The following is a 53,406-nucleotide window of genomic DNA, read 5'->3' as shown; positions in this document are numbered from 1 at the left end:
TGAGCATCGGAAAGCGGGCAAGATCGCTCAGGTCGTGGGGAAAGACGACGGCCAGACCTTCGAGTTGGGCCAGGTCATCATCGGTGAAGGGTGGGGGCTTCTGAAGCCGCCGTTGCACGGCCCTTTCCACCTGAGGCTCAAGGGTAGGCATCGATCAGCTCACCTCTTTCACAGCATCTTTGGCATTGTCGAGATTGTCCATGATGGCATTGAAGTTGTCCTTCTGCTCTTCGCCGAGTTCTCGAACGGTCATCGAAATGATCCCCCTGGGTGTCTTTACCAGTGCGGCTACAGGCTTGTCGAGGAACTGCGGATCATGATTTTCGATATCTCCGTTCCAGATCAGGGGATCATCCACGTCCCTCAGTCTTTCCCGAAGGACCTCCACGTACTCCAGAGCGCTCCCCTGATGCTGATTGAAGATCCTTCGCAGTTTCTTGTGAAAATCTTCCTGACCGTTGGTCAAAGTGAACTTGTACTTGGTTTTTCCGTCCTTTATGTACTCCTCCCACAAGGCGCCGGAATGACCGTTGGGCTCCACCCCTTCGATGGACCAGATCACGTGCTCGGTCTTCGAACGCAAGGCATGGTGCAGCGTCACCCAGCGTGCTGCTTCAAGCTTGTCGCCTCTCGACAGATGACCCATCGCACGCACGAGAACCACCGGGATGTAGTCGGTGGGGATCCACTCGTGATTCCCTGAGGCCGCCCGCCGGAAGAGGTCCATCAGATATTCTTTCGACGGCTTGTGTTTCGCCCAGAGGTCCAGAACCTTGGTGTTCCACTCCGAACTCTCTGTGGCGACGAACCGCAGGAAGCCGATGATGCCGCCCTGCGCGGTGACGGTAGCTTCCAGCTCCTTGTTCGCCCCTGCGCCGGAGCCGGGCAACGGCGCGAACTTGCCGTGGGTACCCGCCGCCGCTCCGTACCGCATGACGTTGACCTCGTTCGTCGCATCGACGGAACGATCGGGACGCGGCTTCTGGAGTTCCTGGAGGGCAGCCTTGCCGAGGGCCTCCAACGTCTTCGTGCGCAGCGGCCCGCCGGCACTGAAGGCGTGGTTGTAGAAGGAGTTGGTGTCCGCGGCGGTGCCTTCTTCCCCTCCCTTACTGCTCTTCCGGCGGGGCTTGTCGGTGAAGTAGGGAACCAGTGCCTGCAGTACGTCCTCGTTGGTGAGCAGTTCCGCAGCCTCAACGGGAAGCCCATCGAGTTGAACCGGAGGGTCGTCCCACACCGGCTCCTCGTTGACCTCGGTCACCCTCAACACCTTGTTCCACTTCTCCTGTGCCTCCTTGGAGAAGTTCTCGGCATGCCTCGGCAGCGCTCGGCGAATCATTTCGAGGTACTGGGCGCGCTTCGGGTCTGGCGTCTCCCTCTCGACGTCGCTGTCGGTGACGTCGAGAGGGACTTCATCGCTCGGGTTCACCGTGCCGCGCGCCGACCAGTTGCCGTCGCGGACGACCGGCTCCAGGCTGGTCATCCCGTAGCGCCTTCGGATCGTCGCGAAGGCGGCACGCAGGGCGGTCCGGCCGAACCGACCACTGCTGTTCAGGCGCTGAGCGGCGGACCTGGCGGCGGCGAGCCCCTTGGCGAGGCGCCGGCTCTTGCCCTCTGGGGTGTCGTCACCTCCACGGGTCTTGCTCTGGAGCTTGCCCCAGAGGGCTTTGCCCTTCTTGGCTATGAAGTCGACGATCTTGTCCATGGCTCGGTTCACCGGGCGGGAGGCCGCCTGGAAGACGGACTTGACCTTGTTGGCGAGGTTGCCGATGCCGAGGAGGGAGGCGAGGAAGCCGATGAGGAGGGGGATGCCGGCGGCCAGGGCGCCTTCGACCATCTTGGGGACGCCGGCCGCGCCGCCGTTGGCTATGGCTATGACCGCGTCCAGGACGGCGTTGACGAAGTCGGCTATCTGGGCGCCCTGGTTCACCACGAAGGTGACGATGTCGATGATGCCCTTGACCGCGCGGACGAAGGCGGAGGCGGGGTTGAGGAGGGAGACGATCCAGGTGATGCCCGCGATGATGACCGTGGGGACCAGGTACTCCGTGAGCTTGGAGAGGATCGTGGGCTTCAGGTCGCCCGTCTCCGCCTTGATCTCCTCGAACGCGCCCGCCGGGCCCTCCGTCGCGAGCTTCTTCGCCACCGGGACGCTCGTCTCCACCGCGCCGAGGGCCTCTTCCGGGACGCCCTTGCGGGTGATGCGGGTGCGGATGTTGTCCCAGGTCAGGCCGAGGAGGGAGGTGATGAGGGTGATGATGCCGCGGAGGTCGAAGCGTTCGGGGAGCTCCAGGCCGGCCTTGGCCGCGGTGCCGAGGAGCCAGGAGACCAGGCCCTTCTTCAGGTGTTCGCCGATGTTGGCGACGAAGAGGTCGAGGCCGGCGCCCACCGCCTTCACCAGGTTGCCCAGGAAGCCGATCGGGTCCTTGATGATCTTCATGATGGCCGAGGCGGCCTTGGCGAGGATGCCGAGGAGGAGGTTCTTCAGTTCGTTGATCGTCTTGATGACGCCGGCTATCGCGTCCTTCGCCTTGTCGATGAGGCCCTTGTTGGCCTCCTGGAGCTTCTTGATCTCCTCGTCGACGGCGTTGAGGGCGGCCGTGTACTTGTTCGCCAGGTCCTGGACCAGTTGCTCCGACTTCTCGTCGACGGTCGCTTCCAGATCCTCGAACTTTCCGGCGAAGTCCTGCCGCGCCTCCTCGCCGAACGCCTTGAGGTCGGCGGGGAGTCTGTCGACCTCCGCCTTCAGCTCCGTGCGGCCCTGGGCGATCCGTGTCTTCGCACGGCCCAGTTCCACGCCGATCAGGTCCGCCACCTGCGAGATGACCGTGCGCATGCGGGTCACGTACAGCTTGCGCGACTCCTGGTAGAGGTCGTTCGCCTCCTTCGGCATGCCGGCGAACTTGTCCTTCAGCCAGCGGCCCTTGCCGAGGAAGCCGCCGTAGCGCTTGTCCTTGTACTTCTTCATGCGGGCCTTGTGGTCGGCCGTGAAGGCGTCCCGGGCGGACTTCTCGCCCGTGGTGAAGGCGGTGTCGACCTTCTGGTCGAGGCCGGTCAGCGTCGCCTCGACGTCCTTCTTCGTCGCGTCGAAGACCTTCTGGAGCTTCGCGGTGACCTCGGCCCGCTTCCGCTCGTCCTTCGACTTCGTCTCGCCCTTGCCGCCGTCGACCGCCTTGCCCGCCGCCGCCCGGGTGGCCGTCAGGGCGTCCATGGTCTGGGCGCCCGCCGCGGCCGCGCCCGCCTTCGCCGTCGCCAGCTGCCGGTCCTCGGCCGTGTGGGCCCTGCCCGGGGCCTTCGCGGAATCCGTCTCCGCCGTCTTCTTCGCCTTCAGGGCGTCGTCGAACTCCGGCTCGTTGCCCTTGGCCAGCTGCTCCTCGGTGACCTCGGCGTCCGCCATGGCCTTGTCGTTCTCCGCCGGCCCCTCGGAGAAGTCCGTCACCTCCGGCGGCTGCTTCTGCGGGACCGCGTCGGCCGCGCTCGGCGCGCCCGGGTTGCCCGGCGCGTTGTCGGGGGCCATGGGGGTGACGGGCTTGTCCTTCGCCGCCGAGGTGTCCGGCGGTGCCTTCGTCGCCGTGTCGATGTCCTTGGCGGAGGCGTTCCTGCCGTCGGTGACCTTGCCGTCGACCTCGTCCTTCACCTTGTCGGCCTTGCCGGACTTCGAGAACTTGTCGGCCTCGTCGAGGTTCTTCGGCGCCTGTGCCTCGATCGCCTTGTCGACGGCCGCGACGAACGCCGCCTTGTCGAACTCCCCCGGCTTCGCGGCGTTCATCTTCTCGGCGTTCGCGGCCTTGCCCTGCGCCTCCTTGTCGTCCGGGGGCGCCACCGCGGCGTCCTGCGCCGACTTCGACTCCGCCGCGGCCGGCGCGTGGGCGGCCATCGTCCGCTTCTTCGCCGCCACGTCCGCCCCGACCCGGCGGAAGCCGGGGGCGGCGTTCGGCGGCGTCTTCACCGGCGCCGTGTAGCGCTGGGCCACCAGACGCGCCACCGCCGCGTTGCCCACCGCGCCCTGGAGGCGCTGCACGCCGTGCGGGGAGAGGCCGGGAGCGGGAGCGGGGGCCGGGGCGCCGGCCGGTGTGCGGCCGGTCGGCTTCTTCTCCGGGACCTCCTTCATCCGTCCCCTCCCGGTAGCCGTGGCCGCACGGCCAGGCTGCCCGCAGGCCCGCGCCCGCACGGAGGGCGGCGGGGACCCGTGCGGCGCCGACTCCCTTGCACCTTCGGGCAGTTCACGCTGCCCAGGGGGGCGGCCGATCATCCGTTCCGGGTGATCGTCCCGGTGGCGAGAATGGCCCGGTTCAGCGGGAGCGGTTCCCCGGTCGAGGAGTGACGTAGAGGAGAGCGAGCACCGTATGCCGTCGTATCTGTCCCCGGGCGTCTACGTCGAAGAGGTCCAGTCCGGCTCCCGTCCGATCGAGGGGGTGGGCACCTCCGTCGCCGCCTTCGTCGGCTTCGCCCGCAAGGGGCCCTTCGACGAGCCGGTCCTCGTCACGAACTGGAGCCAGTTCGTGAGCCGCTTCGGCGACTTCGTCGAGGGGACGTACCTGGCCGCCTCGGTGTACGGCTTCTTCGCCAACGGCGGCGGGACCTGCTACGTGGTGCGCGTCGACGACGGCACCGCCGCTCCCGAGGACACCGCTCCCGCCGTGGAGGGGGCCGGGGGCCCCACCGCCCTCGGCGCGTACTCCGTCGTCGCCCGGCCGGGCGTCACCGGCACGATCACCGTCGAGGTCGCGGACGTCGAGGGCGACGACCCGCCGTCCGACGCCTTCCGGCTGGTCGTCGCGCGGAACGGCGAGGCGGTCGAGACGTACCCCTCGGTCACCACCAAGCGCAGCAAGGAGAACGTCGCCACCCGCGTCAACGCCGCCTCCGCGCTCATCGAGATCACCGAGCCCGGCACCGGCGCCGCGCCCGCCCGCCCCGCGCCGCAGACGGTCACGCTCGCCCCGGCCCTGCCCGCCCCCGCGGGCGGCGGCGCGCCCTTCTCCCCCGAGGTGTACGTCGGCGACGCCGACCGCCGCTCCGGCATCGGCGGCCTGGAGGCGGTCGAGGACGTCACCACCGTGGCGGTGCCGGACCTGATGAGCGCGTACCAGCGCGGGCTGATCGACCTCGACGGGGTGATCGCCGTCCAGCAGGCGCTCATCACGCACTGCGAGCTGATGGGCGACCGGGTCGCCGTGCTGGACCCGCCGCCCGGGCTCAGCCCCCAGGAGGTCGCCGGGTGGCGCTCCGAGCGGGCCGGCTACGACTCCCGCTACGCGACGCTGTACTACCCCTGGATCGACGTCGCCGACCCGTCCACCGGCCGGGTCTCGCCGGTCCCGCCGAGCGGCCACGTCGCCGGCATCTGGGCGCGCAACGACGAGCAGCGCGGAGTGCACAAGGCCCCGGCCAACGAGGTCGTGCGGGGGGCCGTCGCACTGCGGACGCAGCTGACCAAGGGCGAGCACGACCGGCTCAACCCGATCGGCGTCAACTGCATCCGCGCCTTCCCCGGCCGGGGCATCCGGATCTGGGGCGCGCGCACCCTGTCCTCCGACCCGGCCTGGCGCTACCTCAACGTGCGGCGGCTCTTCAACTACCTGGAGGAGTCGATCCTCGCGGGCACCCAGTGGGTGGTCTTCGAGCCGAACGACGACGCCCTGTGGGCGCGGATCCGCCGCACCGTCGGCGCCTTCCTCGTCAACGAGTGGCGCAAGGGCGCGCTGTTCGGGCTGACCCCGGACGAGGCGTACTACGTGAAGTGCGACCGCGAGACGAACCCGCCGGAGAGCGTCGACGCGGGCCACGTGGTCTGCGAGATCGGCGTCGCCCCGGTCCGGCCGGCCGAGTTCGTGGTCTTCCGCCTGTCCCAGCTGACCAGCGGCACCGGTGCCGTCGACGAGTGAGGAGTCCCTCGTGCCCCTTCCCGATCTCGACAGTTCCGTCGGGCATTCCTTCGGCCTGGAGTTCGACAGCGTCATCATCCGGCAGATCACCGAGGTGAGCGGCCTGAAGATGGAGCAGGACGTCATCGAACTGAAGCAGAACACCGCGGACGGCAAGTACGCGATCAAGAAGCTGCCCGGCCGGCCGAAGGCGGGCGAGGTGACGGTCTCCCGCGGCCTCACCGAGGACAACAGCTTCGAGCGGTGGATCAAGGAGTCCCGCTTCGGCCGCATGGGCGAAGCCCGCCGCAACGGCGCGATCATCGTCTACGACTACGAGGGCCTCCCGATCAAGCGCTACAAGCTGATCAACGCGTGGCCCAAGTCGCTGGAGATCGGCGCGCTCAAGGCCGGCGACACCTCCGTCCTGACGGAGAAGCTGGTGATCACGTACGAGAGCATGGACGTCGACTGATGCGGCGCGCGACGGCGGCGGCCGCGCCCCCGCACGCGGACCACGGCGAGGGGTCGGAGGGGCTGCGGACCGAGTTCCCGTTCCGGCTGCCCCGCGGGTACGTCGACGAGCACGGCACCGTCCACCGCGACGGCGTCATGCGGCTCGCGACCGCCCGCGACGAACTGGTGCCGCTGCGGGACGACCGGGTCCGGGAGAACTCCGCCTACCTGTCGGTGGTGCTGATCTCCCGCGTCGTCACCAGGATCGGCGCGGTCGACGACGTCCACCCGGGGGTCATCGAGGACCTGTTCGCCTCCGACCTCGCCTTCCTCCAGGACTTCTACCGGCGCGTCAACGCCGAGGGGCACACGCGCGCCGCCGTCACCTGCCCGTCCTGCCGGGAGGAGTTCGCGGTGGACCTCGCCGGTGGCCGCCTGGGGGAATAGCGACGTACGCGGCCGACCAGCTGTACGAGGAGGTCGCGTACCTCGCCTACCACTTCCACTGGCCGCTCGATCAGCTCCTCGACCTGGAGCACGCGGAACGCCGGAGGTTCGTCGCGCAGGCGGCCCGCCTGGGCGGAGGCTGACGGAACGGCGGCGGGACCACGGCGGGACCGGGGACGACGGAGCGACGACGGGGAGGGACGGGAACCATGGGACTGCTGTCCTGGCTGCGCGGCGGACGGGGTACGGAGCGCCCGGCGGGGACGCCCGCCCCGACCGGGCCGCCCGTGTCGCGCGCGGACCGGTTCGATGTCACTGAACTGCCGCCCCTCCAGAGGGTGTTGCAGGAGCCGGCCCTGGTCATCGGTCCGTCCTCCTTCGAACGCGGGCTGACCACCCGGCGGCCGACCGCCCTGTCCACCCCGCTGGGCCACCTGGTCAACGCCGAGGCCCCGAGCGGGCTCGTGCGGGGCGTTATCACTCCCGTCCAGCGGTCGGTGGTGGAGTTTCCCGTACGGACCTCCGGCGGGCCCCCGGCCCCGGGATCGCCGGAGGCCGCGGTAGCCGGCGGCCGGCTCCCGGCGGGCGTCCACGACACCGGAACGCCCGCGCCGGGAGGGGCCACGCCCCCGGAGTCCGTCCAGCGGACGGCCGCAGGTCCCGTAGTAACGGCCCCCGCGCCGCGCCCGTCCGCACCGGAGGCGGTGCGCCCGGCGGAGGCGGCGCGGGTCCAGAGGGCGGCGGAGACGCCCCGGGTCCCGTCGGCCCCGGAGAGCGCCGACGCCGTCGGAACCGGCGCCGTCGAGTCCGGCGCCGTCGAATCCGGGACCGTCGCCGCCGTCGACGCGGCCGGGGCCGTCGGGCCCGGAGACGTCGAAGCCGACGACGGGCCCTCCGTGCGCCCGCTGGTCGGCGAGCAGCCGCTGCTGGACGTGCCGGATTCCGGTGCCGCCGGTCCGGCGACCGCCGGAGAGGGCGACGGCGGGGGCGTACCGCCCGTCCAGCGTTCCCTGACGCCGCCACCGTCGCCGAGCCCGTCCCCCGCACCGGCGCCGTTCTCCTTCCCGCCGCCTCCCGCGCCCCGCCGCGCCCCCGGCCTCGGCGCGCCGCTCCCCTCGCTCCCTCCGACGGCCCAGCGCGAGGCCTCGGGCACCGCGCCCGCCCCCGTACAGCCGGAGTCCGCACCACCGCCCGTCCCCTCGCCCGCACCCGCACTCGCGTCGGCGCCCGTCCCCGAGCCGGTGGCGCCGCTGCTCGCCGACCGGCCGCTGGTCCTGCGTACCGTGGACCCGGGCACCGCTCCCCCGGCCGCCGGCCCCCCGCCCGAGCCCGCCGTCGTCCCCGTGCGGTGGGAGAGCAGGCGGGAGGCTCCCGCCGGTCCTCCCCCCGCCCTCTCCGTTCCCGCCGTCCAGCGCCGGATCCACGTGCCGGAGGCCCCCGCCCCCGCGTCCCGCGCGCCGGCCCGCCCCGCGGGCCGTTCCGCACCGGCGGGGCCGTACGCGCCCCGGGACGCCGGTGACGTGGCCGTGGCCGCCGGCGTCGCGCAGCGCATGGCCGACGGCAGCGTGGTCTTCGCGCCGCCGCCACCGCCCGCCCACCGGCCGTCGTCACCGGTCCCCTTCGTCCAGCGCGAGGTGGCGACCGAGGAACCACCGCCCCCGGACGCCCCTCCGGCGGACTCCCCCGACCCGCTGCCCGGGCCGGAACCGGAACCGGAACCGGAGGGCGGTGCCGCCGGGCCGGGCGGGGCCGCCCCCACCGCGGCCGCCGTGCCTCCCGGCGCCGCGCCCGGCACGCCCCCCGTCACCGACGAGTTCGTCCGCGCCCTCTACCCCTCGCTGGCCCGGCTCCTCAAGGCCGAGCTGCGGCTGGAACGCGAACGGGCCGGCCGGCTCATCGACACCCGGTTCTGACCGGACACCCGCACGCGCGAACCCGCGCCCGCACCCGCACCCGCACCCGCACGGAAGGAGCGAACCCCATGGCCACCGCCGCCCAGAGCGACGAACCCGCCGTCAGCGTCTGCTTCGTCGTCACCATCGACGACATCGAACTCGGGTCCTTCAACACCTGCGAGGGGCTGGGCTGCGAGGTGGTCCTGGAGACCCGCGAGGAGGGCGGCAACAACGGGCACGTCTGGCAGCTCCCTACGCGCCTCAAGTACTCCCACGTGAAGCTCTCGCGCCCCCTCACCCGGGAGACCGAGAAGGTGGCGCGCTGGTTCGCGAGCATGACGACCGGGTTCACCCGCAGGACCGCGCACATCGAGGCGCGGACCGGGGACGGGCGCAAGGTCGCCCAGTGGGGGCTCCTCGAAGTGGTGCCGGTGCGGTGGACCGGGCCCTCCTTCACGCCCGAGTCGCCGAAGGTGGCGATCGAGACGATCGAGATCGCCCACCACGGCTACGTGATGGAGGGCTGATCCGCCATGACCCCACCCGGCTCCCCCATCGCCTTCAGCGCGGCCGGCACCCCTGGCGTCGCGTCCGCGGGCAAGGGCCGGTCGGCCCGGCCGAAGCTGGAGCACGCCTACCTGGAGCTGAGGACGCCGCCGTCGGGCGGTGGCCTGACGCCCGGTGCACCGTGCGGGCGGATCGAATTCCAGTTCAATCCGAAGGAGTTGAGCCTCACCAAGGCGGCGGCGTGGAAGCGCACGCCGGCCAAGGGCGCGAAGAGCGCGGGACCGCCGGAGTACCAGGGTTCGCAGCCCAGCAAGCTGACCGTGGAGATGTTCTTCGACGCGGGCGGCACCCAGGACACCCGGGTGGTCGACTCCGTGGAGCAGCTGTTCGCGTGCTGCGTGCCGACGAGCGAGACCCGGCAGCAGCAGCGGTCGTCGCCGCCGTGGGTGGTGTTCCACTGGGGCGGCCTGACCGGCTTCCCCGGGTACGTCAGCCAGGTGCAGGCGAAGTACACGCTGTTCACGACCTCGGGGGTGCCGATCCGGGCGGTGTGCCTGGTGACGATGGAGGAGATCAGCGGGGAGACGCCCGGGCAGAACCCGACGTCGGGGGCGCTCACCGCCCGCCGGACGCACCGGGTGGCGGCCGGGGACTCGCTGCCGTCCCTCGCGCAGCGCGAGTACGGCGATCCGGCGGCCTGGCGCGTGATCGCGGAGGCCAACGGCATCGACGACCCGCTCCGGCTCGCCCCCGGTACGCGGCTGCTGCTGCCCGCTCCCGACGAACTCGGGCGGCTGCGCGGGGAGTCGGCGCCGCCGGCCCGGAGGGGGCGGTGATGGCGGCGCCCGGCGTCGCCTCGGCGCTCGTCGTCGAGGTGGGCGGGAGTCCGCTGCCGGCCCGGCTGATGAACACCCTGGTCGAGGGGTACGTCGACGACAGCCGTACGCTGCCGGACCTGTTCCTGCTGCGGTTCCGCGACCCGGACGCGGTGCTGCTCGCGCAGGGCGGGATCGCGGTCGGCACGGAGATCTCGCTGCTCGCCCGGAGCGGGGGCGGCACGGAGCCGCGGCCGCTGCTCAGCGGGGTGGTGACGGCGCTGGAACTGGAGCTGGACGAGTCGGGCACGTACACGGTGGTGCGCGGGCTCGACGAGACGTACAGGCTGCTGCGCGGGGCGCGGGTGGCGGCGTACCAGAACATGACGCTCTCCGACATCGTCGCCCGGGTCGCCCAGCGGGCGGGGCTGAAGCCGGGCACGGTGGACGTGGCCGGCCCGGTGCTCGACCACGTGGCGCAGGCCAACGTCAGCGACTGGGCGTTCGTGCGCGGGCTCGCCGAGGAGGCGGGCGCCCAGGCGTACGTACGGGACGGGATGCTGCACGTGGTGAGGCCGGCCGAGGCGGGCGGGGCGCCCGACGCGTCGGCGCGCGCGGACCGGGACCCGCTGGTCCTGGAGCGGGGGGCGAACCTGCTGCGCTGCCGGGCGTCGGTGTCGGCCGCCGAGCAGGTCTCCGAGGTGGAGGTGCGGGGCTGGGACGTGCGGGGCAAGCGGGCCCTGGTGGGGCGGGCCCCGGCGGGCACGTCGTCGACGCTGGCGCTCGGGGTGACGGCGGAGCAGGTGACGGCGCCGCTCGGCGAGGCCCGGCACGTGGTGACGGATGGCGGCTACGGCACGCAGGAGCGGGTGGACCGGGCGGCGAAGGCGCTCGCCGAGCGGATCGCGGGCTCGTTCGCGGAGCTGGAGGCGGTGATCCGGGGGAACCCTGAGGTGCGGGCGGGCACGGCGGTGGCGCTCAACGCGGTCGGCGCGCCCTTCGAGGGCCGCTACACGGTCACGTCCTCGCGGCACGTCTTCGACGCGGTCCGCGGGTACGAGACGTGGATCACCGTGTCGGGGCGGCAGGAGCGCTCGCTGTACGGGCTGACGGGCGGCGGGCCGGCCGGGGGGCACGGCGCCGGGGGCCCCGGGGCCGGGGGGCTGGTGAACGCGACGGTGACGGACACGCAGGACCCGGAGGGCTCGGGGCGGGTGAAGGTGACCTTCCCGTGGCTGTCGGACGAGTACGCGAGCGACTGGGCGCGGACCGCGCAGGCCGCCGGGACGGGCGGCGGGGAGCCGTACATCCCGGAGGTCGGGGACGAGGTGGTGGTCGGCTTCGAACTGGGGCGGCTCGACCGGCCGTACGTCCTGGGCGGGCTCTACAACGGCCAGGACCGGCCGTCGGGGGGCGGCGCCGTGGACCCGACGTCGGGGGCGGTCGACCGGCGCGCCTTCGCGTCCAAGGGCGGGCACCGGCTCGAACTGCTCGACACGGCGGGCGGCCCGCAGGGGATGAGGCTGCGCACCGGCGACGGAAAGCTGACGATCGACCTCGACCAGTCGGGGACGGCGGTCACGATCGGCAGCGACGGGGCGGTGCGGATCACCGCCGAGGAGAAGGTTTCGATCACCGCCTCGGGCGGGGTGAGCGTCGCCGCCGAGCGGGGGGCCCTCGAACTGAGCGGCGACAGCGTCTCGGTGACGGCTCGTCAGGGGGTGAAGGTGGACGGCGGGCAGGGCGCGGTCCGGCTGGCGACCGGGGGCGCGCTCGACGTCCAGGGGGCGACGGTCACGGTGGACGGTACCCGGCGCACCGAGCTGAAGGGCGGCACCACGCTCTCGGTCAGCGCGCCCCTGGTGAAGATCAACTGACCGGGACGGAGGGGGAGTCATGGCACAGGGAGCGGCAGCGCGGGTCGGTGACCCGACCGCGCACCCGGGGGTGATCGGCCCGCCGGGGGTGGCGAGCGTCCTCATCGGCGGGCAGCCCGCCGCCACCGTGGGCACCGCGCACCAGTGCTCCTCGCCGGCGGCCCATCCGCCGTCCGCGCTGGCGCCCCCCGGTTCCACCACGGTGCTGATCGGGGGCCGGCCTGCCGCCCGGGTCGGCGACCTGTCCGGGTGCGGCTCGGCGGTCGTGTCGGGCTGCCCGTCCGTGCTGATCGGAGGCTGAGGGGAACCATGGGACAGGAGTTCGTCGGGGCGGGCTGGGCCTTCCCGCCGCACACGGACGCGACCGGATCGATCGCGCTCGTGCGGGGCGAGCGCGAGCTGGAGGAGTCGATCCGGCTGATCCTCGCGACCTCGCCCGGGGAGCGGCCGATGCGGCCGGAGTTCGGCTGCGCGATCAACGACTACGTCTTCGCGCCGGCCGACGCGGGGACCGCGGGACAGCTGGCGTACGAGGTGCGCCTCGCGCTGGAGCGGTGGGAGCCCCGGATCGAGGTGACGGAGGTCGCGGTCCGCTTCGACGAGGTCGACGGCGGGGTGCTGTACATCGACATCGGCTACACGCTGCGCGGCGCCAACGACCCCCGGAACCTGGTGTTCCCGTTCTACGTGATCCCGGAAGAGGACCGCCCATGACCCTGCCCAGCCCCCATCTGGACGACCGGCACTTCCAGGGCCTGGTGGACGAGGCCAAACGGCTGGTGCAGCGGCGCTGCCCGGAGTGGAGCGACCACAACGTGTCGGACCCCGGCGTGACCCTGATCGAGGCCTTCGCGACCATGGTCGACCAGCTCGTCTACCGGGTGAACCGGGTGCCGGAGAAGAGCTACCGGACCTTCCTGGACCTCATCGGGGTGCGGCTCCACCCGCCGACCGCCGCCGGCACGGACGTCACCTTCCGGCTGTCGGCGCCGCAGCCCGAGCCGGTGTCCGTGCGGGCGGGTACGGAGGTGGCGACGGTCCGCACCGAGACCGAGCCGGCCGTCGTCTTCGCCACCACCCGGGACCTGACGATCGTGCCGTGCGCCTACGCGGCGCTCGCGACCCTGCCGGCGGCCGGGGCCGGGGCGGACGCGGCCGCCGTGGACCGCACCGAGGAGCTGGCGCTCCGCCGCGACGTGCCCTGCTTCTCGCCCTCGCCCGCCCCCGGCGACGCCCTCTACGTGGGCCTGTCGGCGGCCGTGCCGGCCGGCGTGGTGGTGCTGCGCCTCGACTGCGACGTCCAGGGCGTCGGCGTCGACCCGCTGCGGCCGCCCCTGCTGTGGGAGGCGTGGGACGGGCGCCGGTGGACGGCCTGCGAGGTGGAGAAGGACGACACCGGCGGCTTCAACCGGTCCGGCGAGCTGATCCTGCACCTGCCGGCGACGCACACCGCGCTGAGCATCGTCCGGCGCACCGGCGGCTGGCTGCGCTGCCGGCTGGTGGCGGCGGCGCCGGACCAGCCGACGTACGTGGCGCCGCCCGTGGTCCGCGGGATCACGGCCTTCACGATCGGGGCGACGGTGGCCGCCGAGCACGCCGAGCGGATCACCGACGAGGTCCTGGGGACGGCCGAGGGGGTGGCGGGCCAGTCCTTCACCGTCGCCCGGCCCCCCGTGGTGCCCGGGGAGTTCGCCCTGGAGGTGACCGCGCCGGAGGGTGCGGAGGCGGCCGGCGCGCCCTGGACCCGGGTCGACGACTTCGCCCACTCCGGGCCCGCCGACCGGCACTTCACCCTCGACGAGGGCACCGGGCGCGTCGAGTTCGGCCCGGCCGTCCGCGAACGGGACGGCACCGTCCGGCACTTCGGCGAGGTGCCGGAGAAGGGGGCGACCGTCCGGGTGCGGGCCTACCGCACCGGCGGCGGGGTCCGCGGCAACGTGGCCCGCTCCACCCTGCGCGTGCTGCGCGGCACCGTGCCGTTCGTGGCGCGCGTGGAGAACCGCCGCCCCGCGCTGGGCGGCGTCGACGGCGAGAGCGTGGACAGCGCGCGGGTGCGCGGCCCGCTCACCCTGCGGACCCTGCGGCGCGCCGTCGTCCCGCGCGACTACGAGCTGCTGGCCCGGGAGGTGGCCCCGGACGCGGCCCGGGTGCACTGCGTCCCCGACGACGCCGAGGGCGGGGTGCGGCTGCTCGTCGTGCCGTCCGGGCGGAGCGACGCCCGGGGCCGGATCGCCTTCGAGGAGCTGGACCCCCCGCCGCGCACCCTCGCGCGGATCTCGGAGTACCTGGAGGCGCGCCGCCCGATCGGGGCGCGGGTGGTCGTGGAGCCGCCGTTCTACCAGGGCGTCACCTTCGTCGCGACCGTGCAGGCGGGCCGCGGCGCCGCCGCCGGGCGCGTGCGGGAGGAGGCCCTCGCGGCCCTCGACGGGTACTTCAACGCGCTCACCGGCGGTCCGGACGGCACCGGATGGCCCTTCGGCCGCCCGGTGCAGACCGGCGAGGCGTACGCGGTGCTCCAGCGGGTCCCCGGCGTCGACCTGGTCGACGACGTGCGGCTCTACCGGGCCGACCCGGTGACCGGGCAGCGCACCGAGGTGCCCGACGGACGGATCCCCCTCGACCGGCACGCCCTCGTCTTCTCGTACGAGCACCAGCTGCGGGTCCGGGAGGTCTGACCGCCGTGCGCGCCGACGTCCCCGGGCTGCCGAGCCCCCACCCGCTGATCGACCTGCTGCCGGCCGTCTATCTGGAGCACGACTTCCTCGCCCGGTTCCTCGCCGGGCTCGACGAGGTCCTGGCGCCGGTGCTGCTGACCATGGACAACCTGCCCGCCCACCTCGACCCGCGCACCGCGCCCGAGGACTTCCTCGACTGGCTGGCCGGGTGGGTGGCCGTGGAGCCGCACGAGGACAGCCCGCCGGAGCGGCGCCGGGCCGCCGTCCTCGGCGCGGTGGACCGGCACCGGACGCGCGGGACGCTGCACGGCCTCGCGGAGGCGCTGCGCCTGGAGACGGGCGGGGCGCCGGTCGAGGTCGCCGAGAGCGGCGGCACGGTCTGGTCGCCCACCCCTGGCGCCCCCTTCCCGGGCACCCCGCGACCTTGGGTGACGGTGCGGATCGCCCTGCCGGACCCGGGGCGCGCCGACCGGGCGCGCCTGGAGGAGCTGATCACCGCGGAGATCCCGGCGCACGTCGGCTTCACGCTGGAACTGCTGCCCGGAGGTACCGGATGACCTGTCCGACGTGCGGCCTGCGCAACGCGCCGGGAACACCGTTCTGCGCCTCCTGCGGAGCGTTCCTGGACTGGGACGGGGAGGAGGGGACGGACGCGGGGAGGCCGGGTACGGGGGCGGGCGCAGGTTCGGGTTCGGGTTCGGGTGCCGGGGCGACCTCGGGCACGGGTGCCGGGGCGGGCCCGGATGCCGGCGCAGGCGCAGGCCCGAGTACCGGGGCGGGCCCGAGTACCGGGGCTGCTTCGGGTGCCGGCGCCGCTCCGGGTGCCGGGGCGGCTCCCCCGGCGCCGGCCGCTCCCCCGGCGCCCGCCTCGCCCCCGGCCGCCGTGCCGGGGCCCGCGTCCGTGCCGGGGCCCGTACCCGCCCCCGTACCCGAGCGGGTTCCCGTGCCGCCGCCATCGACCGCGCCGACGGCTGCTCCGCCCACCGCGCCGCCGACCGCGCCGCCGACCGGATCGCCGGTGGCCGCGCCGGTCGCGGCGGGGTTGCGGCGGCCGGGCGAGGAGACCGGGGCGGCGGTGCCCGGGCCGCCGGCCGAGGCGCCGCGCTCCGCGCCCGCGGAGGCTCCGGCGCCCGCCGCCCCGAACGTCCGCTGCCCCGGCTGCGGTTCCGGGAACGAGGCCGGCCGCACCCTGTGCGTGCGGTGCGCGCTGCCGCTCGCGCCGGGGCCGCCGCCCGAGGCCCCGCCGCCCTGGTGGCGGCGGCTGTCGCGCCGCCGGAGCCGGCCCGCCCCGCTCGCCGGGACCCGGCCGCGCCGGGCCTGGCGCGGGCCCCGGGTGGTGCTGCCGCTGGTCCTCGTCCTCGTCGCCTGCGGCGTCTGGTTCGGCCTGCCGTACGCCGGGCGGCTGCTCGGCCTGGCCCGGGAGGAGACGAGCCCGCCCGAGTCGCTGCCGCCGTCGGCGGTGGGGGCCTCCGGCGCGCTGAAGGGCCATCCGGCGGCCGCCGCCTTCGACGGGTTCACCAACCGCTACTGGGCCGTGGCGGCGCCCGGGGCCACCCTGAAGGCGGAGTTCGAGGCTCCGGGGGTGCGCGTGACGAAGCTGGTGGTGTTCGCGGGGACGTCGGCGAAGAAGGACGAGTTCCTGACGCAGGCCCGGCCGGCGCGGATCGTGGTGGAGGTGGTCACGGCGGACGGGGACGCGTCGACGCGGCGGATCACCCTCAAGGACCAGCCGGGCCAGCAGACCTTCGACCTGCGCGGCTCGGGGGTGACCCGGGTCCGCGTCACGCCCGAGACCGCGTACGGCACGGGGCGCGGCCGCCATCTGGCGGTGGCCGAGGTCGAGTTCTTCGGACACCGCGGCTGAGCCCCGGGCGCGCCGCGCCCGGGCGGGCGTCGCCGCCGGGTGGGGACCGTTCAGTCCACCGCCCTGATCCGTCGCACCAGCAGGGCCCCCAGCAGCCCCACGCCCGCCGCGACCAGGTAGAGCGCGCGGTAGCCGCCCAGGTGGGTGACGAGGGGGGCGGCCAGGACGGGGGCGGCGACCTGGGGCAGGGAGTTGGCGATGTTGATGACGCCGAGGTCCTTGCCCCGGTCGGCGGCCTTCGGGAGGACGTCGGTCATGAGGGCGAAGTCGACGGAGGTGAAGACGCCGAAGCCGATGCCGAGGAGGGCCGCCGCGACGAGCGCCGCGGGCCAGGTCTGCCAGCCGGCGAGCAGGCCCGTCGCCGCCGCCGTCAGGACCCCGGACCACAGGACGAACGGCTTGCGGCGGCCCACCCGGTCCGACCAGATCCCGCCGACCACGACGGTGGCGAGGAGGGTCGCGCCGTTCACCGCCGTCAGGACGAGGACGCCGGTCTCCGGGTCCGGGTGGTGGAGCCGGTCGCGGAGGTAGTAGAAGAGGTAGAGCAGGACGAGCGCGTTGCCGAGGTTGACGAGGAAGCGGGTCAGCCAGGCCCAGGCCAGGTCGGGGTGGGCCCGGGGGCTCAGCCGGAAGCCGGCCAGGAACCCCCGCCAGGACCAGGCGGGCCGGTCGGCCGCGGCCAGCCGCAGGTCCCGGTGGCGCAGGAGATACGGCGCGACGCCGACCAGGGTGAAGACCGCGCAGGCCGCGTAGCCCGCGCCCACTCCCCCGGCCGCCGTCGCGAGCCCGGTGCCGGCGACGACGCCGAGGATCTGCGCCGCCCCCAGCCAGCCGCCCACCGCGCCGCGCTGGCCGCGCGGCACCCGGTCCGGTACGGCCGCCGTGATCGCGGCGAACGCCGCGTTGAGCGTCAGCTGCACCAGGCACCAGCCCAGGAACACGACCCAGACCGCGTCCGCGGCGCCGAGCAGCAGCAGGGACAGCGCCCCTCCCGCCGTTCCCGCCGCGATCCACGGCGTGCGCCGTCCGTGGCGTGACGCGGTCCGGTCCGACAGCGCTCCGAAGAGCGGGTTGGCGGCCAGCGACACCAGCGCGCCGACGCCGGTCACCCAGGCGAGCAGCGACTCCTTGGACAGCCCGGTGCCGGGCGCGAACCGCTCGGCCTGCTGCGCGAGCAGGATCTGCAGCGGCCCGTACCAGCCGACCCAGATCGCGCCGTTGGCCAGCGACAGCGCGGCCGTCCAGCCGCGCCCGACCCGCCCGGCGGGCTCCTCCAGGGCGAGGGCGGTCATGCCCGCTGCGCTCTCAGCGCGTCCCGCAGCCAGGCGTACGACGCCTTCGGGGTGCGCTGCTGGGTGGCGTAGTCGACGTGGACGAGGCCGAAGCGCTTCGTATAGCCCTCGGCCCACTCGAAGTTGTCCATCAGCGACCAGTGGAAGTAGCCGCGGACGTCGACCCCCGCCTCGATGGCGCGGTGCAGGGCCCGCAGGTGGCCGTCCAGGTAGGCGATGCGGGCCCGGTCGTCGAGTCCGTCGTAGGCACAGCCGTTCTCGGTGATCACCAGGGGCGGCAGGCGGTCGCCGTAGCGGTCGCGGAAGGAGGTGAGGAGTTCGGTGAACGCGTCGGGGACCACGGGCCAGCCGAAGTCCGTCACCGGATAGCCCTCGATCTCCCGTACGGAGAAGGGCAGTCCGGCGGGCAGGGTGAGCCCGGAGAACTCCACGTCCCCGGCGCCGGGCGCGCCCGCCATCGTCGGCTGGTAGAAGTTGATCCCGTACCAGTCGAGCGTGGACTCGGAGATCACCTTCAGGTCGGCGTCCACGTCGCCGCCCGGCATGAGTTCGCCGAATCCGTCGGGGTAGCGGCCGAGCAGCAGCGGGTCGGAGAAGAGCCGGTTGAGGATGAGGTCGTAGAGGTCGGCGGCCTCGGCGTCGGCCGGGCTGTCGGAGGCGGCCCAGGTCGGGCCGTGCGAGTTGGCGATGCCGATGTCCGAGGCGCCGGCGGCGCGCAGCGCGCCCGCGGCGAGGCCGTGCGCGAGGAGCTGGTGGTGGGCGGCGGGCAGCGCGTCGAACAGCAGCCTCCGGCCGGGCGCGTGGGCGCCGAGCGCGTGGCCGAGCAGCGTGTGCTCGGCGGGCTCGTTGAGGGTGATCCACTTCTGGACGCGGTCGCCGAGCCGTTCGGCGACGGTCGCCGCGTACGCGGCGAAGCGGGCCGCCGTGTCCCGCTCCAGCCAGCCGCCCGCCTCCTCGATCTCCAGGGGCAGGTCCCAGTGGAAGAGCGTCGGCACCGGCCGCACGCCCTGCGCGCACAGCTCGTCGACCAGCCGGTCGTAGAAGTCGAGGCCGCCGGGCGCGAGCACCCTCGGCCAGGAGACCGAGAAGCGGTACGCGTCCACGCCCAGGTCGCGGACGAGCCGGACGTCCTCGCGGTAGCGGGCCACGTGGTCGCAGGCCACGTCGGCGGTGGAGCCGTCCCTGATCCGGCCGGGCTCGGCCCCGAAGGCGTCCCACACCGAGGGGAGGCGCCCGGCGACGTCGCCCTCGATCTGGTGGGCGGAGGTGGAGACGCCCCAGAGGAAACCGGGCGGGAAGGTCGGGAGCGGGTCCGTGGTTGCTGCCATGGCCGCGATCATCGGTACCGGCCAGTAGGAAGTCAACACCCTGGTCTTATAGCTGAATTGTCAGCAGAAATCCTCACGTTGGGAGGTCCAGGACGCGGGCGAGGGCGGCGAGGACGGCCGGGGCGCGGTGGTCGGGGAGGTGGCTGCCGGCCCACCCGGCCGCCAGGGCGAGGAAGGCGGCGAGGTCGCGTTCCACGCCCGTGAGCAGACCGCGCAGTTCGCCCGCGGGCAGTTCGATCACGGGGCTGTCGTGCCGCTCGGTGTCGACGGTGAGCCGCAGGGTGCCGCCGAGGCGTTCGGCCGCCGGCGACACCGGCTCGTGGCCGAATCCGAGGTACCCGTCGCCGTCGGCGAGCCGGTACCAGTCGCGCCAGTCCTCCAGGCCGTCGCAGCAGCCGGGGTCGAAGGCGACGCCCGTGGCGCGGTCGGTGACGCGCAGGCCTCCCGCGGCGAAGAGGGGGTCGAAGGTCAGCAGGCCGTGCAGGAAGGCGTCGAGCGCGTCCCGGCGCGGCCGGCCTTCGCGGTCACCGGGCCCGCCGCCGTCCTGCTCCGGGAGGCGGTTGCACGCGGCGATCTCCCTCACCGCCGTCCCGACCTCGGCGGTCGTCAGGTCGCCGCCCAGGGCGAGGAAGCCCGACGGCCCGGGCTCGGCCACCGGCCACAGGCCGAAGCCGTCGGGTGCGGAGGTCTCCAGGACGGGCTGCATCACGATCACCCTCCGAAGTGTCCCCCACCCGCCCGGCGGTCGGGGGCCGGGCGGGCGGAACGCAGGAGGCGGAGCGGCCGGGGGGCGCGGGCCCCGGCCGGGCGACGCCGGGAGGCGCGGGCCCCGGCCGGGACGGGCTGTCGTGTCCCCGCCCGGCGGCTTCCTTCCCGCTTCCCGTCGGCGGGCGGCTACCGCGGCGCGTCGTCGTCCTCCGGCGGCCGCTCCGGGCCGTCCACCGCCGTGTCCACGTGCATCGCCGCCTCTTCGGCGGGGGCCGTGCCGTCGTCGGGGCCCACGTCGCGGGCGACCGCGCGGTCGATGTGCCCCGGCCGGGCCGCGGAGGGGGTCAGGCGGCCCGCCCGGGTGGCGCCGGCCTCGTCGTCCACCGGCTCCCCCGGCCCGCCCGGCAGGTCTCCGATGCCGTCGCCCGGGGGCGGTTCCTCCTCCGGCACCTCCTGGCGGAGCCGGCTGTCGAGGGGCTCGCCCTCCCGCTGCTCCCGCGGCGTGGTGCCGTAGCGGGTGACGCCCCGGGGGCGGTCGGGCGGCGAGTAGCCGGGGGCGGCCACGTCGTCGACGGGATCCGTCCCGAGCGCGTTCTCCGGATCGAATTCGTCGCGCTGGTCGGACCCGTCGGGCTGGTCGGGCTCGGGGGGCTGCGCCGCGGAGGTCATCATCGGCTCCCTTCGTCGTGAGGGGTGGGGTGGGATGGGGGGGACGGGCGTGCGGGGAAAAGCGGTCCGCTCAGCCGGTCGCGAGGATGATCGCGTACACGAGGAAGAACAGGGCGAAGGCCACGACCAGAAGGCCCACCACCAGGAGGGGGCCCGCCGCCCAGCCCCGCCGGAGCGGACGGTACGGCCCGGTCGCCGTGCCCGTTCCTGATTCGGCCGGCGGCGTCTCTCCGGGGCGGACTCCACCGGCGGCGCCGCCCGAGGGGGTGCTCCGGGGCGCGGGGTCGGGGTTGCTCGGTGTGGTCATGGCGTCCATCTCCCTACGGGCGGGGCCGCCCGCTCGTCCTTCCGTCGCCTGCGTCACGCGTCATTCGTCGGCGCTGGGGACGTCCAGCGGGCTGGCCGGCGCGTTCTTCCGGGCCTCTTCCATCCGGTCGCCGAGTTCGAGGAGCCGGTTGCGGCCCATGGCCTTGCGCACCTCGGGGAACCAGTCCCGTTCCTCCTCCTCGACGTGGTGGCGCACGTTCTCCATGAGGACGGTCATCTTCGCGTCGAACCGTTCGTCCGAGGGGTCGAGTCCGTCGAGTTCCGAGAGCATCCACACCACGGCGTGGTGTTCCTCGACGCTTTCGAGGATGTGGTCCGTGGTCTCGGGGGCGGCTTCCCGGGCGGCCGGGTAGAAGACCTGTTCCTCGATCCAGGTGTGGGCGGTCAGTTCCCTGATGACCTGGTCGGCGATCTCCCTCTTCCGGGCCCGGTCGTCGTCGCCCGCCCGCTCGAACTCCTTGAACAGCTTCTCCACGGTCTTGTGGTCGTCTCGCAGCAGGACGATCCCGTCCATCACGGCTCCTTCCGTCGTGGCCGGCCACCCGCCCGCGGCCCTTCCGGGGCGGTCGTGCCGCGTCTGCCCCGTGCGCCGCGTCCGAATCGGCCCGGGGCCCGTCCGGGAGCATCCGGGACCGCCCGGCATGAGGGGGCCTGGTCCGGGTATTCGCCGCGCGAGGCGAGGAGCCCCGAGATGAAGATCCTGACGCTGGGTGTCGAGGAAGAGTTCGTCCTGGTGGACCGTCTGACGCGGGCGCCGGTCAACAGGGCGCCGCAGGTGATCCACCGGGCCGCCGAGCGGCTCGGCGGACAGGTGCAGACCGAGTTCTTCAACGCCCAGGTCGAGGTCTGCACCGAGCCCACCGCCTGCCGGGAGGAGCTGCGCGCCGAGCTTTCCCGGCTGCGGTCCGTCGTGGTGGCCGCCGCCCGCGAGGCGGGGTGCATGCCGGTGGCGTGCGGCACCCCCGCGCTCCCCCCGGACGAGCCGCTCACGGTGACGGACAGCCCGCGGTACGGGCTGATGGCCCGCCGCTTCCGCCCCCTGGTCACCCGGGACGACGGGACCGCCCGCGACGACGGGCTCGTCTGCGGCTGCCACGTCCACGTCGGGTCCCTGGACCGCGAGCGGGCCCTCGCCCTCGCCCTGCACATGCGGCCGTGGCTGCCCGTCCTCCAGGCCCTCGCGGGGAACTCCCCGTACGCCCGGCTGCTGGACACCGGCCACGACAGCTGGCGTGCGGTCGAGCACGCGCGGTGGCCGACGGTGGGCCCCACCCCCGTCCTCACCGAGGCCGAGTACCTCGCCCACGTCGCGCGGCTGGTCGGGGACGGGCCGCTGCTCGACAACCGGATGGTGTACTGGCACGCCAGGCCGTCCGAGCACGTGCCGACGCTGGAGATCCGGGTGGCGGACGCCAACGCGCGGCTCGACACGGTGGTGCTGCTCGCGCTCCTGGTGCGGGGGCTCGCCGCCGTACTCCTCGACCGCGTCGACGCCTCGGTCCCGCCGCCGGACGTGCCGGACGCGGGTCTCGCGCGGGCCCACCGGACCGCCGCCGCCCAGGGCCTCGCGGGGGCCGGCCTCGATCCGGCCGACGGCCGGAGGCGGCCGGCCGTGGACCTGCTCGCCGAGCTGATCGACTTCGCCCGCCCGGGACTCGAGCTGTCGGACGACGCCGACTGGGTGGACGACCAGTGGCGGCGGATCCGCGTGGACGGCGGCGGCGCGACCCGGCAGCGGGCCGTCTTCCGCCGCCGCGGACTGCTGACGGACGTGGTCGACGAGCTGGCCGCCGCCACGGCGGGACGCTGACGGGGGACCCGCGTGGGATTCGGCTCGAAGTCCCGGAGATTCGGGCTGGGCAGGCGCCGGGGACTCGCCCGCTGGACGCCCGGGGCCCTTTTCCGCAGGATCTCCGCGCGCCTGGCGAAGGAGTGCCTGCGGCTTCTGTTCTGGGGAATGCGCAGGGGGTTCCGGGCGGCATGCGTCGCCCTGCTGCCGAAGGTGTTCCGGCGCCTGGTCTAGAGCGCTCCCGCCTCTGCGGGAAAGCGCTCCCGTACGGGAATGGGGGACCCCTGCGGGGGTACCCGCCGGGCAGATCACGGCGGGCGCCGGTGCGCCCGGGAGGAACGTCATGAGTGGCAGCGAGAAGGCGAAGGCCCGGCTGGAACAGATCGCCGGGAAGGTCGTGCGGAAGTCCGCTCACGCGCTGGGCAAGGAAGGCCTGGCGGCCAAGGGGGGAGCCCTGGAGAGCCGCGGCAAGGCCCGGGAGGTGAAGGAGAGGGCGAAGGACGGCCTCGGCTGAGGCGAGCCGGAGCGGGGCGGCCCCGTCTCCTTTCGCTCCGCTCGCGTCTCCCGCAACCGGCTCTTCGGGGGGCGGTTACGGGCCGTCCGGCCTCAGCGCTCCGGAGGGAGCAGCGGGCCGAGCGGGCCGAGGTCGAGGTTCAGGTCCTCCAGGGCGTAGCCGTGCTCCGCGCAGAGTTCGGTCATGCGGTCGTGGAGGGCGAGCAGGGTGGCGCCGAGTTCCTCCTCCTGTTCGTCGGTGAGCTCGCCCGAGTCGACGCGGCGGAGCGCCTGCCGCTCGATGAGCTGCCGGAGGAGCTCGACGAGCGTGAGGACGAGTTTGAGGAGGTCCTCGCCCACGGCTTCGGGGTCGGTGCGGAGCCGGTGCGCGGGCCTCGGGGTCTCGCCGGGGTCCGGCGGAGGCGCCTGGAGCAGCCGGAAGGCGCGGGCGAGGGAGGCGCCGGGAGCGTCGGGCGCCGGAGGGGGGCCGGGGTCGCGGCGGTCGCGCTCGGCGGTCACGGCCGGCCCCCTCGGGCCAGGGGGGCTCCGGAGTCGTCCACCGAGGTAACGAGGGCGCGCAGGGAGACGCGTACGAGGTCGATGTCGGCGATCGACAGGACGATGTCACCGGTGATCACGACGCCGCCTGCCAGGAGCCGGTCGAGGAGGTCGACGAGCGCGACCTGCCGGCCGGGCAGGGGCGGTTCTCGTTCGGGGAGGCTCATGGTCGCGGTCCGGGAGAGTCGGCTGGGGCGGCGGGCGGGGCCGTCGGCGTGGCGAAGGAGTAGGGCGCCCAGGGGCCGGTGACCTCGACGCGCACGCCGGGCAGGTCCTCGACGGCCCGCAGGACGGCCGTGCGGAAGGCGTCGGCCAGGTCGTCGGGGACCAGGTAGGCGTCGTTGAGGACGTTCTCTCCCCGTTCCCCCCGCTCGCCCCGGCTGAGGGGGCCGGTCTGGACGGGGTGCCGTACGGCCCGGGTGGCGTACCGGGCGGCTGTGGCGGCGATGCGCTCCGCCGCCCGCCCGGCCTGCCGGTAGCGGTCCTCGCGGGCGTGGTGCTGGGCCCTGCGTGCCTGGAGGTAGGCCTTCCCCGGGCTGCTGGGCGCCGCGCCCGCGGGGGCGGCGGCCTCGCCGGGGGCCGCGCCGGTGCCGGGACCGGGCGTCTCCGGGTCGGGGGCGACGTAGGCCTTCACACCGTACTCCGTGTGACCGGCGAGGAGGGCGAGCCGTTCGGCGAAGGCAGAACGCTGTTCCCGCAGGGCCGCGAGGGCCCGGTCGTCGTCCCGGTAGAGGGTGGCGATCCGCAGGGGCAGCACGGTGGTGTGCGCGGTGAGCGCCTCGACGACGTGGTGGTGCGCCCGGGCTGTCTCCTCCAGCCAGGCGAGGTCCTCGAAGCGCGTCCTCAGCGCCTCCTCGCTCCAGTGCGCCGCGGGGACCCGGCCGGCCACGAACGCGGGAGCGCCGGGAGCGGCCTCGCGGGGGGCCAGGAGGGCGACCGGCGCGTCCTCGACGCCGCGGATGCCGGACAGCAGCGCGGGGAGCGGCGGCGCCACGGCGGCCACGGCGGCCACGGCGTAGACGTAGGTGAGGGCCGGCTCGCCGTTCACGGCGCGGACCTCCGCTTCGGGGCCCGCTCCGCACCTCGGTCACCGTCCTCGCCGTACTCGCCGCGTTCCCCCGCGCCGCCCTCGACGTCCTCGCCGCTCCCGGGCGGGGCGGCGGGGTCCAGCCGTTCGCGGCGCAGGGCGTCCACCTCGGCGCGCAGGCGGCGGTTCTCCTCCCTGAGGGAGTCGCCGCCGGGCCGGGAGGAGAGCGAGGGGTCGTGCTCCCACCAGTCGATGCCCATCTCCTTGGCCTTGTCCACGGAGGCGATCAGGATCCGCAGTTTGATGGTCAGAAGCTCGATGTCGAGAAGGTTGATGCGGATGTCGCCGGCGATCACGATGCCCTTGTCGAGGACGCGTTCGAGGATGTCGGCGAGGCTGGCTGAGGAGGAGGAGGGTGGGTACGCCATGGGCGTCGCCCGTGAGGGCAGGGGGCCCAGCCGTTCGGCAAGCGGGTCGCTCACGGTACTCGTCCTCCTTCGGTCGCGTTCCCCGGCGGATTTTCCGTCGCGCTGCTCGCCGGTTTCCCGTCGTGCTCCCCGTCGTGCTTCAGGCGCTTCGGCCCTGCCGGAACGCGCTGATCTCGTCGAGGCGGTCGAGGAGTTCGTCCTCCTGGCGCTCGAAGGCCGCCTGGTCGATCTCGCCCCGTTCGAGCCGGCGCTCCAGCTCGGCCAGGGCGGCGTAGACGGGGGCGGGGTCGTAGTACTCGGCTTCGGCGCTGTCCACGACGCGCCGTGCCACCCAGGTCACCATCCGCACGGGCGCCAGCGGTGCGGTCAGCAGGCCGGTCAGCAGCCCCATGACTCTCCTTCCTCCTCTTCCGTCCCCCTGGGCTTTCCGCCCTTCCCGGGCGCTACACGAAGCTGTAGGGCGGCAGGGGCCCGTTGAACCGGAACGTGACGGTGGGGGTCTGCTCGGCGAGGCGGGACCCGGCGCGCAGGAAGTCCTCCTTGTCGTCGTCGTGGACCAGGAGGGAGAGGTTGAGGAGGTCCCCGTCGGCCGGCGCCCGGACGCTGTGGTCCCGCGCGAACGGGATCAGCGTCCCGACCAGGCCGGAGGCGAGGGCCTCCTGCCGGGTGCGCACCTCGGTGGCGACGATCTCCCCGAGTTCCAGCGGCAGCCGGGGGTCGGCGTCGCCCGCGCGGATGCGGTCGTTGAGCTCCCGTGCCCGGGGCGACTCCCGGAGGATCTCCCGCAGGAGGGCGTCCTCCTCCTGTGCCGCCCTGACGTGGTACTCGGCGCAGCCGCGCACCCGCTCCAGGGCATCCAGGTAGGCATCGGCCCGTTCTTCGAGGACCGCCGCGACCGCCTGGTCGTCGGGGGCCACGTAGCCGAACTGCAGCGGGAGGACCGTTCCCTGGGCCATGAGCCGCTCCTGGACCTCCTGGTGGGCGGCCAGGTCCCGGCGCCTGGGCCGGATCTCCTCGTCGACGTCCGAGACGACCGCCCGCAGGGGCCCGGCGACCACCTGGCGCAGGGGCGAGGGCTCCGCGCCGACGCCCGTCAGCCCTTCCGTGCGGCACGGGTGGGTGGCGGCGGTGATGGTGTACACGTAGAGAGGCATCGTCTACTCGCTCTCCCGGTGCGCGGTACGGCGCGGGGCGCGGCGGGCCGGCCGCCGTCGGCGCGGCTCCTCCTCCGCCTCGGGCTCTTCCTCGGCCTCGGGCTCCTCGTCCGGTTCCTCGTCGTCGGACCCGCCGGTGAGGGACTGCTTCACCGCGTCCACCACACCGCCGACGGCACCCTTCGACTTGCCCCGGGCCCCGCTCTCGACCGCGTTTCCGACGACGTCGGTGAGCTGGGTGGGGGCCTTGCGGCCGGCTTCCAGGTCGAGGCGGTTGCACGCCTCCGCGAAGCGCAGGTAGGTGTCGACGCTGGCGACGACGATGCGGGCGTCGATCTTCACCAGCTCGATCCCGACCAGCGAGACCCGGACGAACACGTCGATCACGAGCCCGCGGTCGAGGATCAGTTCGAGGACGTCGTACAGACTGCTCGTGCCCCCGCCGGAACTTCTGTTGAGGTCGGCTCCGCCTTGTGGCGCCACAGTCATGGCCGCCTCCCTTCCCGGGGGCCGGCCCTGTCAGGTCGGCCGGTCGATCGCGCCCCGGCTGTAGCGCCGGGTCCGCTCGTAGGAGATGAGGTCGCCCTGCTCGTCCAGCGTGACCTTGTAACTGCCGAGGATGCTCGTGGTGTCGGGGATCCGTTCCAGTTCGAGCACCTCCACCTGGGCCTCCCAGCCGTCCTCGGTCGGCCGGAGGGACGACACCGATTCCGGAACGCGGCCGAGCAGCGACGAGAGCTGCTCGACCGCCGAACGCATCGCCGCGGCCGTACCGCTCCCGTCCCGGCGCGCCGGGGCGCTCCCGTCGGACGGGCGGCGTCGGCGGCGAGCCGGCTCTGCTGGCGCCATGGGCACTCTCCTTGCAGGCTGACCCGTTAGCCTGCCCGCCCGAACCAGCAGAAAACGCCATCAATGTCACGAGAAAGGAATTCATGGCTTTCGAGGCATGTCTGGCGCAGGAGGGAGCAGTGCCGTAGTAACCGTGAACCGTGCGGGTGGGGCGGGCCGCGCAGGCATCTGGCGAAGGGAAAGGCTCATGCAGGACACGACCAAGATCGCCCTGGCGGCCGCGGTCGCCGGGGGCTACGTACTGGGGCGGGTGAAGAAGGGCCGCCTGGCCTTCACCCTGATCACGTACGTCGCCGGCCGCCGCCTCGGTCTCGAACCGAAGGAACTCGCGACCCAGGGCCTGAAGAAACTGAGCGAGATGCCCCAGGTCGCCGAACTCGGCGAGCAGATACGGGGCGAAGCCCTGGACGCCGGCCGCAAGGCGCTCGTCGCCACCGCGAACCGCCGCATGTCCCTCCTGGCCGACTCGCTGCGCGAGCGGACGCTCGCCTTGGGGCAGGGAGACGACAAGGAGACCGACGAGGAGCCCGAGGAACCCGAGGAAGAAGAGGACGAGTACGGCGAGGAGCCCGAGGACGAGGAGGAGGCCTACCCGGACGAGGAGGAAGAGGAGGAAGAGGAGGAGCCCGAGGGGGAGCCCGAGGGGGAGCTCGAGGAGGAGGAACCCGAAGCGGAGGAAGAAGCGGAACCCGAGCCGGAGGAAGAGGAGGAAGAAGAGGAGGAAGAAGAGGAGCCTCCCGCTCCCCGCCGCCCCGCGCGCACGGCCAAGAGGGCCCCCGCCAAGAAGGCGGCTCCGGCGAAGAAGGCGGGCGGGACCTCGGGCACCGACCGGAAGCCGACGGCCCGGAAGACCGCGGCCCGCAAGGCCCCGGCGCGGAAGTCGACGGCGGCCCCGTCCGCCGCGAAGCCGAAGAAGACGGCACCGGCGGCCAAGCCCGCCGCCAAGAAGACCGCGGCGAAGAAGACGGCGGCCAAGAAGGCGGCATCGAAGAAGGCGGCACCGCCGAAGAAGACGGCCGCGAAGAAGAGCGCGAAGCGCGCCCCGGCGTCGAAGTCCACGGCCAAGAAGACCGCGGCCGCACCCACGGCCCGCCGCAAGCCGTCCACCCGGAGGTGAATCATGGCCAGCAAGCACGGCGACGGCGACACCCGGTCGGGGTTCGACCGCCTGATGGAGGAAGTGGGCGGCTATCTCGCCGCACAGGCCGACCAGCTGGCGGACAAGGCCGTGGACAAGGTCGGCGACCTGACCGACGGCCTGTACGACGTGGCGGAGAACGGCGGCGGCCTCGCGGACCTCGGCGGCCGTCTGGTCCAGGGCGACTCCCCGGTGAAGGCGATGGTCGGCCACACGCTCGGCGGACTCAAGGACAAGGTCAAGGACGTGGGCTCCGGCCTCCTCGGCGGCAAGGGCAAGAACCGGAAGGCCGGCGGGAAGGTCGTCAGCATCATCGAGACCATCGACGTCGGGGTGCCGCTGCGCACGGCGTACGACCACTGGACGCGGTACGAGGACTTCAGCAGCTTCGCCAAGGGAGTGCGCAGCGTGTCGCAGAGTGACGACACGAGTTCCGACTGGAAGGTCAAGGTCGGTCCCTCCACGCGGAGCTGGAAGGCGAGCGTCCAGGAGCAGATACCCGACGACAGGATCGTGTGGAGTTCGGAAGGGGCCAAGGGAACCACCCGCGGGTGCGTGAGCTTCCACGAACTCGCGCCGTCCCTGACCCGGATCCTGCTGGTCGTGGAGTACTACCCCTCGGGCCTCTTCGAGAAGACCGGCAACATCTGGCGGGCCCAGGGCCGGCGCATGCGCCTGGACCTGAAGCACTTCGACCGCTTCGTCACCCTCACCGACCAGGAGCCCGACGGCTGGCGCGGCCGGATCGAGGGCGGCGAAGTCGTCGTCACCCACGAGGAGGCCGTCGAGGAGGAGGGCGAAGGGGACGCCGAGGCGGACGAGGAGGAGACGGAGTACCCGGAGGACACCGAGAACGAGGACGAGAACGAGGACGCCTACGAAGAGGAAGAGGAGGGTGAGGAAGAGGAAGACGGAGACGGAGAAGAAGACGGCGAGGAGTACGACGACGAGGAGGAGTACGAGGACGAGCAGGACGAGGACGAGGAGCCTCGGCTCTCCCGCTCCCGCCGCTGACACCCACCGCCGCCCCGCCCGCACCCGCCCCGTGCCCTGTGACCGCGCTCCCCGCGCGGCCACGGGCCACGGGCCACGGGCCACGGGCCACGGGCCACGGGCCACGGGCCACGGGCCACGGCCAGCAGCGCGGTGGAGGCCGGCGGCTGGTGCCGCCGGCCTCCACCCTGTGTGTGTGATCAGTGCCCGAGGGTGTCCTTCGCCTTCCGGGCGGTCTTCTTGGCGTCCCCGGCGGCCTGCTCCGCGCGCCCCTTCATCTCGAGGCTCTCGTTGCCCACGGCCTTGCCGGTGGTCTCCTTCACCTTGCCCTTGACGGTCTTTCCCGTGTCCTTGACCTTTTTCCCAGCAGCCATCCCGGCCACCTCCTCAGGGGTCCTGATCCGCCGCTACCCCCGTACCCCCGGATAACGCCCCCGTCCCCGGTTTCCCTCGGCGGATCACCCGGCGGCGCAGGCGCGGCCTCGGGCGCGGGCACGGGGGCGGGCGCGAGGCACGGGGGCAGGCGCGGGCGCGGGGCACGGTCACTGGTCTACCGTGGGAGCTGACGCCCGTTCAGCAGGGCGTGTCCGACCGGAAGGAGAGCCGCCGTGGGTGCCTTGTCCCGGTCCGGCGAGCCCGGCATTCCCCGTACCGCCAACGCGATCGCGGCCGCGCTCGCCCCGGGGCGCAAGGGGCGGTTCCTGGAGGAGCTGCTCGCCGCGGAGGCGGGGGACGCGCAGCTGGCCGTGATGGACCGGTGGCACCTGCGGGCGGTCGCCGACACCCGGCGCACCGACGCGGACCGCGCGCAGGCGGGGGTGCTGCGGAGCGGTGAGGGAGGCGGTACGGGCGGTGCGGTGCGGCCGCTCGACGACGTCCTCGCCTCGCTGAGCGGGGCCTGGTGAGCCACGGCCTGAGCGAGCAGGCCGCCGCCGTCCTCGCGGCGATGTCCGCCGAGGCGCCCGCGACCTTCGCCGCGACCATCGCGGCCCTGACCGGCATCACGGCCGCGCACGAGCGGGGCGCCGTGCCGGCCGGGGCGAGCCCCATCGACCAGTGGGGCGACGTGTACGACCTCGACGTCCCCGGCCATCCCGTGCTCGTGGAGTGGTTCGCCGGGGACGTCGAGACGGTGACGTTCACGCGCCTCACCTGGCTGGAGGCGGGCCCGTAGGGAGTACCGGCCGGCCGGGGCGGCCGCCCGCGGCATCCCTTCGCCGCGCGGGCTCCGCCCCGGGCCCGCCGCGTGTATCGCGGGCGTATCGAAAAGCACATACGCCCCCGCAACCGGCCGCCCCCTTCCATGGGCGCATGAAGAGTGACACCGCCCTGCCCGCGCCCCCGCCGACGCCTTCGTCCGCGCTCCCGCCGACGCCGCCCCGGGCGACGCGCCGGGGGGCCGTGCTCATCGGGCTCGTGCTCCTCGCGGTCGCGGGCGGGCTGTTCGCCGTGCGGGGGCCGCTGATGATGGCGGCTCCGGCGTGCGCGTCCGGACGGTGGGAGGGCTGCTTCGGGACGTTCAACGGGGTGGTGCTCATGACGCTGGTCACGGTGCCCCTGGCCGTCCTGGTGGCGTGGGCGGCGGCGCGGCGGCGGCGCGCCGCCGGTGTCGCGGGGGCGTGGCGGCTGTCGCTGGCCGAGGTGGGCATGGTGCACGGGACGCTGCCGTTCCTGTGGATGACGATGATGCCGGGCTCGGGGGCCGGCGTCGTGCCGCCCCGGCTGAGCCTGGTGCCGCTGCGGGACCTGGTGGCGATGGGGACGCTCGGCATCGTCGGCAACCTGCTGGTCTTCGCCTCGCTGGGGTTCTTCGCGCCCGTGCGGTTCGCGGCGCTGGCGTCCCCGGCGCGGATCCTGGCGCTCGGCGCGGGGTGCTCGGTCCTGGTGGAGACCGCGCAGTACGTCCTTCCCCTGGACCGGGTGACGTCGGTGGACGACGTGCTGGTCAACGCCACCGGGGCCGTCCTGGCCGGGCTGGCGTCGCGCCGCTGGTGGCGGGCGCGCGGGGACGGGCGGGCGCCCCGGACCTGTGCCGTTGCTTAGGCTTCGGGCATGCGCGTACTGATCGTGGAGGACGAGCCGTATCTGGCGGAGGCCGTCCGGGACGGGCTGCGGCTGGAGGCGATCGCCGCCGACGTCGCCGGCGACGGGGACACCGCCCTGGAACTGCTCCGCCTCCACTCCTACGACCTCGCGGTCCTCGACCGGGACATCCCCGGCCCGTCCGGCGACGAGGTCGCGCGGCGCATCGTGGCCTCCGGCAGCGGCATCCCGATCCTGATGCTGACCGCCGCCGACCGGATCGACGACAAGGCGTCCGGCTTCGCCCTGGGCGCCGACGACTACCTCACCAAGCCGTTCGAGCTGCGGGAGCTGGTGATGCGGCTGCGGGCGCTCGACCGGCGGCGCGCCCACGCCCGGCCCCCGGTCCGGGAGCTGGCGGGCCTGCGCGTCGACCCCTTCCGCCGGGAGGTCTTCCGCGACGGGCGGTACGTGGCGCTCACCCGCAAGCAGTTCGCGGTGCTCGACGTCCTCGTCGCCGCCGAGGGCGGGGTGGTCAGCGCCGAGGAGCTGCTGGCGCGGGCCTGGGACGAGAACGCCGACCCGTTCACCAACGCGGTGCGGATCACGGTCTCCGCCCTGCGCAAACGGCTCGGCGAACCGTGGGTCATCGCGACGGTGCCGGGGGTCGGGTACCGCATCGACGCCGGGCCCGGCGAGGGCCGTGCCGGCCGGCCGCATGCGTAGGCGCCCGGGGTTCAGCGTGCGGCTGAAGCTCACGCTCAGCTACGCGGGCTTCCTCGCGGTCGCCGGGGCGCTGCTGCTGGCGGTGGTGTGGGGGTTCCTGCTGCGCTACGTGCCCGACAATCCCCAGGGCCTGCTCGGGGTCTCGCCCAACCGCTGGCTCCTGGTGCGCACCTTCTTCCCCGCGGCGGCCGTGGCGATGGGCTTCCTGCTGGTGTTCGGGCTGGTCGGGGGGTGGTTCCTGGCCGGGCGGATGCTCGCGCCGCTCAGCCGGATCACCGCCGCGGCGCGGACGGCCGGGAGCGGTTCGCTGTCGCACCGGATCCGCATGGAGGGGCGCCGGGACGAGTTCCGCGAGCTCGCCGACGCCTTCGACTCGATGCTCGGGCGGCTGGAGTCGCACGTCGCCGAACAGCGGCGGTTCGCCGCGAACGCCTCGCACGAGCTGCGCACTCCGCTGGCCATCTCGCAGACGCTGCTCGACGTCGCCCGCAAGGACCCGACGCGGGACCGGGACGAGCTCGTCGCGCGGCTCCAGGTCGTCAACACCCGGGCGATCGACCTCACGGAGGCCCTGCTGCTGCTCAGCCGGAGCGACCGCGGGACGTTCGCGCGCGAGAGCGTCGACCTGTCGCTGGTCGCCGAGGAGGCCGCCGAGACGCTGCTCCCCCTCGCCGAGCAGCGGGGGATCGCGCTCGACGTCACCGGCGGGGCGGCGCGGGCCCTCGGCTCGGCGGAGCTCCTGCTGCGGATGGTGACGAACCTCGTCCAGAACGCCGTCGTCCACAACCTGCCGGCGGGCGGCACGGTGACGGTCCGCACCGAGGCGCGGGACGGCACGAGCGTGGTGCGGGTCGAGAACACGGGTCCCGTGCTGCCGCCGGAGCTGGTGCCGACGCTGACCGAGCCCTTCCAGCGGGGGACGGAACGCGCCCGCACCGACGAGCACGCGGGCGTCGGCCTCGGCCTCGCCCTCGTGCACAGCATCGTCCGCGCCCACGGCGGCGTCCTGGACCTCGCCGCCCGGCCGGCCGGCGGCCTGCTGGTCACGGTCACGCTGCCCGGCGAGCCGCCGCGGGCGGCCGGCCGCTCCTGACCGGGGTGCGCGCGGTGCCGGGCGGACCGCACCGGGTCCGGCGGGGTCAGGGCGGGTCGACGAGGGGGCAGTGGGTGCCGGTGTAGATGGTGGGCATGCAGCGGTTGCAGTGGACGCAGCGCGAGCGGGTCTCCGGGGCGGCGGCCAGGCGGCGGACCAGGTCGGGCTCGCGGAGCAGGGCCCGGGCCATGGCGACGAACGCGAAGCCCTCGGCCATGGCGCGGTCCATCCCCTCCCGGTCGGTGACCCCGCCGAGGAGGATCAGCGGCAGCGCGAGGGCCTCGCGGAACCGCCGGGCGTCCTCCAGCAGGTAGAGCGGCTCGTACGGGTAGGACCGCAGGAACGAGCGGCCGACCGTGCGCAGGCCGAGCCGCTGGGGCAGCGGGAAGCGGGCCGCGAACTCCTTGACCGGGGCCTCGCCGCGGAACAGGTACATGGGGTTGAGCAGCGAGCTGCCGGCGGTCAGGGCGAGGGCGTCGACGGAGCCGTCCTCCTGGAGCCAGTGCGCCACCTGGAGGCTGTCGGCCGGGGAGAGGCCGCCGCGCACCCCGTCGGTCATGTTCAGCTTCGCGGTGATCGCGATCCGGTCGCCGACCTCCGCGCGGACGGCGCGGGCGAGGTCCAGGGCGAGGCGCGCCCGGTTGCGCAGGGAGCCGCCGTAGCGGTCGGTCCTGCGGTTGAGGCGGGGGCTGAGGAAGGCGCTGGCCAGGTAGTTGTGGCCGAGGTGCAGCTCCACGGCGTCCGCCTGGGCCTCCACGGCCAGGCGGGCGGCGGAGGCGTGGGCGCGGACCACCCGGTCGAGGTCCTCGGCGGTGGCGGCCCGGTCGCGGCGCAGACTGACCGGGTTGAAGCCGCCCGTCGGGGACAGCGAGGGCAGCCGGTTCGAGCGGGCGTCGGCCACCGGCCCCGCGTGTCCGAGCTGGAGGGAGACGGCGGCGCCCGTTCCGTGGACGGCTTCGGTCAGCCGGCGCAGTCCGGGAAGGGCCTCGGGCCGCATCCACACCTGGGCGCGCTGGGTGCGGCCTTCGGGCGCGACGGCGCAGTAGGCGACCGTGCTCATCGCCACTCCCCCGGCGGCGGGACGGCGGTGGTACTCGACGAGGGCGTCGGTGACGACGGCGTCGGGGGTGAGCCCCTCGAAGGTCGCCGCCTTGATGACCCTGTTGCGCAGCCGTACGGGTCCCAGCCGGGCGGGGGCGAGCACGTCGGGTGCCGGACCGGAGGGGCGCGGAGGCCGGTGGTCTGCGGTCATGCGCGGAGCATCGCACAGAACTGACGAAGTGTCAGCAAGTGTGGGCGGGGCGGCTCCGCCCGGCCGGCGGAACTATCCTGCGCGGATGACACACGAGCCGGAACTGACCTCCCCCGTGGACCTGTGCCTGCCCGACGGGCGGTTGAACCCGGCGGCCGTCGGGTGGACCCGGCGCCCCCTGCACTCCGCCGCCCTGCGCGGCTGGGGGCGGGCCAAGCGCTGGGAGTACTGGGGTCTCGTCACCCCGGACCACATCGTGGGCCTGGTCGTCTCCTCGCTGGACTACGCGGGCGTGCACGGCCTCTACGTGCTGGAGCGGGCGACCGGCCGCGAGACCACCACCGACGTCGTGGTCCCGCTGGCCCGGGGCGTGCGCTTCCCCGTGCGCAGCGGCGAGGGCGAGGTCTCGGTCCGTGCCTCCGGGCTGGCGGTCCGGATCCGGCAGGGCCCGGACGGCGACACGATCCACGCGGCGGCGGACGGCGTCCGGATGGACGTCGAGGTGCCGCGCCCGCCCGGCCACGAGTCGCTCGGCGTGGTGGTGCCGTGGAGCGCCCGGCGGTTCCAGTACACGGTCAAGGACGTGGGCCGCCCCGTCCGCGGCACGCTGGAGCTGCGCGGCGTGACGCACGCGGTCGGCGGCCCGGAGGCGTTCGCCGTACTGGACCACGGCCGCGGCAAGTGGCCGTACGCGGTCACCTGGAACTGGGCGGCCGGGGCGGCCCCGGGGCGCGCCGTCCAGCTGGGCGGGAAGTGGACCGACGGGACCGGCGTCACGGAGAACGCCCTGGTCCTCGACGGCCGGCTGCACAAGATCGGCGAGGAGCTGCGGTGGACCTACGACCGGTCCGACTGGCTGCGCCCGTGGCACATCGCCGGGGAACGGGTGGACGTGCGGTTCCACCCGTTCCACGAGAAGGTCTCGCGCACCGAACTCGGCCTGGTGGCGAACGAGACGCACCAGTGCTTCGGCCGGTTCACCGGCCGCGCCCTCGCCGACGACGGCGCGGAGGTCGCCCTGGACGGCCTGGTGGGCTGGGCCGAGGAGGCGCGCAACCGCTGGTGACCGCGGCTCAGTCCGTCGCGGCCGGGCGGGTGGGGAAGGAGGCGGGGAAGAGGTCGGCGGTGGTGCGGTGGAGGTAGTCGCGGCCGGCGTAGGCGTGCTTCATCCGGTCGAAGACGTCCTGGGCCCGGGTGCGCCAGGCCGTCTCGTCGAGGCCGGGAATCCTTCCGGCCCGCAGGACGGTGCGGCCGTTGACGACGACGGTGTCGACGTCCGCGCCCGAGGCGTTCATCAGCAGGGTGCGGACCGGGTCGTCCACTGGGCCCGTGCGGGGGCCGTCGAGGCGGACCACGACCAGGTCCGCGAGGGCGCCGGGGGCGAGCCTGCCGAGGTCGGTGCGGCCGAGGGCCCTGGCTCCGCCGAGGGTGGCGGCACGGTAGTAGTCGGCGGCCGCGCCCGCCTCCAGGCGGCCGGTGGTGAGCTTGGACAGGTTGGTGCCGTAGTCCATGGTGCGGATCATGTCCGGCGGGAAGGAGTCCGTGCCCATCGCGATGTTCACCCCCGCCGCGCGGTAGCGGTCGAAGTCCTCCAGGGCCGCGCCGTAACGGACCATGGTGTGCGGGCAGTGCACGATGCCGGCGACCGTGGCCAGGGCGTCGAGTTCGCCGGCGTACGGGGCGTCCACCTCGCTGTGGCCGCCGATGTAGATCGCGTGCGGGATCAGCAGGCGCCGGCCGAGCAGGCCCGTCTCCTCGAGCAGGCCGAGCGGGGTGGTGCCGTGGCGTTCGGCCAGGTGCCTCAGCTCGCCGGTGCCCTGGAGGCAGTGGAGCCGTACCAGGCAGTCCAGTTCCTCCGCCGCGGCCGCCGTGGCCCGCATCAGGTCGGGGGTCAGGGTCTCGATCCGGCAGGGCAGCAGGGCGCCGCGGACGAGGCCGTCGTGGGCGCCGTCGAAGTCGCGGACGAAGCGGATGGCGTCCGCCAGGCCCCGCTCCCCCCGTTCGGGCCGCCAGTGGAAGGTGGTGGTGCCGTCGGCGGTGACGACGGGGACGCCGCTGCGGTAGCTCGGCCCGAGGTACATGCGGAGGCCGAAGCGGGCCGCGCCGGCGGCCACCCGGGCGAGGTCGTCGTAGGTCTCCGCCCAGTCGGAGTGCGTCTCCGCGGCGATGGGCATGGCGGTGGTGATGCCGTTGCGGAGGAGCTGGGTGAGGGCGTAGTCGCGGACGAAGGCCCGGTCCTCGGCGTCGAAGACCGCCGTCGGGCCGCTCAGGGCGTACTCCTCCGACCAGGCGAGTCCCCGGTCGTCCGCGTGCCAGGTGTCGAGGAGGGCGTGGTCGATGTCGGCGAGCGCGTCCAGGTCCACGAAGCCGGGGCCCACGAGCGCCAGTCCCGCGTCCACGACCTCGTCGCAGGCGGCCGGGTCGTAGCCGTGGCCCACGTGGACGATCCGGGTGTCCTCGTAGACGACCTGTCCGTCGCGGATCAGGACGTGGTCGTCGGCCTCGGGGTCGTAGCCGATCACGTGGCTCGCGGTGACGAGGGTCTTCATGCGGTGCTCCGATGGTGCGGTGGTGGTGACGGGCGGGCGCGGGCCCGGCGGGTCTGCCGCGCCCCGGGACCGGGGCGCACCCGGGACCGGGCGGGGCGGCACGGGCGATCCCGGACGTGTGCTCGCGGGGGGGGGCTCAGGGACGGCTCAGGGGCGAGGCGGGGACGGGTCAGGGGCGGTGCGTCCGGCCCGCAGCCACCTGCGCGCGGCGGCGAGGTCCACCTCGACGTCGTCGCTCCACGAGCAGACCTCCAGCCACGAGAGGCAGCCGTCGTCGGTGAAGACCAGCACCTCGCCCGGGCACTCGCCGTCCTCGGTGTACAGGAGCGCCTCCGCCGCCACGCCCCTGCCCGGCCGTGTCGGGGCCGGCTCCACCTCGCCCGCGTCGAGCCCGAAGTAGGCGGTCCCGCATCCGCACCCGCACCGCCCCGTCACCCGGAGGTGCGGCACCTGCGCCCGCAGCGCGACGCGCACCGGGTCGTCCCCGGCCAGGACCAGGGCGAGCACGTCGGACACGTCGGCGGGCAGGCGTTCGATCATGCCGCCACGGTATCCGGCCGCCCGGCCGGCCCGCCCTGCTCCACGGCATCCGCGAGCGACGACTGCGGGGCCGGAGCGTGCCCGCAGATCCCGCCGCGGGGCCGAGGGCGGGGCTTGCGGGGGGCGCCTCGACCGGTCAGCGTTCCGGAGCGGGCTCGGGCAAGGGGGCGCCGGGCGCGGCGGCGTGGTGCGGAGGCGCGGGGGTGATCGAGCGGCGCCTGACGACCAGGAGGACGATCAGGACGACCTGGAGCAGGATCGGTACGGCAATGCCCGGGTACCCCTCGGGGTCGGTGCCGGCCATGGAGGAGAGCAGGCCGAAGTCCCACAGGCCGTGGACGAGCATGGGCAGCAGGATGGTGCCGCCGGCGCGCAGGCAGAGGTAGAGGAAGAAGCCGGAGGTGGAGACGATGACGGCCTGGCCGATGGCCTGGCCTCCGTCGCTGAGGGCGTTGCTCAGGTGGGCGGCGCCGAAGATCAGGGAGGACCACAGGGCGACCTTGCCCTCGCCGAGGCCGGCCTTCTTGAAGACCTGGACGCCGATGCCGCGGAACATCAGCTCCTCGCCGATGCCGACGAGCAGGGTCATGGCGAGCAGGCTCAGCACGAGGGAGAGGGGCTGGGCGGCGAGGTTGCCGTAGTTCACCGCGAGGAGGGCGGCGGCCAGCATCGAGATCGGCACGCACCACACCCAGCGGCGGACCGGCGCGCGGTAGTGGAGGACGTCGCTCCACCAGCCGAGCCGGGTCACCACGGCCGCGCCGAAGAGGACGGAGAGGGCGACGGGGATCAGCCCGTCGCGGAGGACCGCCTCGGTGGTCGGGAAGTCGCCCTTCGCGCCGCTGGTGTCGACGCCGACGAGGATGCCGGCGCCCTGGATGATCGCGAGGTAGGCGACGGTGACGACCAGGAACCACGGCCAGGTCAGCCGCCGCTGGAGGGAGGGGGGGTTCTTCTTCGGGCACGGGGCGGCTCCGTTCGGGCGCAATGAGGTCATCGCCCGTAGGCGGGGGCTACTTCGCCAAGCGGACAACCACATATTCCCATAAGCCTTTAATAGGCATCGAAGCTCGCCAATAGCCTCAATAGGATCAATGTGGCTCACATCATGCCAATCGGACGTTCACCTGCGTTCTTCTGCTCCCGGATGGTTGATCACGGTGCCGTGACACCTCGTCGGGAACGGTCCGACCGGGAACGGGTGGAGGTGACGGGACCGGGTCACCGGCCCGTCGAGCCGTCCAGCATCTCGCGGAGGATGTCCAGGTGGCCGTTGTGGCGGGCCGTCTCCTCGGTGAGGTGCAGGAGGATCCAGCGCAGGTCCACGTGGAGGCCGTCGCGGACGGGGCGCGCGGCCCGGGCGTCCAGGCTGTGCGCGGCGACCAGTTCGCGGTGGGCGGCGGCGTGTCCGGCGTACTCGTCGAGCAGTCGGCGGAGCGGGAGGTCGACCGCGACGCGCATCTCGCGGTCGGGGTCCTCCTCCGTCCAGGGGCCCTGGTCCTCCTCGCCCAGGAACACGACCCGGAACCAGTAGTACTCCACCCAGCGCAGGTGGTTGACCAGTCCGCTCATGGTCATGAGCGGCGAGCCCGGGAGGAGCGCCTTGCGCGCGTTCTCCTCGGAGACGCCGTCGCACTTGGCGCGCGCGGTGTCCCGCGCGTAGTCGAGGAAGGTGGTGAGCTGGGTGCGTTCGTCCCACGCGGGCGGTGTGTCGTCGGTTCTCGTCATCGCCCGCAGCCTCCCCGATCGGTACGGCGTCTGTCGACGCGTTTTCCCGCGGCGCCGGGCCGGGGCCGCGGAGAACCGGGGCGGGGGCCCGCACGGGCGGGTCAGTAGGCGCCGAAGGACCAGAAGACGCCGACCTCGTGGGCGCCGACCGCGATCAGGCCCAGGTCGTCGAAGAGGTCCAGGCCGTTGACGTACGCGCCGGTGGCGAAGGCGTGGGACCGGGTGCCCGCGAGGCCCGCCGCGACGAAGTCCGGGGGCTCGGCCCCGGCGGCGGCGACGGCGTTGGTCCAGTGGCGCGCGCCGGGGCCGTACCGGCCGAGGAGGGTACGGGCGTCCGCCAGGACACGGTCGCGGTCGGGGCGGCTCCGGACGGGGGCGGGCTCCGCCTGCCACTCCTCGGCCATCACGGCGAGCGCCCCGGCCGCCGCGTCCGCCGCCAGGGGGTGGAGGCGGGCGCGGAGTCCGGACGCGGCGGGCGGGTCGAAGGGGTACGCGGGCCACGTGTCGCGGGCGTCGTTCGCGCGGTCGCCGTCCAGCCGGAGCCAGCCCCGGGGGTCGTCCACCGACCGGTGCATCACGGCGAGGACGTCGTGCGCCCAGTCGTCGTGGAGCCGGGGGCCGGTCGCGGCGAAGGTGTACGTGTCGTCCAGCAGCCGCAGCGCCGCCGCGTTCCACCGGCGGCGGTCCTCGTCGCCGTGACCGTCCCCGCGCCCGTCCCCGTGCCCGTCGGTGCTCACGTGCTCTTCCCTCTCTTCCGCCCCTCCCCGAAGGGGGCGTGCCGAAGTCCCGTCACGGCAGGGGGCTCCTGCCGCCCGGTCGGCGTCCGGCACGCCTCAGGAGGGGCGCGACAGCTCCCACGTCTGGAGGCGGAAGGGGCGGCCCTTCTCCTCCCCCTCGATGAGGGGGACGTCGAGCAGGGCGAAGCCCGCCTTGGTGGCCACGGCGACGCTGGCGGCGTTCTCGGCCTCCAGTTCCAGGACCGCCCGCTCCGCTCCGAGCTGTTCGAAGGCGTACGCGGCCATGACCCGCACCGCGCGGGCGGCCAGGCCCTGGCCCCGGTGGGCCGGGCCGACGGCGTAGCCGAGCTCCACGCCGTCGGGGAGGCGCCGCAGCATCACCTCGCCCAGCGGCGCGCCGCCGTCGAGGGTGATGGCGAGCAGGATGGTCGTCCCCTCCGCCCGCAGCTTCCGGTCCCGTACCAGCCGGGTGGCGGCGGCCTCCCGGTCGAAGGGCGAGGCGAGGGGGGTCCAGTACGCGACCTCGGGATCGTCGAACAGATCCGGCATCGCGTCCAGGTCCGTCTCCGTCCAGTCGCGGAGGACGAGGCCTTCGCCCTTCAGCTCGATCCGGGCGGGGAACGGGGAGGTGGCGCTGCTCATGCGAGGTTCCTTCCTGGCCTCTGGGACGAAGCAGCATACCGACATGATCGTCAGACCGTACGGTCATTTCGACCGGGTTCGTTCGGCGGGCGCGGCCGACGGGCACGGTCGGCGGACTCGACCGGCAGGTGCGGCCGTCGCGCGCAGCCGTCGCGCGCGTACGGCCGAAGGCCCCCCGAAGTCGCGCGGCCGCGAACCGTGGACCGGGGAGGCCTCAACCGTCCCGGCCGAACAGGCCGTCGAGTTCCGCGTAGTCGAGGGAGCCGGGGGCGCCGAGGTCCTCCCCGAGGGAGTCGTACGTGCCCGCGCCGTAGAGCTCCCGGGCCGCGCGCCGGGCCGCGGAGAAGGCGGCCTGGGCGATGCCCGAGCCGAGGCTGACGCGGGCGACGCCGAGGGCGCCCAGCTCCTTCACGGACGCGGTGCCGGGCCCCGCCAGGACGTTCAGGGGGACCGTCAGGCCCTCGGCCAGGGACGTGATGAGGCCGGGGTCGGTGACGCCGGGGACGAAGACGCCGTCCGCTCCGGCGTCGACGTAGCGGCGGGCCCGGTCCAGCGTGTCCCGCAGCCGGGTGGCGGGGTCGCCCAGCCCGAGCAGGTACGTGTCGACGCGGGCGTTGACGAAGAGGTCGGAGCCCGCCCGGTCGGCGGCGGCGCGGACCGCCTCCAGGCGGGCGGCGAGGACGCCCGGCGGGCGGGTGCCGTCCTCGATGTTGACGCCCGCCGCGCCGGCCTCCAGGACCCGGACGACGGTCTCCGCCACCTCGGCGGGACTCTCCCCGTGACCCCCCTCGATGTCGGCGCTCACCGGGACGGTGACCGCCCCCGCGATCCGGGCGACGGCCTCCAGCGCCAGGTCCCGGGCGATCCGGTCCCCGTCCGGGACGCCGAGCGACCAGGCGACGCCGGCACTGGTCGTGGCGATCGCGGGGGCGCCCGCGGCCTCCACGACCCGGGCGCTCGCGGCGTCCCAGGCGTTCGCGAGCGCGAGCGGGCGGGCGGGGGTGTGGAGGGAGCGGAAGAGCGAGGCGTGGTGTGTGCGGGTCATGGCGCCCAGACAACCAGCGGGCGGCGGCCCCGTCCGGCAGGAATCCGACATCGACGTGGGCCGGTCGCCCGGACCCCTCCCCCTCCCCCTTTCTCGCGGGGCGAGCGCGGGGCCGGCGGAACACCGTGCCCGCGACGATCTCCACCACCGGCCGTCCGCTCACCGCTCTCGCCCTCCCCGTCCCCCTCCGTCCGGCCCGGGTCCACCGCCGCCACCGCTCACGGACTCGCCGCCCGGGGCGCCCTCCCCGCCCCTGATCGACGACCTGGACGCGCTCGGCCCGTACGAGCGGCGCGATCCGCACGCCGGCCCCGGCCCTGCTCCCCGGCGCCGCAGCCCCCGGAACCCCGGCGCCGCGCCTCGGCGAAGCCGAACCGAAGGCGCCGCCGGGCGAGTTGACGGCCTCGATCGGCGGCGTACGGGACGGACCCGTGCGACCGGCGCCGGCCTGCGGGACGTCGGCGTACGGCGCATCCGGGGCGTCCGCGTACGGCGGATCCGGGGAGGGGCGGCGCACCGCCAGGGGCGCGGTCAGAGGGGCAGTCTCCCCGGGAGCGCCCCGTGGCCGGCGCCGGACGCGGTGAGGGCCGGCCTGCCGTGGCCACGGACCTCGGTGTCCGGGCCGACCCCGTCGGGGTCGACGGACAGGTGGGCGCAGGCGGAGCGGGCGCCGGCCGTGACCGCGCCGGCCGGGGCCTCGTCGTCCTCCGGGTCGAAGTCGGGGTCGTCGACCGCGAGGGTCTCCCAGGGCCGCGGGTCCCCTTCCCGCTCGGGGTCGCTCTCGGCGGCGAACCGGCGGATCACCCGGCCGTTCTCGGCGGCCATCCACACGTCGGAGCCGCCCGCGTCGTCCAGGAAGAAGAACTGGGCCCGGCCGCAGGAGCCCCGTGAACCCGTCGCCCGACGTGCCGTGGCGGGGTCCGGCCGCCAGGGCCGCGTACAGGTCGGCGCACCGCTCGTCGAAGGCCGTGAGCAGCCGTCCCCGCAGCCATCCGGTCACCTCCTCGCGCCGCGCCGCCTCCACAGGCGCGTCGAAGGCGGGCGGGCCGATCAGCCCCAGGGCCCGCAGGTACGGCTTGAGCCCGGCCGTCGTCCGTGCCGAGACGGCCGCCGCCGGCAACTCCGGCACCACGCGCCCGCCGCGGGCCACCGGCCGCCCGGCGGCGGCCCCGGCCCGCGCCGGATCGGCGCCGACCAGATCTTCGAGCAGAGTTTCGATCTTCGTGCGGCAGCCCCCTGGGCCCGGAACCCGTCCGGCCCGGCCGCGCGTCAGCGCGTTAGCGGGGCGTCAGTGAGACGGCAGGGGCGGCGTCGAGAGTGGAGGGGACCACACCAGGAGGCATCATGCGACGACGTACGTTCTTCAAGGGGGCCCTGCTGGGCTCGGCCGCCGCGGCCGTTCCCCTGTCGGGTCTGGCGCAGGGGACGGCCGTGGCGGCCGGGACCGTGAACGTCGGCAGCATCTCGGCGCTGCAGAGCGCGATCGACGCGGCCGTGCCCGGCGACCGGATCGTCCTCGCGGACGGCTCCTACACCGTCCCGTCGGCCGGCATCCGCGTCACGGGCAAGCAGGGGACCACGGCCGCGCCGATCACCATCGTGTCCGCCAGCCGCGGCGGCGCCGTGCTGAACGGAGCGGCCGGTTTCGTCCTCTCGAACTCCGGCAACATCACGATCAGCGGTTTCGCCTTCCGGCAGACGACGACGTTCGTCATCCCGGCGGACTGCTCCCGCATCCGGCTGACCCGCAACGACTTCAAGCTCGCGGACAGCGCCGGGCTGGACTGGGTGACGGTCCGCGGCGACGACGCGAAGATCGACCGCAACTACTTCCACCACCGGACCTCGCAGGGCATCTTCCTCGTCGTCGACGGGCCGGGAACCACCGCCATGGCCCAGCGGACCCACATCTTCCGCAACTACTTCGCCGACCACTCCTACACCGGCGCCAACGGCGGCGAGGCGATCCGGCTGGGGGTCAGCCACCGCGCCCTGTCCGTCGCCGACGCCCTCGTGGAGTACAACCTCTTCGAGCGCTGCGACGGCGACCCCGAGGCGATCTCGGTCAAGTCCTCCGGCAACACCGTCCGCTACAACACGCTCCGCGACAGCAAGGGCGGCATCGTCCTGCGGCACGGCAACGTCACCACCGTGGAGGGCAACCACATCCTCGGCGGCGCGAACGGCGTGCGCCTGTACGGCAACGACCACCTCGTGGTGAACAACCACATCTCCGGCACGACCTCCCGGGGCATCGTCATCGGCAGCGGCACCACCCGCGACCACCACGAGGGCGAGACGACCGAGGAGCGGCGCGGCAACGACGCCTGCGACCGGGCCGTCATCGCGCACAACACGCTCGTCGGCAACTCCGCGACGCTCTCGGGCGAGAGCCGGACCTACGAGCCGCGCGACGTCGTCGTCGCCGACAACATCCTCGTCGCCTCCGGCGGCAGCCTGGTCGACCTCGGCACGACCAGCGGCTTCACCTGGCAGGGCAACATCCTGTGGGGCTCCGCCGCCAACGGCACCATCCCGGCCGGCGGCTTCCGCCGCGTCGACCCCCTGCTCCGCAAGGACGCCGACGGGATCAGCCGGCTCACCGCCGGCAGCCCGGCCGTCGGCGCCGCCACCCTCACCTCGCTGTCCGTCCCCGAGGACGCCGACGGGCACGCGCGCGGCACCGTCCGCGACGTCGGCGCCGACGAGTACTCCACCCTCGCGCCGGTCCGCCGCCCCCTGACGACGGCCGACGTCGGCCCGAACGCGGCCTGAACCCGGTGGCGCGGCGACCCCGCGCCACCGCCCCGCGGGCGCCGTCTACGCTGACCGCATGCGAAGCGGCGACCTCCCTCCGGACGACGGCGCGTGGACGGGCCTGGAGCTGGAGGTGCGGGACCGCCGGCAGCCGGGGCTGTGCGTCTTCGGCGCGGGGCGGCGCCTGCTGCTCTCCCAGCTCTCCCGGCCGGTGCTCTTCGCCGTCGTCGACGCGCACCTGGACGGCGTGGACTTCCGGCGGACCGACGCGTACCGGTCCTTCGTCCCGCCCCTGCGCGCCGACGCCGCCCGCGCCCTGGCCGGCAGCCCGGAGCGGTGGGCGCACCGCTTCGCGCGCCACCTCGCCGACGCTCAGGACGGGCCCCTGCACGACGGCCGGTGGCTGCTGACCCCCGACCGCCGGCTCCTGCGGTGGCGGGACCCGGCCACCCCGCACTCCGCGTACTGGGAGTCGATGCTCGTCGAGGGCCACCCGGACGGTTACCTCGACTGGTTCGACCACGCCGGCTCCTGGGAGGTCCTTCCGCTGCGCCCGATGCCGGATCCCGGGGACGGCCGGGTGAAGGCGTACCGCAAGCAGGCGCGGGAGGGCGTCCTCCCGCCGGTGCTGCTCTGGTGGGTCAGCGGCCTGGACTGCCACCTCGTCCTGGACGGCCACGCACGGCTCGCCGCGGCGATCGCCGAGTCCGTCGAGCCCCCGCTGCTGGAGCTGCACCGCGCCCTGCCGGGCGACGACCTGGCGGCCCTCACGAAGGACGCCGCGGCCTTCTACGAGGACGAGCTGGACCGCTTCGCCCGGCTCCGCGCCCTCCACGGCCCCACCGTCCCCGACGGCACCGCCCTCGCCGGTCCCCGGCTGGCCCGCCGCCTCGAAGAGCTGCGCACCACGGAGCGTCCGACCTGGTCCTGGCCGCTGCCCGGCGGGGAGGCCCGCTGGCACGACCTCGCCCGGGAAGCCGGGTTCCCGCAGGACTGACGCGACCGCCCGGCCCCGTACCCGCTCCCGGTGGCGGGCGGTCAGGAGGAAGGCGTCCGGAGGGGCAGGGCGTCCGGGGGGAGGGCGTCCGGGAGGAAGACGGTCAAGGGGAGGACGGCCAGGGGGAGGACGGCCCGGCGCGGAAGCCCGTGCAGCCGAAGCGCTTCCACCCGGCCCTGTCGTCGTCCTCCGCGTCGTAGACGACCACCGTCCAGTCGCCGGCCTCCGAGGTCACGGGCGGGGCGCCGGGGAAGTCCCGGGGGTACGTGAGGGACTTCCGGGTCGTGCCCGGCCGCACCGGCCGGGAGGTGTGGCCGAAGCCCTTGGTGCCGGGCGGCTTCACGCCGACCACCAGACGGTGGCTCCGGTCCCCCTCGAAGGCGAAGCCGATGTCGGCCGAGGCCGCGCCCGAGGTGTACGTGACCGAGGTCGAGGAGGTGCTGCCGGACGGGCCCGCCTCCGGGGGCCGGTCGCACGCGCCGGCGCCGAGCCGTGCCTGCTCCGGGTCCTTCAAGAGGACCCAGCGGACGTCCGAGGCGGACGCGGCCCCGTCGGGGCGGGGCGACGGGCCCGGTTTCCCGGTTCCCTGCGGGGCGGAGCCCTGCCCGCCCCGCCCGCCCGGCTCTGCTTGTCCGCCCCGCTCTCCTTGTCCGCCCTGACTCCCCCGGCTCTCCTGGCCGTTCGTGGCGGCGCCGGGGTCCCCTCTCCCCCAGCCCTGCTGCCACGCCGCCGTGCCCACGGCGCCGGTCAGCGCCAGGACCAGTGCCACGGTGCCCCAGCCGGTGCGCCGGGCCGGTGCCGGTGCCGGTGCCGGGGAGGCGGGCGCGGCCGAGGGCGGGGCGGGGACGGGGTCGGGGTCGGGGCGGGTCGGCGGCAGGGTCGCGCCGCCCGGCGCGGCGCAGCGTGCGATCACCTCCGCGGTGCCGGGGCGGTCCCGGGGGTCCTTCGCCACGCAGGCGCGGATCAGCGCCCCCAGCGCGTCGTCCCCGTCCACCGTTTCCGGAAGGTCGATCTCCTCGTGCACCGCGCGGTACGAGACGGCTTCGGCGGGGCCGTCGCCGAAGGGGGGCCGGCCCGTCGCCGCGTAGGCCATGGTCGCGCCGAGCGCGAAGACGTCGGCGGCCGGGGACGTCTCGTTGCGCAGCAGCACCTCGGGGGCGGTGAAGCCCGGCGTTCCCGGCGCGGCGCCGGTGCGGGTGAGGGCCGTGTCGTCCGCGCCGCGCGCGATCCCGAAGTCGATGAGGCGGGGCCCTCCGGCGGCCAGGATGACGTTCTGCGGTTTCAGGTCCCGGTGGGTGACCCCGCAGGCGTGCACGCCCGCCAGCGCCAGCGCCAGCTCCGCGAACAGCCTCCGGCACGCGTCGGCGCCCAAAGGCCCCTGGAAGCCGATCGCCTGACGGAGCGTCGGGCCGGGGACGTACTCGGTCGCGAGCCAGTACGGCGCCTCGTCCAGCGACGCGTCGACCAGCCGGGCCGTGTGCGGACTGCGGACGGCGCGCACCGTCGCGACCTCCCGGCGGAAGCGGGCCAGCGCCTCCGGGTGCCCGGTGATCTCCTCCCGGATCACCTTCAGCGCGACCCGTCCGCCGTCCGGTGTGCGCGCCAGGTAGACCTGGCCCATGCCGCCCGCCCCGAGACGGCCGAGCAGGGTGTGGTCGCCTATGCGGGCGGGGTCCTGCCCCGGTCTCAGTGGGTCCACGCCGCCGACTGTAGTGCGGCCGCCGCCGCGGGCGCCCGGCGGGCGCGGACCCGGCCCGTTCCGGCGGACGCCGGGGTAGGTTGCACGTCATGACCGAACTCGGACCTGGCTCCTGGCCGCCCGTACCGATACGCACCGAACGGCTCGTGCTGCGCGAGTCCGCGGCCCCCGACCGGGCGGCGTTCGTCGAGCTGTTCTCCTCGCCGGAGGTGGGGACGTACGTGGGGGGCGCACGGCCGCGCGACGAGCTCGACCGGGCGATGCCCGAGGTGCCCGGGCGGCGCCCCGGCCTCTTCGTGGTCGAACGCGACGGGGCGATGATCGGCATGGTCACGCTCGACCGTCGCGGCGCGGACCGCCGCGGTCACGTCCGCCCGGAGGGCGGGGAGGCCGAGCTCGGCTACCTGTTCCTGCCGGACGCCTGGGGACACGGGTACGCCGCCGAGGCGTGCGCGGCGGTCCTCGGCTGGTTCGCCGCCGCGCTGCCCGGCGAGCCCGTGGTGCTCTCCACGCAGACCGCCAACGACCGCGCCGTGCGCCTCGCGGCGAAGCTGGGCTTCACCGAGGTGGAGCGCTTCGAGGAGTACGGCGCGGAGCAGTGGTTCGGCGTGCGGGAGGCGGTGCCGCCGGCCGGCTGAGCGGCGGCTCCCCGGCCTCGCGGGAGCGAAGCCGGCCCGCGGAGCGGTAAGGGGGAAGGTTGCCGCCGGGCGGCGGGAAGGCGACGGGAACGCGGCCGGAGGGGGAGCGTCCGGGCCCGTTCCCGGACGTGCCGTGAAGATCGCGTCGGCCGTACAACCCTGTGGGAGGGCCGTGAGTCTCCCTTGGTGATCACGTCGTGATCGGACCCTCGAGGAGATCATCATCAGCGCCATACGCAAGACCCTCACCGCCACCGCCGTCGTCGGCGCCGTCCTGGCGGGTTCGGCCGCCTGCGGGACGGTCGAGCAGCTGTCCGCCGGGAAGAAGCTGGACCAGGCCTTCGAGAAGCTCGGGAAGGCGAAGTCCCTCTCCTTCGAGCTGGACCTGGACGTCGACGCCCGGACGCTCAAGGAGCTGGACGCCGGGTCGGACCCGGAGCCCGGCGAGGAGATCCCGGACGAGGCCGCCGAGCTGATCAGCGGCGCGAAGATCACCGTCGCGGTGGAGTCGAAGAAGCCGTTCGACGAGTCCGGCGAGGACGACTTCGTCGGGATGGCGATGAAGTTCAGCACCGCCGACGGCGACCTGCTGGAGTACCGGGTCGTAGGCGACTACGCCTACGTCCGCGCCGACGCCGAGTCGCTCGGCAAGGCGATGGGCAGCCCCCTGCCGCCCGCCGGCGAATTGCCGCCCGAGGCGGGCGCCTTCAAGAAGGTGCTGGAGGGCGAGTGGGTCAAGTTCGACTACAAGGCCCTGGAGAAGGCCGGCGAGGAGCAGCTGGGCGAGAAGTCCGGCGGCGCGCCGTCGCCGGAGCCCTCGCTGGACGCCGGGACCCAGAAGAAGCTGCTGGAGGCCCTGCGCGAAGTCGTCGCCCGTGACGTCGAGTTCACGACCGCCGGTGGCGGGGACGGCACCGAGCGCATCTCGGCGACCGCGCCGTTCCGCACCCTGATCACGGACCTCGTCGGGGAGATCCGTCCGCTCTCCAAGGAGCTGCCGCCGGGCATGGAGCTGCCGACGGCCGCCGACCTGAAGGACGCCCCCGACAGCAAGGTCACGGCCGACTTCACGCTCAAGAACGGCGAGCTGACCGAGGTGTACGTCGACCTCGCCGAGCTCACCGAGAACGCGAAGGTGAAGAAGTTCGGCCTCGGCCTCAAGCTGAGTGCCGGCACCAAGCCGACCGCCCCGGCCTCGGCCACCGAGCTGAAGCCGGAGGACCTCATGGGCGCGTTCTCCGGCGCCATGATGCCGGGCGGCGAGGAGTTCGGCGAGGGCGAGTTCCCGGACGAGGGCGACTTCACCGCCGAGGGCGTCGAGTAGGACGCGCCGGAGGGCACTCGGCACCGGACGGAACCATCGCCGCGACGGTACGGGAAGGGGGCGCGGCCGCGTCCGGGCCGGTCGGCTCGACGACGCGCACGTCTTCTGCACCCTGGAGCAGGTCGCCGGGGAGGTGCGGGCGGCGCTGGGGACGGTTCGGAGGGCGTACGAGGCGCTGGGCATCGTCCCGAGCAGGTACCGGCTCTCGCTGCCCGGCCCCGGGGTCGAGTACGTCGACGCGCCGGAGCTGTGGCGGCGCTCCACCGCCCTGCCGACCGACGTGCTCGACGCCTCCGGCCTTCCGTACGAGGCGGGCGAGGGGGAGGCGGCGTCCTGCATCCGAAGGTCGACGTGCAGGTCGTCGCGCCTCTCGTCGAGCGCCACGGCGGCGCCTTCCCCGCCCGGCCGGCCCCCGTCCAGCCGGCGGTCCTCCCGGTCTCCGACGCCGAACTGCCGCACGCCGCCGACCTCGTCCGGCACTGCACCGCCCCGGGCCTGCGCGCCGAGGTCGCGGGCCCCGCGCACGGCACCCTCGGCGCGCTGGTGGCGGCCCGTGGCACCGGCCTGTGGGCCGTGCCCGACCGGCCCCCCGCGCGTGTAGTGGGGACCGGGGAGGGGAGGCTGGACCCGGGTCTTTCGGGAACGTACGGGTGCGGGAAGGGATCAGGGGTGCGGAAAGTAGCGCTGTTCGGGCCGCCGGCGAGCGGGAAGTCGACGATGGCGCGGAGTCTGTCCGCCTCCCTCGGGCTCCCGCACACCGACCTGGACGAGATCCTGTTCGCCGGCGACGAGCCGCTGCCCCTCGACGCGTTCCGCGCCGCGGCGGAGCGCGTCACGCGGGGGACGCGTGGGTGGTCGAGGGGAACTACTCGAAACTCGCCGACGTGGTCTGGCACCGGGCCGACGTCCTGGTCTGGCTCGACCTCCCGCTCTCCCTGGTCGTGCGCAGGATCGTGTACCGGAGCCTGCGGCAGCTGACGGGCCTGGACAGGAGCCCCCAGGCGCGCCGTCTCACCTGGAACAGGGCCTTCTTCGGACACCGGTCGCTGCTGCGCACCGCGATCCGCAAGTACCGGCGCAACCGCCCCCGTTACGCCCGCCAGGTCGCCGAGACGGCCGCGCTCGGCGTCCACGTCGTACGGCTGCGCAGCGGGCGCGCGTCCCGCGCGTGGCTGGCGCGGCAGCTGGACCACGGCTGATCGGCCGGAGGGCGCCGGCCGACGTGCTCCGGACCCACGTGCTCCGGACCCACGTGCGCCGGTCGGAGCGGCGGCGCCGGCGGCGGGCGGGCCGAAGCGGCGGGGGCGGTTCCGGGGCAGGTCCGATTGTCAGTGGCGGGTGAGACGGTAGGAACATCAAGTCGGCAGAGACGGGGAGTTGGCCGTGTCCGGAAAGCAGAACTACATCAACCACGTCGCGCTCGTGCTGGACGCCAGTTCGTCCATGTCGCACCTGCGGAACAAGGTCATCGAGGTGGCCGACCAGCAGATCGCGTACCTCGCGCGCCGGTCGCGGGAGCTGGACCAGGAGACCCGGGTCACGGTGTACGTGTTCGCGAACGAGGTGGAGTGCGTCATCTACGACAAGGACGTGCTGCGGATGCCGTCCCTGAAGGAGATGTACAAGGTCAGGGGGATGACGGCGCTGCTGGCGGCCGCGCTGAAGTCGCAGCGGGAGCTGGCGCAGACCGCCCAGCTGTACGGCGACCACAGCTTCCTGACGTTCGTGCTGACGGACGGGCAGGAGAACGCCAGCCACCGCTGCTCGGACGCGCCCAGCAAGGACCCCGCCACGCTCGTGGCGGCCGTGTCCACGATGATCGAGCAGCAGGACGACAACTGGACCCTGGCCGTCCTCGTGCCGGACCAGACGGGCAAGCACGAGGCCATGAAGTGCGGTTTCCCGAAGGACAACGTCGCCATCTGGGACGCGACGAGCGCCCAGGGCCTGGAGGAGGCCGGGCAGGTCATCCAGCAGGCCACGGAGAAGTTCATGGTGGGCCGCACCAAGGGCATCCGCGGGTCGCGTGCGGTGTTCTCCGTGGGCGCGGAGGCGGTCAACAAGGAGACCATCGAGGCGGCCGGCCTCACCCCGGTCGACGCGTCGGCGTACCAGCTGATCCCGGTGGCGCGCGACGCGGCGATCCGGGAGTGGGTCACCCAGTCCGGGCACACGTACAAGACGGGCTGCGCCTACTACCAGCTGAGCAAGTCCGAGAAGATCCAGGCCCGGAAGCGGATCGCGGTGCTGGAGAGGAAGACGGACCGGGTGTACACCGGCCCCGAGGCCCGGGCGCTGCTCGGCCTTCCGGACGAGGAGGTGCGCGTCAAGCCCGACCACAATGCCGACTTCACGATCTTCGTGCAGAGCACCAGCGTCAACCGGAAGCTGGTGGCCAGGACCCGTCTGCTGCTGATGCACTGACGCCCTGCCCCCGCGCCGGTCAGCGTTCCGCCCGGGCCGCCGCCGGGCGGGGCGCGCCGAGGAGGTAGTCCGGCAGGGCGATGTCACCCGCCTTGGCGAACTGCGCGGCGAGGACGGCGCGCATCGGCCAGCGCGTCATCGAGCGCATGGAGAGGTCGCGCATCCGGATGCCGAGGCGGCCCGTGGGGGCGAAGCCGGCGGCACCGCCGGGCGGGAGTTCCTGTGCCTGGGTCACGTACGGGCGCATCACCGTGTCGTAGCGGCGGAAGGCGGTCTCGTGGGCGCCTTCCGCCGCGGCCAGTTCACCGGCGAGGACGTACGCGCCGACCAGGGCGAGGCTGGTGCCGAGCCCGGTCAGCGGGGTGGCGCAGTAGCCGGCGTCGCCGAGCAGCGCCACGCGGCCGCGCGACCAGCCGTCGAGGCGGACCTGGGCCATGGTGTCGAAGAAGAAGTCGGGGGCGGTGCGCATCGCCCGCAGCAGGCGGGGGATCTCCCAGCCGACTCCGGCGAAGCGCCGGGCGACGATCTCCTTCTGGGCCTCGGTGTCGCGGCGGTCGTAGGCGAGCGGCGGGGAGCGGAAGCTGAAGCCGGCCTTGATCTCGCCGGGCAGGCGGCCGGGGCGCGCGGAGGCGACCAGGCCGCCCGGCGCGTTGTGCATCAGGTACCAGCCGTCGAGGTCCAGGTCGTCGTGGGCGGTGAACCAGGCCGTGTAGAGGCCGAGGGGGTGGGTGAAGTCCCGTTCCGGTCCGAAGGCGAGCGAGCGGACGACGGAGTGCGGCCCGTCGGCCCCGACGACGAGGGCGAAGCGGCGCGGCGCCGCCTTCTCGAAGGTGACGGTGACGGCGTCCGGGTCCGTGTCCTGGTCGATGCCGGTGACGGTGTCGTCGAAGAGGTACTCGGTGTCCGGCAGGGTCGCCTCGTGGAGCAGGTGCGCGAGGTCGCCGCGGAGGATCTCGATCTCGGAGACGATCCCCTCGCCGCCGAAGCTGTCGGCGGGCACCCGGGCGGTGATCCTGCCCTTCCCGTCGACGAGGGCCAGGCCCCGCTGGTCGACGGTGACCGCCTTGGCCCGGTCCATCAGGCCCATGCGCTCGACGACCGTACGGCCGGCGCCCCTCAGGTCCACCGTCTGCCCGCCGGGGCGGGGGGCCGGCGCCCGCTCCACGACCGTGACCGCGAAGCCCGCCTTGCGTAGCCAGTACGCCAGCGCCGTTCCCGCGATGCCGGCGCCGCTGATGAGGATCTCGTTCTTCGTCATGACAGCGAATGTACGCCGTACGCAACATAGTGCGCAAGATGGAACTCCCCTTTCCGTCAGCACTTTTGAGGTGCACTGCACTAGTGCATGCGGGGGGGGGTGGCGAGGGAATGACGGGCCGACGGACGGGATCCTCCACAGCCGGCCGCTAGGATGGACCGCATCCAGGTGCACTAGTGCGGAGGAGTGTCGGTGGGCGGCGGACAAGCGGTACCGCGCTACAGCCGGATCGTCGGCGAGCTGCGGCGGCGGATCGAGACCGGGGAACTGGCACCGGGCGATCGCGTGCCCTCGACGCGGGAGATCACCCGGCAGTGGGGCGTCGCCATGGCGACCGCCACCAAGGTGCTGACCGAGCTGCGCCGCGAGGGCCTGGTCCACGCCGTCCCGGGCGTCGGGACGGTCGTGACGGCGACGACGGCCGCCCCCTCCACCCCTGACGCCGCCCCCTCCCCCGCTCCTTCCGCCCGCGCGGCGCGGCCGGGCCGGTCCGGCGCCCCCGCCCGGCCGGGCCCTCCGTCCGGGGCGCCGGCCGGCGGCCCGACGGGGCTCACGCTCGCGCGGATCGTGGACGCCGCCGTCGTCGTCGCCGACGCGGAGGGCCTGACGGCGGTCTCCATGCGCCGGGTGGCGGCCGAACTCGGCGTGGCGACCATGTCGCTCTACCGGCACGTGACCGACAAGGACGACCTGCTGGTCCGGATGATGGACTCGGCCATCGCCGAGCGCCCCCTGCCCGCCGAACCTCCGCCGGGCTGGCGGGAGTCGATGGAACTGGCGGCCCGGCAGCTGTGGGGCCTGTTCCGGAGCCACCCCTGGCTGG

Annotated in this window: 58 protein-coding genes and 1 pseudogene (2 of these 59 only partly in view); 31 read left to right on the top strand and 28 right to left on the bottom strand. The window is 74.2% G+C overall.

Translation table 11 applies throughout. The features are described from left to right. Together ACFW6A_RS12585 and ACFW6A_RS12580 are read right to left on the bottom strand one after the other, a co-directional pair. A protein-coding gene (locus tag ACFW6A_RS12585) for a hypothetical protein (RefSeq protein WP_386640351.1) crosses the window boundary here: on the bottom strand, positions 1-151 show its start. The gene continues 518 nt to the left of window position 1, outside the view; 151 of the gene's 669 nt are visible here — the first part of the coding sequence; the start codon lies at positions 149-151; its stop codon lies beyond the left edge, outside the window. A gap of 3 nt (positions 152-154) precedes the next feature. Then, positions 155-4,108: a hypothetical protein gene (locus tag ACFW6A_RS12580; RefSeq protein WP_386640348.1), complete on the bottom strand. Its 3,954-nt coding sequence runs from the start codon at positions 4,106-4,108 to the stop codon at positions 155-157. A 235-nt stretch (positions 4,109-4,343) separates the two neighbouring features. On the opposite strand from ACFW6A_RS12580, the gene ACFW6A_RS12575 reads away from it, so the two are divergent. The 13 genes from ACFW6A_RS12575 (at position 4,344) to ACFW6A_RS12515 (ending at position 16,400) form a co-directional block, all read left to right on the top strand. Next, positions 4,344-5,885 carry a phage tail sheath family protein gene (locus tag ACFW6A_RS12575; protein ID WP_386482689.1) on the top strand — a complete coding sequence of 514 codons (1,542 nt, stop codon included), beginning with the start codon at positions 4,344-4,346 and terminating at the stop codon, positions 5,883-5,885. Between the two features lie 10 nt (positions 5,886-5,895). Further along, on the top strand, positions 5,896-6,339 hold the full coding sequence (locus ACFW6A_RS12570) for a phage tail protein (protein WP_043231053.1): 444 nt from the start codon (positions 5,896-5,898) through the stop codon (positions 6,337-6,339). Beyond that, entirely contained in the window at positions 6,339-6,767 is a 429-nt protein-coding gene (locus ACFW6A_RS12565) for a hypothetical protein (RefSeq protein WP_351842461.1), read from the top strand. Before ACFW6A_RS12570 ends, ACFW6A_RS12565 begins: the two co-directional genes overlap by 1 nt. Next, positions 6,764-6,910 (top strand): DUF6760 family protein, encoded by a 147-nt coding sequence (locus tag ACFW6A_RS12560; RefSeq protein ID WP_351842607.1) that lies wholly within the window; start codon positions 6,764-6,766, stop codon positions 6,908-6,910. Before ACFW6A_RS12565 ends, ACFW6A_RS12560 begins: the two co-directional genes overlap by 4 nt. A 561-nt stretch (positions 6,911-7,471) precedes the next feature. Continuing rightward, positions 7,472-8,680, top strand: a complete 1,209-nt coding sequence (locus ACFW6A_RS12555) for a hypothetical protein (RefSeq protein WP_386482686.1) — start codon at positions 7,472-7,474, stop codon at positions 8,678-8,680. Positions 8,681-8,748: 68 nt separating this feature from the next. After that, on the top strand, positions 8,749-9,189 hold the full coding sequence (locus ACFW6A_RS12550; protein WP_351842465.1) for a phage tail protein: 441 nt from the start codon (positions 8,749-8,751) through the stop codon (positions 9,187-9,189). A gap of 6 nt (positions 9,190-9,195) precedes the next feature. Beyond that, the gene (locus tag ACFW6A_RS12545; protein WP_351842467.1) at positions 9,196-10,005 is read left to right on the top strand and encodes a LysM peptidoglycan-binding domain-containing protein; all 810 of its coding nucleotides are present in this window, start codon (positions 9,196-9,198) and stop codon (positions 10,003-10,005) included. Beyond that, a complete protein-coding gene (locus ACFW6A_RS12540) occupies positions 10,005-11,861 on the top strand; it encodes a VgrG-related protein (protein ID WP_386482682.1) in 1,857 nt (618 codons plus the stop codon). The genes ACFW6A_RS12545 and ACFW6A_RS12540 overlap by 1 nt, the downstream gene beginning before the upstream one ends. 19 nt (positions 11,862-11,880) lie before the next feature. Further along, positions 11,881-12,162 (top strand): PAAR domain-containing protein, encoded by a 282-nt coding sequence (locus ACFW6A_RS12535; protein ID WP_351842471.1) that lies wholly within the window; start codon positions 11,881-11,883, stop codon positions 12,160-12,162. Positions 12,163-12,170: 8 nt separating this feature from the next. Beyond that, positions 12,171-12,575, top strand: a complete 405-nt coding sequence (locus ACFW6A_RS12530; protein WP_351842473.1) for a GPW/gp25 family protein — start codon at positions 12,171-12,173, stop codon at positions 12,573-12,575. Next, on the top strand, positions 12,572-14,536 hold the full coding sequence (locus ACFW6A_RS12525) for a putative baseplate assembly protein (protein WP_386482677.1): 1,965 nt from the start codon (positions 12,572-12,574) through the stop codon (positions 14,534-14,536). Before ACFW6A_RS12530 ends, ACFW6A_RS12525 begins: the two co-directional genes overlap by 4 nt. Positions 14,537-14,541: 5 nt before the next feature. Beyond that, positions 14,542-15,093: a phage tail protein gene (locus ACFW6A_RS12520; protein ID WP_351842477.1), complete on the top strand. Its 552-nt coding sequence runs from the start codon at positions 14,542-14,544 to the stop codon at positions 15,091-15,093. Between the two features lie 461 nt (positions 15,094-15,554). After that, positions 15,555-16,400 (top strand): NADase-type glycan-binding domain-containing protein, encoded by an 846-nt coding sequence (locus ACFW6A_RS12515; protein WP_386640344.1) that lies wholly within the window; start codon positions 15,555-15,557, stop codon positions 16,398-16,400. Between the two features lie 50 nt (positions 16,401-16,450). Here ACFW6A_RS12515 and ACFW6A_RS12510 read toward each other — a convergent pair whose 3' ends face one another. The 6 genes from ACFW6A_RS12510 to ACFW6A_RS12485 form a co-directional block, all read right to left on the bottom strand. Continuing rightward, entirely contained in the window at positions 16,451-17,692 is a 1,242-nt protein-coding gene (locus ACFW6A_RS12510; RefSeq protein ID WP_351842481.1) for an MFS transporter, read from the bottom strand. Then, on the bottom strand, positions 17,689-19,032 hold the full coding sequence (locus ACFW6A_RS12505) for a GH1 family beta-glucosidase (protein ID WP_351842609.1): 1,344 nt from the start codon (positions 19,030-19,032) through the stop codon (positions 17,689-17,691). Before ACFW6A_RS12505 ends, ACFW6A_RS12510 begins: the two co-directional genes overlap by 4 nt. 61 nt (positions 19,033-19,093) lie before the next feature. Beyond that, positions 19,094-19,726: a hypothetical protein gene (locus ACFW6A_RS12500; protein WP_351842611.1), complete on the bottom strand. Its 633-nt coding sequence runs from the start codon at positions 19,724-19,726 to the stop codon at positions 19,094-19,096. Between the two features lie 188 nt (positions 19,727-19,914). Then, positions 19,915-20,400 carry a DUF5709 domain-containing protein gene (locus tag ACFW6A_RS12495; RefSeq protein ID WP_386484437.1) on the bottom strand — a complete coding sequence of 162 codons (486 nt, stop codon included), beginning with the start codon at positions 20,398-20,400 and terminating at the stop codon, positions 19,915-19,917. Positions 20,401-20,467: 67 nt separating this feature from the next. After that, a complete protein-coding gene (locus ACFW6A_RS12490; RefSeq protein ID WP_386640341.1) occupies positions 20,468-20,704 on the bottom strand; it encodes a DUF6480 family protein in 237 nt (78 codons plus the stop codon). A gap of 60 nt (positions 20,705-20,764) precedes the next feature. Next, on the bottom strand, positions 20,765-21,238 hold the full coding sequence (locus ACFW6A_RS12485) for a hemerythrin domain-containing protein (RefSeq protein ID WP_351842487.1): 474 nt from the start codon (positions 21,236-21,238) through the stop codon (positions 20,765-20,767). A gap of 177 nt (positions 21,239-21,415) precedes the next feature. On the opposite strand from ACFW6A_RS12485, the gene ACFW6A_RS12480 reads away from it, so the two are divergent. Beyond that, positions 21,416-22,534, top strand: a complete 1,119-nt coding sequence (locus ACFW6A_RS12480; protein ID WP_351842489.1) for a YbdK family carboxylate-amine ligase — start codon at positions 21,416-21,418, stop codon at positions 22,532-22,534. Positions 22,535-22,856: 322 nt separating this feature from the next. Continuing rightward, entirely contained in the window at positions 22,857-23,027 is a 171-nt protein-coding gene (locus ACFW6A_RS12475) for a hypothetical protein (RefSeq protein ID WP_351842491.1), read from the top strand. A gap of 92 nt (positions 23,028-23,119) precedes the next feature. Here the strand turns inward: ACFW6A_RS12475 and ACFW6A_RS12470 are convergent, their stop codons facing one another. From ACFW6A_RS12470 to ACFW6A_RS12435, 8 genes are all read right to left on the bottom strand, one after another. After that, on the bottom strand, positions 23,120-23,524 hold the full coding sequence (locus ACFW6A_RS12470) for a gas vesicle protein K (protein WP_351842493.1): 405 nt from the start codon (positions 23,522-23,524) through the stop codon (positions 23,120-23,122). Then, the gene (locus tag ACFW6A_RS12465) at positions 23,521-23,730 is read right to left on the bottom strand and encodes a gas vesicle protein (protein WP_351842495.1); all 210 of its coding nucleotides are present in this window, start codon (positions 23,728-23,730) and stop codon (positions 23,521-23,523) included. The genes ACFW6A_RS12470 and ACFW6A_RS12465 overlap by 4 nt, the downstream gene beginning before the upstream one ends. Then, the gene (locus tag ACFW6A_RS12460; RefSeq protein WP_386640336.1) at positions 23,727-24,611 is read right to left on the bottom strand and encodes a GvpL/GvpF family gas vesicle protein; all 885 of its coding nucleotides are present in this window, start codon (positions 24,609-24,611) and stop codon (positions 23,727-23,729) included. The genes ACFW6A_RS12465 and ACFW6A_RS12460 overlap by 4 nt, the downstream gene beginning before the upstream one ends. Then, positions 24,608-25,072 carry a gas vesicle protein GvpJ gene (gene gvpJ / locus ACFW6A_RS12455; RefSeq protein ID WP_386640333.1) on the bottom strand — a complete coding sequence of 155 codons (465 nt, stop codon included), beginning with the start codon at positions 25,070-25,072 and terminating at the stop codon, positions 24,608-24,610. The genes ACFW6A_RS12460 and gvpJ (ACFW6A_RS12455) overlap by 4 nt, the downstream gene beginning before the upstream one ends. An 85-nt stretch (positions 25,073-25,157) precedes the next feature. After that, on the bottom strand, positions 25,158-25,409 hold the full coding sequence (locus tag ACFW6A_RS12450) for a gas vesicle protein GvpG (RefSeq protein WP_351842499.1): 252 nt from the start codon (positions 25,407-25,409) through the stop codon (positions 25,158-25,160). Between the two features lie 52 nt (positions 25,410-25,461). Beyond that, positions 25,462-26,172: a GvpL/GvpF family gas vesicle protein gene (locus tag ACFW6A_RS12445; RefSeq protein ID WP_351842501.1), complete on the bottom strand. Its 711-nt coding sequence runs from the start codon at positions 26,170-26,172 to the stop codon at positions 25,462-25,464. Positions 26,173-26,175: 3 nt separating this feature from the next. Further along, positions 26,176-26,661 carry a gas vesicle protein GvpJ gene (gvpJ, locus tag ACFW6A_RS12440; RefSeq protein WP_351842503.1) on the bottom strand — a complete coding sequence of 162 codons (486 nt, stop codon included), beginning with the start codon at positions 26,659-26,661 and terminating at the stop codon, positions 26,176-26,178. Positions 26,662-26,691: 30 nt separating this feature from the next. After that, positions 26,692-27,021, bottom strand: coding sequence for a gas vesicle protein (locus tag ACFW6A_RS12435; RefSeq protein ID WP_351842505.1), 330 nt, complete (start codon positions 27,019-27,021; stop codon positions 26,692-26,694). A 187-nt stretch (positions 27,022-27,208) separates the two neighbouring features. On the opposite strand from ACFW6A_RS12435, the gene ACFW6A_RS12430 reads away from it, so the two are divergent. Beyond that, positions 27,209-28,138, top strand: a complete 930-nt coding sequence (locus ACFW6A_RS12430) for a histone protein (protein ID WP_386484422.1) — start codon at positions 27,209-27,211, stop codon at positions 28,136-28,138. Positions 28,139-28,141: 3 nt separating this feature from the next. After that, entirely contained in the window at positions 28,142-29,173 is a 1,032-nt protein-coding gene (locus ACFW6A_RS12425) for an SRPBCC family protein (RefSeq protein WP_386640330.1), read from the top strand. Positions 29,174-29,352: 179 nt separating this feature from the next. Here the strand turns inward: ACFW6A_RS12425 and ACFW6A_RS12420 are convergent, their stop codons facing one another. Further along, the gene (locus ACFW6A_RS12420; RefSeq protein ID WP_351842511.1) at positions 29,353-29,526 is read right to left on the bottom strand and encodes a CsbD family protein; all 174 of its coding nucleotides are present in this window, start codon (positions 29,524-29,526) and stop codon (positions 29,353-29,355) included. Between the two features lie 234 nt (positions 29,527-29,760). Between ACFW6A_RS12420 and ACFW6A_RS12415 the strand changes: the two genes are divergently transcribed. The 5 genes from ACFW6A_RS12415 to ACFW6A_RS12395 all read left to right on the top strand — a co-directional run bounded on the left by ACFW6A_RS12415 (position 29,761) and on the right by ACFW6A_RS12395 (position 32,993). Further along, positions 29,761-30,057 carry a hypothetical protein gene (locus ACFW6A_RS12415; protein ID WP_351842513.1) on the top strand — a complete coding sequence of 99 codons (297 nt, stop codon included), beginning with the start codon at positions 29,761-29,763 and terminating at the stop codon, positions 30,055-30,057. Further along, positions 30,054-30,326, top strand: a complete 273-nt coding sequence (locus ACFW6A_RS12410) for a hypothetical protein (RefSeq protein WP_351842515.1) — start codon at positions 30,054-30,056, stop codon at positions 30,324-30,326. The genes ACFW6A_RS12415 and ACFW6A_RS12410 overlap by 4 nt, the downstream gene beginning before the upstream one ends. A 137-nt stretch (positions 30,327-30,463) precedes the next feature. Continuing rightward, complete coding sequence (locus ACFW6A_RS12405) at positions 30,464-31,195, top strand: VanZ family protein (RefSeq protein WP_386640327.1); 732 nt, start codon at positions 30,464-30,466, stop codon at positions 31,193-31,195. A gap of 9 nt (positions 31,196-31,204) precedes the next feature. Beyond that, a complete protein-coding gene (locus ACFW6A_RS12400; protein ID WP_386640325.1) occupies positions 31,205-31,900 on the top strand; it encodes a response regulator transcription factor in 696 nt (231 codons plus the stop codon). Next, positions 31,893-32,993 (top strand): HAMP domain-containing sensor histidine kinase, encoded by a 1,101-nt coding sequence (locus ACFW6A_RS12395; protein WP_351842521.1) that lies wholly within the window; start codon positions 31,893-31,895, stop codon positions 32,991-32,993. Before ACFW6A_RS12400 ends, ACFW6A_RS12395 begins: the two co-directional genes overlap by 8 nt. A 46-nt stretch (positions 32,994-33,039) precedes the next feature. Here the strand turns inward: ACFW6A_RS12395 and ACFW6A_RS12390 are convergent, their stop codons facing one another. Then, on the bottom strand, positions 33,040-34,245 hold the full coding sequence (locus ACFW6A_RS12390; protein WP_386640322.1) for an NADH:flavin oxidoreductase: 1,206 nt from the start codon (positions 34,243-34,245) through the stop codon (positions 33,040-33,042). A gap of 85 nt (positions 34,246-34,330) precedes the next feature. On the opposite strand from ACFW6A_RS12390, the gene ACFW6A_RS12385 reads away from it, so the two are divergent. Beyond that, a complete protein-coding gene (locus tag ACFW6A_RS12385; RefSeq protein ID WP_386640319.1) occupies positions 34,331-35,311 on the top strand; it encodes a DUF2804 domain-containing protein in 981 nt (326 codons plus the stop codon). A gap of 7 nt (positions 35,312-35,318) precedes the next feature. Here the strand turns inward: ACFW6A_RS12385 and ACFW6A_RS12380 are convergent, their stop codons facing one another. From ACFW6A_RS12380 to ACFW6A_RS12345, 8 genes are all read right to left on the bottom strand, one after another. After that, a complete protein-coding gene (locus ACFW6A_RS12380; protein ID WP_386640316.1) occupies positions 35,319-36,794 on the bottom strand; it encodes a chlorohydrolase family protein in 1,476 nt (491 codons plus the stop codon). Between the two features lie 147 nt (positions 36,795-36,941). Continuing rightward, positions 36,942-37,334, bottom strand: a complete 393-nt coding sequence (locus ACFW6A_RS12375) for a hypothetical protein (protein WP_386484367.1) — start codon at positions 37,332-37,334, stop codon at positions 36,942-36,944. 136 nt (positions 37,335-37,470) lie between these two features. After that, on the bottom strand, positions 37,471-38,331 hold the full coding sequence (locus ACFW6A_RS12370) for a CPBP family intramembrane glutamic endopeptidase (RefSeq protein ID WP_386640313.1): 861 nt from the start codon (positions 38,329-38,331) through the stop codon (positions 37,471-37,473). A 224-nt stretch (positions 38,332-38,555) separates the two neighbouring features. Beyond that, positions 38,556-39,062 (bottom strand): DinB family protein, encoded by a 507-nt coding sequence (locus tag ACFW6A_RS12365; protein ID WP_351842533.1) that lies wholly within the window; start codon positions 39,060-39,062, stop codon positions 38,556-38,558. A 101-nt stretch (positions 39,063-39,163) separates the two neighbouring features. After that, positions 39,164-39,799, bottom strand: coding sequence for a hypothetical protein (locus ACFW6A_RS12360; protein ID WP_386484363.1), 636 nt, complete (start codon positions 39,797-39,799; stop codon positions 39,164-39,166). Between the two features lie 96 nt (positions 39,800-39,895). Then, a complete protein-coding gene (locus ACFW6A_RS12355) occupies positions 39,896-40,441 on the bottom strand; it encodes a GNAT family N-acetyltransferase (protein WP_351842535.1) in 546 nt (181 codons plus the stop codon). A gap of 214 nt (positions 40,442-40,655) precedes the next feature. After that, positions 40,656-41,486, bottom strand: a complete 831-nt coding sequence (locus tag ACFW6A_RS12350; RefSeq protein ID WP_351842537.1) for an isocitrate lyase/phosphoenolpyruvate mutase family protein — start codon at positions 41,484-41,486, stop codon at positions 40,656-40,658. A gap of 531 nt (positions 41,487-42,017) precedes the next feature. After that, the gene (locus ACFW6A_RS12345; protein WP_386640309.1) at positions 42,018-42,311 is read right to left on the bottom strand and encodes a hypothetical protein; all 294 of its coding nucleotides are present in this window, start codon (positions 42,309-42,311) and stop codon (positions 42,018-42,020) included. Between the two features lie 519 nt (positions 42,312-42,830). On the opposite strand from ACFW6A_RS12345, the gene ACFW6A_RS12340 reads away from it, so the two are divergent. After that, positions 42,831-44,261 (top strand): polysaccharide lyase 6 family protein, encoded by a 1,431-nt coding sequence (locus ACFW6A_RS12340; protein WP_386640306.1) that lies wholly within the window; start codon positions 42,831-42,833, stop codon positions 44,259-44,261. Between the two features lie 58 nt (positions 44,262-44,319). After that, positions 44,320-45,240, top strand: coding sequence for a hypothetical protein (locus ACFW6A_RS12335; RefSeq protein WP_386640303.1), 921 nt, complete (start codon positions 44,320-44,322; stop codon positions 45,238-45,240). A gap of 103 nt (positions 45,241-45,343) precedes the next feature. On the opposite strand, the gene ACFW6A_RS12330 is transcribed toward ACFW6A_RS12335, so the two are convergent. Further along, complete coding sequence (locus tag ACFW6A_RS12330; protein WP_386640300.1) at positions 45,344-46,939, bottom strand: serine/threonine-protein kinase; 1,596 nt, start codon at positions 46,937-46,939, stop codon at positions 45,344-45,346. An 89-nt stretch (positions 46,940-47,028) separates the two neighbouring features. Here ACFW6A_RS12330 and ACFW6A_RS12325 point away from each other — a divergent pair, with 89 nt between their 5' ends. The 5 genes and pseudogenes from ACFW6A_RS12325 (at position 47,029) to ACFW6A_RS12305 (ending at position 51,325) form a co-directional block, all read left to right on the top strand. After that, the gene (locus tag ACFW6A_RS12325; protein WP_351842547.1) at positions 47,029-47,577 is read left to right on the top strand and encodes a GNAT family N-acetyltransferase; all 549 of its coding nucleotides are present in this window, start codon (positions 47,029-47,031) and stop codon (positions 47,575-47,577) included. A 502-nt stretch (positions 47,578-48,079) separates the two neighbouring features. Beyond that, complete coding sequence (locus ACFW6A_RS12320) at positions 48,080-48,901, top strand: hypothetical protein (RefSeq protein ID WP_351842549.1); 822 nt, start codon at positions 48,080-48,082, stop codon at positions 48,899-48,901. Positions 48,902-48,905: 4 nt separating this feature from the next. After that, a pseudogene (locus tag ACFW6A_RS12315) lies at positions 48,906-49,447 on the top strand (threonine--tRNA ligase); the annotation flags it as partial. 305 nt (positions 49,448-49,752) lie between these two features. Then, positions 49,753-50,100: a hypothetical protein gene (locus ACFW6A_RS12310; RefSeq protein WP_386640296.1), complete on the top strand. Its 348-nt coding sequence runs from the start codon at positions 49,753-49,755 to the stop codon at positions 50,098-50,100. 184 nt (positions 50,101-50,284) lie between these two features. Then, entirely contained in the window at positions 50,285-51,325 is a 1,041-nt protein-coding gene (locus ACFW6A_RS12305) for a vWA domain-containing protein (RefSeq protein WP_386640293.1), read from the top strand. A gap of 19 nt (positions 51,326-51,344) precedes the next feature. On the opposite strand, the gene ACFW6A_RS12300 is transcribed toward ACFW6A_RS12305, so the two are convergent. Further along, a complete protein-coding gene (locus tag ACFW6A_RS12300) occupies positions 51,345-52,583 on the bottom strand; it encodes an FAD-dependent monooxygenase (RefSeq protein ID WP_386640290.1) in 1,239 nt (412 codons plus the stop codon). A gap of 192 nt (positions 52,584-52,775) precedes the next feature. On the opposite strand from ACFW6A_RS12300, the gene ACFW6A_RS12295 reads away from it, so the two are divergent. Further along, positions 52,776-53,406: the 5' portion of a TetR/AcrR family transcriptional regulator C-terminal domain-containing protein gene (locus ACFW6A_RS12295; protein WP_351842557.1), read on the top strand. It continues 422 nt past the right edge of the window; 631 of the gene's 1,053 nt are visible here — the first part of the coding sequence; the start codon lies at positions 52,776-52,778; its stop codon lies beyond the right edge, outside the window.

The sequence above is a fragment of the Streptomyces sp. NPDC058758 genome (genome assembly GCF_042746075.1).
Taxonomy (GTDB): Bacteria; Actinomycetota; Actinomycetes; order Streptomycetales; family Streptomycetaceae; genus Streptomyces.
The sequence above is the reverse complement of the archived record's forward strand: the minus strand, read 5'-3'. Positions and strand labels throughout refer to the sequence as shown.

What these genes read in the sequence shown, in the direction of transcription:
- ACFW6A_RS12580 (WP_386640348.1), bottom strand. Translation starts at nt 4,108, where the DNA reads ATGAAGGAGGTCCCGGAGAAGAAGCCGACCGGCCGCACACCGGCCGGC.
- ACFW6A_RS12575 (WP_386482689.1), top strand. Translation starts at nt 4,344, where the DNA reads ATGCCGTCGTATCTGTCCCCGGGCGTCTACGTCGAAGAGGTCCAGTCC.
- ACFW6A_RS12565 (WP_351842461.1), top strand. Translation starts at nt 6,339, where the DNA reads ATGCGGCGCGCGACGGCGGCGGCCGCGCCCCCGCACGCGGACCACGGC.
- ACFW6A_RS12550 (WP_351842465.1), top strand. Translation starts at nt 8,749, where the DNA reads ATGGCCACCGCCGCCCAGAGCGACGAACCCGCCGTCAGCGTCTGCTTC.
- ACFW6A_RS12545 (WP_351842467.1), top strand. Translation starts at nt 9,196, where the DNA reads ATGACCCCACCCGGCTCCCCCATCGCCTTCAGCGCGGCCGGCACCCCT.
- ACFW6A_RS12540 (WP_386482682.1), top strand. Translation starts at nt 10,005, where the DNA reads ATGGCGGCGCCCGGCGTCGCCTCGGCGCTCGTCGTCGAGGTGGGCGGG.
- ACFW6A_RS12535 (WP_351842471.1), top strand. Translation starts at nt 11,881, where the DNA reads ATGGCACAGGGAGCGGCAGCGCGGGTCGGTGACCCGACCGCGCACCCG.
- ACFW6A_RS12530 (WP_351842473.1), top strand. Translation starts at nt 12,171, where the DNA reads ATGGGACAGGAGTTCGTCGGGGCGGGCTGGGCCTTCCCGCCGCACACG.
- ACFW6A_RS12525 (WP_386482677.1), top strand. Translation starts at nt 12,572, where the DNA reads ATGACCCTGCCCAGCCCCCATCTGGACGACCGGCACTTCCAGGGCCTG.
- ACFW6A_RS12510 (WP_351842481.1), bottom strand. Translation starts at nt 17,692, where the DNA reads ATGACCGCCCTCGCCCTGGAGGAGCCCGCCGGGCGGGTCGGGCGCGGC.
- ACFW6A_RS12505 (WP_351842609.1), bottom strand. Translation starts at nt 19,032, where the DNA reads ATGATCGCGGCCATGGCAGCAACCACGGACCCGCTCCCGACCTTCCCG.
- ACFW6A_RS12500 (WP_351842611.1), bottom strand. Translation starts at nt 19,726, where the DNA reads ATGCAGCCCGTCCTGGAGACCTCCGCACCCGACGGCTTCGGCCTGTGG.
- ACFW6A_RS12495 (WP_386484437.1), bottom strand. Translation starts at nt 20,400, where the DNA reads ATGATGACCTCCGCGGCGCAGCCCCCCGAGCCCGACCAGCCCGACGGG.
- ACFW6A_RS12490 (WP_386640341.1), bottom strand. Translation starts at nt 20,704, where the DNA reads ATGACCACACCGAGCAACCCCGACCCCGCGCCCCGGAGCACCCCCTCG.
- ACFW6A_RS12485 (WP_351842487.1), bottom strand. Translation starts at nt 21,238, where the DNA reads ATGGACGGGATCGTCCTGCTGCGAGACGACCACAAGACCGTGGAGAAG.
- ACFW6A_RS12480 (WP_351842489.1), top strand. Translation starts at nt 21,416, where the DNA reads ATGAAGATCCTGACGCTGGGTGTCGAGGAAGAGTTCGTCCTGGTGGAC.
- ACFW6A_RS12475 (WP_351842491.1), top strand. Translation starts at nt 22,857, where the DNA reads ATGAGTGGCAGCGAGAAGGCGAAGGCCCGGCTGGAACAGATCGCCGGG.
- ACFW6A_RS12465 (WP_351842495.1), bottom strand. Translation starts at nt 23,730, where the DNA reads ATGAGCCTCCCCGAACGAGAACCGCCCCTGCCCGGCCGGCAGGTCGCG.
- ACFW6A_RS12450 (WP_351842499.1), bottom strand. Translation starts at nt 25,409, where the DNA reads ATGGGGCTGCTGACCGGCCTGCTGACCGCACCGCTGGCGCCCGTGCGG.
- ACFW6A_RS12445 (WP_351842501.1), bottom strand. Translation starts at nt 26,172, where the DNA reads ATGCCTCTCTACGTGTACACCATCACCGCCGCCACCCACCCGTGCCGC.
- gvpJ (WP_351842503.1), bottom strand. Translation starts at nt 26,661, where the DNA reads ATGACTGTGGCGCCACAAGGCGGAGCCGACCTCAACAGAAGTTCCGGC.
- ACFW6A_RS12435 (WP_351842505.1), bottom strand. Translation starts at nt 27,021, where the DNA reads ATGGCGCCAGCAGAGCCGGCTCGCCGCCGACGCCGCCCGTCCGACGGG.
- ACFW6A_RS12430 (WP_386484422.1), top strand. Translation starts at nt 27,209, where the DNA reads ATGCAGGACACGACCAAGATCGCCCTGGCGGCCGCGGTCGCCGGGGGC.
- ACFW6A_RS12425 (WP_386640330.1), top strand. Translation starts at nt 28,142, where the DNA reads ATGGCCAGCAAGCACGGCGACGGCGACACCCGGTCGGGGTTCGACCGC.
- ACFW6A_RS12420 (WP_351842511.1), bottom strand. Translation starts at nt 29,526, where the DNA reads ATGGCTGCTGGGAAAAAGGTCAAGGACACGGGAAAGACCGTCAAGGGC.
- ACFW6A_RS12405 (WP_386640327.1), top strand. Translation starts at nt 30,464, where the DNA reads ATGAAGAGTGACACCGCCCTGCCCGCGCCCCCGCCGACGCCTTCGTCC.
- ACFW6A_RS12400 (WP_386640325.1), top strand. Translation starts at nt 31,205, where the DNA reads ATGCGCGTACTGATCGTGGAGGACGAGCCGTATCTGGCGGAGGCCGTC.
- ACFW6A_RS12395 (WP_351842521.1), top strand. Translation starts at nt 31,893, where the DNA reads ATGCGTAGGCGCCCGGGGTTCAGCGTGCGGCTGAAGCTCACGCTCAGC.
- ACFW6A_RS12390 (WP_386640322.1), bottom strand. Translation starts at nt 34,245, where the DNA reads ATGACCGCAGACCACCGGCCTCCGCGCCCCTCCGGTCCGGCACCCGAC.
- ACFW6A_RS12385 (WP_386640319.1), top strand. Translation starts at nt 34,331, where the DNA reads ATGACACACGAGCCGGAACTGACCTCCCCCGTGGACCTGTGCCTGCCC.
- ACFW6A_RS12380 (WP_386640316.1), bottom strand. Translation starts at nt 36,794, where the DNA reads ATGAAGACCCTCGTCACCGCGAGCCACGTGATCGGCTACGACCCCGAG.
- ACFW6A_RS12375 (WP_386484367.1), bottom strand. Translation starts at nt 37,334, where the DNA reads ATGATCGAACGCCTGCCCGCCGACGTGTCCGACGTGCTCGCCCTGGTC.
- ACFW6A_RS12370 (WP_386640313.1), bottom strand. Translation starts at nt 38,331, where the DNA reads ATGACCTCATTGCGCCCGAACGGAGCCGCCCCGTGCCCGAAGAAGAAC.
- ACFW6A_RS12365 (WP_351842533.1), bottom strand. Translation starts at nt 39,062, where the DNA reads ATGACGAGAACCGACGACACACCGCCCGCGTGGGACGAACGCACCCAG.
- ACFW6A_RS12355 (WP_351842535.1), bottom strand. Translation starts at nt 40,441, where the DNA reads ATGAGCAGCGCCACCTCCCCGTTCCCCGCCCGGATCGAGCTGAAGGGC.
- ACFW6A_RS12350 (WP_351842537.1), bottom strand. Translation starts at nt 41,486, where the DNA reads ATGACCCGCACACACCACGCCTCGCTCTTCCGCTCCCTCCACACCCCC.
- ACFW6A_RS12345 (WP_386640309.1), bottom strand. Translation starts at nt 42,311, where the DNA reads ATGGCCGCCGAGAACGGCCGGGTGATCCGCCGGTTCGCCGCCGAGAGC.
- ACFW6A_RS12340 (WP_386640306.1), top strand. Translation starts at nt 42,831, where the DNA reads ATGCGACGACGTACGTTCTTCAAGGGGGCCCTGCTGGGCTCGGCCGCC.
- ACFW6A_RS12335 (WP_386640303.1), top strand. Translation starts at nt 44,320, where the DNA reads ATGCGAAGCGGCGACCTCCCTCCGGACGACGGCGCGTGGACGGGCCTG.
- ACFW6A_RS12325 (WP_351842547.1), top strand. Translation starts at nt 47,029, where the DNA reads ATGACCGAACTCGGACCTGGCTCCTGGCCGCCCGTACCGATACGCACC.
- ACFW6A_RS12300 (WP_386640290.1), bottom strand. Translation starts at nt 52,583, where the DNA reads ATGACGAAGAACGAGATCCTCATCAGCGGCGCCGGCATCGCGGGAACG.